The following is a 56,971-nucleotide window of genomic DNA, read 5'->3' as shown; positions in this document are numbered from 1 at the left end:
TTCCGATCCCGGTCGCGTACCCGGTGGGCATCGCCGGGTACCGCGGCCGCCTCGGTCATCGCACCTCCCTGTCGGTTCGGCGTCGTGGCAGCCCCGGCCGGGGCTGCCACCGCGTACAGCCGATCCGGGTCGAGTACGCGGGGACGTACGCCTCGCGCCGCCCGGCACGTACCGCAGCCCTGTCACGGTAGGCCGCGGGCCCCGCGAAGCACATCAGTCCACCGTCGGACGGCACCGTGCCGGGATACGACCGCAGGAGGAGTCCCGCTACCTCCCGTGGTCGCAGCGCGGCCGCTGATCCGGCGTACTCGATGCTGCTCCGGTTGCACGGGGACCTGCCACGGATTGCGACCCCGGTCGCACGCGACGGCGACCCGGGATCGATGTGGCAGCGCCCGCCCGGCGCCGACCATGGCCGGGTGACCGAGATCATCACGGGACCGCACATGTCCCCCCTGGAAATCCTCGCCCTGTCGGCTGCCGTCGCCCTGGTGGTGGCGCGTTGGCTTCCCCCCGCCGCCCGCCCACGCGTCTCGATCGCGGCGGGGGCGGTCCTCCTGCTGTCCACGGTCGCGCTGAGCGCGGCGGGGCTCCGCTGGCAGGTGCTGCCGGTCCTGGCAGGCGCCGCCTTCGCGTTGCCGTTCGCCTTCTCTCCCCTGCTGCGACGCCGTACCGGCCGGCCGGCGTGGCGGGCCCGCTGGTGGCTGGCGTTGCCGGGATCGGTGGCCTGCGTCGGCCTGATCGCCACGGGCCCGGTGGCCGCCTGGGCCTTTCCCGTACCCGTGTTCCCCGAACCGACGGGCGAGTTCGCGGTCGGCACCCGTGTGGTGCAGTGGACCGACCCGCGCCGCCCCGAGACCTTCACCGCCGATCCGGACGACCGGCGCACGGTCGTGGTCCAGCTCTGGTACCCCGCGCAGAAGAGCCCCGCGGGCGCGCAGCGGGCCCAGTACCTCGGACGCACGGAGCACGAGGCGCGCACCGTCTCCGAGGCCCTCGCCCGCGAAGTCGGCCTGCCGGGTTTCCTGGTCGACGGTGTTCCGCGGGCCCGCAGCCGTTCGGTCTTCGACGCCCCGGTGAGCAGCGGAGGAGGGCGGTTCCCCGTCGTGCTGTTCTCTCCCGGGTCGGGCGGAGTGCGCACCCAGAACACCGCCTGGGCGGAGGAACTGGCCAGCCACGGCTACGTGGTCGCCGCCCTCGACCACCCGTACGACTCCGCCGCCGTCGTCCTCGCCGACGGCCGAACGATCACCACCGAGACCACCTCCTCCGGTGACCCGGACAAGGACGACGAGCTGGCGGCCGGCTGGACGGCGGTTCGAGCCGCCGACCTCGGCTTCGTCCTCACCCAGCTGGACGGTCTGGACCGGGGTGGGAGCGCCGACCCGCTGGGCGGACGCCTGGACACCGGCCGGGTCGCGGTGACCGGCCACTCCATGGGTGGTGCGGCCGCCCTGCAGGCGGCCCGGCAGGATCGCCGGTTCGACGCCGTCATCGATCTGGACGGCTACCCCCACGGACCCGCCGCACCCGCCCTCGACCAGCCGACGCTCGCGCTCACCCAGGCCGTCACCCCGGGAACCGACCCGCGCTACCTGCCCCGCCTCACCGAGGCACTCGCGGCCGGCGCCGCGACGAGCTACCGGCTCACCATCCCCGGCGCCGCACATCTCACGTTCATGGACGGCCCCCTGTACCTGCCGCCCGTGCCGTCGATCGTCGGCTCCCTGGGCCGCACCGAGAGCCCGCGCGTCGTCGCCGCGGCCACCCTCGCCTTCCTGGACGCCGTTCTGCGGGACGCACCCGGCGACCTGACCGTCGCTCTGTCGGCATACGGCGACCTCAGCGTCCACCGCCCGGACCGCAGCCCCTGATCAGCCGTTCCGGGGCGCCACCCGCGCACTCGGCCCGACACCGGCACGTGTCCCGCCGCCGTCGCCACACGCGCCTGCCCCCGATGCGAGAACGCCCTGCCCGGGTCGCAGGACCGGGGCAGGGCGTCGTCGGGTGCGGGAGGGTCAGGCCTTCGGGGTGGGCGAGGGCAGGGCGCCCGCCAGGAGGGGCCACTCGCGGTGGAAGGGCGGGAGGGGGAGCTTGCCCTCCAGGACGGGGGTGCCGAAGATCTTCAGGTGGGCGGTGAGTGCGCCGTTCAGGTCGACGCCGCCGAGGAGGGCCCAACTGCCCTGGAGCTGGGGGGCGCCGCCCGGGACGTCGACGGCGAGGGAACCGTCGACCTGGGCGCGCAGGTAGGGGGCCACGGTGGCCTCGACGCCGACGGTGTCGTAGAGGCCGACGCTCACCTCGGCGCCCAGGGCGGCGCGGGCGCCGGCCTTGCCGGTCAGCCGCACGTGGACCGGGGAGACCTTGGTGTCGGCGGCGTCGGTGGACGAGGTCCAGCCGCGGCCGCCGGTGTAGTCGGCGTGCACCGCCCAGGTGCCGGTGGCCTCCTGTTCGGCCTCCAGGTGGACCTGGCCGTCGGCACTGATCTCCAGGTAGCAGGTGAGCCCGAGGTTCACCACGACCGGCAGGCCGGCCACCGTGATGACGGGGCTGGCCTGGAGCTTGGCGAAGGGCACCCGGATCGGCGCGGCGCCGGTGCTGCGGGCGAGGTCGCCGGTGACCTTCCACCGGGCGTGGGCGCCGAGGTCGAAGCCGATCGACGCGGTGCGCGGGCCGGTCACGCCGGCTCCGTGGTACGCGAAGTGCACGGCGGGGTGCAGCTGGAGGGAGCCGGAGGCTGCGGCGCTGAGGCCGTCGGGGAGCGGGATCGGCGCGTTGACGTCGACCTCCAGCGTGCCGGAGGCGTCGGCCGTGGTGGTGCCGTTCTCCCGGGCGACGGTCGCCTTGAGGTCCTTGACCAGCGGCGTCACCTTGATCGCCTGCGGGTCGACGGCGACCTTGCCGTCCGCCTCGGCGCCGCCGAGCAGCTCGGTCAGCGTCGCCGGCCGGGTCGCGAGGGTGACCGAACCACCGCTCGCCGAGCGGACGGCCGTGACCGCCACCAGAGCGCCCTGCGGCGCGGCGGCCGTCGGCGGGCTGGCGATGAGCTGGCCGGGCCGGACGGCCTCGGCGACGGCCGACGGCTCGACCGGGGGCACCGTCGACGGAGCCACCGGCGGGGCCGTCGACGGGCCCGCAGTCGGAGCGGCCGACGGGGCTGCCGAAGCCGCCAGGACCGCCGTGCCGGCGGCCGGGTCGTACGCGGTGAGCTGGAGGTTCTTGGCCGCCGGGGAGACGGCCGTGCCGTCCTTCCCGGGTGCGCCGACGGCCGCCTGCTGCGCGCCCGGCTGGGCGGCCGTGACCGGCAGGGTGGTGGCCGTCGACGGCCCGGCGGAGGTCGGGGCGGCCGCCGGGGTGGCCGCCCGGGCCTGCGGGGAGCCGGGCGAGGTCGCGGCCGCCGGGAGGTGGCCGGCGACGGAGGTGGAGGTGGAGGCGGCAACCGGGGCACCGCCGGTCGCGTCGGCCACCGAGGAGGCCTGCTGGGCGCCCGAGGTCGGCCCGCACGCAGCGACACCGAGCAGCACCAGCGAAACGAGGGCAGGGCGGACCGCCATGCCGAGGGAACTCTTCAACGGGACTCTTTCGGAGCGGCGGACGGGGACACGACCGCCCGTGATCAGTGGACGCAGGGAGGCGGCTCGCACGGCCGCGCCGCCATGTTACTGACGAGGAATCATCTTGTCGAAGTCATGCACATGCCCCGCAAGTCGGGGAGCGGCGGCCAACTGACTTGCCGTCATGCCTAGTTGAGGCAAACGGCTGCCGTCGACCCCCGACCTTCGACGGGGCCTCTGCCTGCGGCAACCCGTCGACCGGCGGGGCCCCACCCCCGCCGACCGGGAGGAGGGCGCCCACCGCGCGTGGACACCCGGCCATTCCCCGACGGGAATTGTCCGCATTCGGTGGTCCGCACAGGATGGGCACCGCACGACGGGGCCGCAGACGGCCGGAGCGTCGTCACCACGACCAGGACCACCACCTCCACCACCACCACGACCACGACCACGACCACCACGAAGGAGACCACCATGACCGGCACCACCACCCCGCAGGAGATCGCCGAGCGCTACATCGCCGTCTGGATCGAGCCGGACCCGGCGCTGCGCCGCCGGCTCATCGAGGAGGTGTGGGCACAGGACGGGGTGCACGTCCTCCAGCCGCCGGAGGAGATCCGGGACCGCGCGGCGGAGTTGGGCTTCGACTCCCCCACCCTGGAGGCGCGCGGCCACAACGCCGTGGAGGCTCGGGTGGCACGGAGCCACCAGGAGTTCGTCGCCGACGGGGAGCACACCTTCCGGGCCCGCGACACCGCCGTCCGGCTCGGCGACGTCCTCAGGTTCACCTGGGAGATGGTCCCCACCGGCGGCGGGGAGGCGCTCGGGAGCGGGGTCGAGTTCCTCGTCCTGGACGGCGAGGACCGGGTGACGGCCGACTACATGTTCCCCGGCCCCTGAGCCCCCGGATCCCCTGCCACCGCGCTCCGCTCCCGGTACGCCGCCCGCAGGGCCTGCGCCGTCGGCTCGTCGGCCGGGAGGAAGGCCTCCAGCTTCAGTTCGGCGAGCGTGATGTCGACGGCGGTGGCGAAGGTGGTCACCGTGGTCATCAGGTGCAGGTCGCCGCGCGAGCTGCGCAGGTGGAGCGGGACGGCGAAGCCCAGGTGGTCGGCGCCGGGGGTGTCCAGGGCGGGCACGTAGCCGAGCAGTTCGGCGTGCAGTTCGCGCAGGTGGCCGGTCCGCTCGACGATGTGGCGGGCCCAGGCGGGGAAGTTGAGGATGTGCGGGGCCATGCCGTCGGGATGCAGGGCGAGACGGTAGGCGTTCGTTCCCGGGCCGACCAGTTCGGGAGCGGCGCCCTCGGTGATCAGGCCGAGCGCGTCGTTCGCGGCGACCACGTCGCCCTGCCGGTCCACCACCACGGCGGGGTAGGGCAGATGGCCGGCCAGGATGTGGTCGATGGCGGCGCGCACCGGGGCCAGGTCGGGGCCGTCGAGCGGGCTCTCGGGGTAGGCGGGGGCGTAACCGGCGGCCAGCAGCAGCTCGTTGCGCTCCCGCAGGGGGAGGTCGAGGGACTCGGCCAGCCGCACGACCATGCCCCGTCCGGGCGTGGAGCGGCCGGACTCGATGAAGCTGAGATGGCGCTGGGTGGTCCCCGCGCGGGTGGCGAGGTCGAGTTGGCTGATCCGGCTCCGGGTGCGACGCTCACGGAGCGTCCGGGGAAAGTCCACCCGGCAGTTGTAGCCCGTGCGTCGGACAACCGGCCATTCCCTCGCGGGAATTGTCGACGATTCCCGGACCGGCGAGGATTCCGGGCATGGACATCGGTGTGCTTCTCCCGACCGGCAAGGCCCAGTGGGGCTCCGACGGCGACCCGCGCGAGCTGATCGCCTTCGCCCGTGAGGCCGAGGAGTCGGGCTTCTCCTCGCTCTTCGTCAACGACTCCCTGCTGAGCCCGCGCATCGAGGCGCTGACCATGCTGGCCGCCCTCGCCCCGGTGACCGAACGGGTGACCCTCGGAACCGGCGCGCTGCTGCCCGTCCTGCGCCGGCCGATCCAGGCCGCGCAGGCGCTGGCCTCGATCGACCTGCTCTCCGGCGGCCGGCTGGCGGTCGCCGTCGGGGCGGGCTTTCCCGGCCGGTTCGGCCAGCCGATCCACGAGCTGTCCGAGGTCCCGTGGGCGCGCCGCTTCGCCCGGCTGGACGAGACGGTGGCGCTCTGGCGGGCGCTGTGGGGCGGGGCGACCTCCTTCCACGGCGAGTTCCACGACCACGCCGAGATCCCGGCCGCGACCGCCCCGTTCCGCCCGGGCGGCCCGCCGATCTGGCTCGGGGGCGCCACCCCGGCCGCCCTCGCCCGCACCGGGCGGCTCTACGACGGCTGGCTGCCGTACCCGCCGGACCCGGCCGACTACCGGTCCGGGCTGCTGGACGTGCGGAAGGCGGCGGCCGAGGCCGGCCGGGCACCGGAGTCGATCACGCCCGCCCTCTTCGTCTCCGTCCGCGTCGACGACGGCGTGGCGGCCGGCCGCCGGGCGCTCGATGCCTACGCGCACGCCAACTACGGACTGCCGCTGGAGGAGTTGGAGCGGATCCAGGCGGTCGTGACGGGGACTCCGGAGGACGTCGTCGCCGGCCTCGCCCGGTACCGGGACGCGGGGGCGCACCATGTCGTGGTCCGCCCCGGCGCGCTCGACCTCGCCTCCCAGCGCGACCAGCTCCGGCGGCTCGCCGCCCTGCTTCCCGACCTGGCCTGACCGGTCCTGAACGGGCCAGGCCTGGCCTGGCCTCACCCGGCCGGGCAGCGTCAGGACCGGCACGACCGGCCCGGGAAGACCGGCTCAGATGCCCCGCTTCGCCGTGATCACCCGGTCGTCGATGGCGGCCAGCAGGGCGGCGTGGTCGATCTCCGTCCGGTCGGCGTAGCGGAGGGCGAAGTCCGCGATCGCCTCCGGGAAGGTGTCGTTCGAGCCCAGGTAGCCCGCGATGGCGAGGCGGTCGCCGGAGCGGGCGTGGGCGCGGGCCAGGGCCCGGCCGCAGAGGTCCGCGTAGGCGCGCAGGCCGGAGGTGGTCATGTCGGCGACCTCGACCGAGCCCTTCATGTCGCGCAGTTGGCGGCCGTAGTAGTGGCGGCCGGCCGGGCCGGTGGTCCAGCCGAGGAAGATGTCGCTGGCGGCCTGCATCAGGTGCTGGCCGGTGACGACCCGGCGGCCGCCGTGGGAGGCGGACACCTCGGCGTCGGTGCGGGCGCCGGCGGGCAGGTGGTCCTCCAGGACGGACCGGGTGGCCTCCTTGATCTGCAGGAAGAGCGGGTCGCGGGCGTCGCGACCCTCCAGCAGGAGGATGTAGCAGCGGGTCCCGACGCTGCCGACGCCGACCACCTTGCGCGCCGCGTCGACGAAGTGGAAGCGGTCGAGGAGGACGCGGCGGTCCTCGCTGAGGGTGGCCCGGTAGTCGCTGAAGATCTGTCCGACGCTGCCGAGTTCGTTCTTCGACAGCGGCTGGATCAGCGGCGGGTCGTTGATGATGCGGCGCCGGCCGTCCTCCTCCTCGGTGAGCTTGCCGAACGCCTGCATGCTGGTGCGGCGCCGGGCGTGCTCCATGCCGGCCTCGACCCGCTTGCGGCGCTTGGCCTTGCCGATCAGTGGAAGCAGGTCCTCGGTGTCGATCCGGGCGTACCAGACGTCGAGTTCGCTCATCGCCGCCAGCCGCCGCATCGCGGTGGCGTAGCCCTGCCCCGCGGCGAGCGCGGCCCGGCGGGCGTGCTCCTCGTCGTTGCCGTTGTCGCGGGCCGCGACGGCGACGCTCGCGGCGAGCCGTTTGACGTCCCACTCGAACGGGCCGGGGTAGGTCTCGTCGAAGTCGTTGAGGCCGAAGAGCAGCGCGCGCTCCGGCGAGGCGTACATGCCGAAGTTCACCAGGTGCGCGTCGCCGCAGAGTTGGACGACGATGCCGGTGTCGGGGACGGCCGCGAGGTCGGCGGTCATCACGGCGGCCGCGCCGCGCAGGAAGGCGAAGGCGGAGTCGGCCATCCGGCCGTAGCGGATCGGCAGCAGCTCGGCGACCCGGTCCGTCCCCTGCCGTTCCAGTACCGCGACCGGGTCGGGCCGGTCGGCGGCGGGGATCCAGCGGCCGTGGGCTGAGCGCGAGACCCGCTCGCGGGCGGCCCGGCCGCGCCGGCGGCGTTCGGCGGGACTGGTCATGCGCTCGCTCCTAGGTCGGACGACGGGGCTGGTGCGCCCCCTCGCGACGCTAGGTCAACCTCGGCGGCCCGGCACGTCGAGGCGCCGGCCGGGCGTGGGCACGCCCGGCCGGCGCTCGGCCGTTCGGGTGACCGCGCGGAGCACGGGGACGGAAGGGCGAGGGGGCGAAGGTACGAGGGGAAGGAAGACGGGAACGGCCGGAGCGTCGCGACGACGCCCGCGAACGCGCGCCCTACTCCACGGTGAAGTCCGCCATCATCGCCATGTCCTCGTGCTCCAGGTTGTGACAGTGCAGCATGTACGTCCCCGGGTAGTCCGTGAAGCGGACGAGGAGCTCCACCGACTCCGCCGGCCGCAGGTCGACGGTGTCCTTCCAGCCGGCGTCGTAGCGGCCGGGCTCGGCGCCGTCGCGCGAGAGCACCTGGAAGGGGTCCAGGTGCAGGTGGACGGGGTGGTGGACGTCGGTGAAGAAGCGCCAGATCTCGGTGCTGCCGAGGGCGGCGCGGGCCAGTGAACGGCCCGGTTCGTAGGGCTGGTTGTTGATCGTCCAGCCGTCGTTGCGGCTGCGGCGGAAACCGAAGGTCCGGGTGGTGACGGCGGCGGCCGGGTCGAGCCGTTCGAGGGTGCAGAGCCGCTCGGGGACGGCCGAGTCGTCGGTGACGGTACGGGACGAGACGTCGAACAGCATCACCTCGGTGGTCCGGTCGGTGCCGAACCGGTTCATCAGGCGGACGGACGTCCCCGGCGGGTAGCGGGAGAAGTCGACCACCAGGTCGAAGCGCTCGGCCGGGGCGATCTCCAGCGCGTCGTGCGCCACCGGGGCCTCCAGCAGGCCGCCGTCGCTGCCGATCTGCACCAGCGCGTCGCCGCCCGCGGGCTGCGGGTCGAGTTCGAGCCGGTAGAGGCGGGCGTTGGAGGCGTTCAGCAGGCGCAGCCGGTAGCGGGCGCGGTCCACCGTGAGCCGGGGCCAGGGGGCGCCGTTGACCAGGACGACATCGCCGAGGACGCCGTTCATGTAGTCGTCGGTGACGCCCGGGACGGCCAGCGTGGCGTCGACGGCCGGGTAGGCGAAGGAGCCGTCCTCGGCGAAGGAGCGGTCGGCGAGCATCAGCGGGATGTCGCGTTCGCCGCGCGGCAGCGGCAGCGCGTCCTCCTCGTCGTCGTGGACGAGGTGGAAGCCGGCCAGGCCGTTCCAGACGGCGGGGCCGGTGAAGCCCATCCGGTGGTCGTGGTACCAGAGGGTGGCCGCGCGCTGCCGGCCGGGATAGGTGTACGTGCGCTCGCCGTCGGCGGTCCGGCCGGCGGGCAGGTCCACGTGGTGAGCCATCCCGGGCATCCCGGGCATCCCCTGGACCCCCCGCGCGCCGCCGGCCCCGACCGGCAGGAGCAGGTCGATCGGGTAGCCGTCGCTGTCGGCGGGGGTGTGGCCGCCGTGCAGGTGGACCACCGAGGGCACCGGCAGTTCGTTGCGGTGGCGCACCACGGTCTGCCGGCCGGCGCGGACGGCCAGCGTCGGGCCCGGGTAGCTGCCGCCGTACGTCCAGGCCTCGGTCCGCAGGCCGGGCAGGATCTCCAACCGCGCGGTCTGCTGGGTGATCTCGTAGTGGTCGGTGGTGCCGTCGCTGCGGACCGGTTTCAGGACGGGCGGCAGCGGGAGCGGCACCTGGAACGGCGGGGGCGGCTCCATGGCGCTGAGCAGCATCCGGCCCGGACGGCCCTCGGCCAGCAGCCGCGCGGCCGAGGGGACGGCGAACGCCCCCATCGCGCCGGTGCCGACCACGGCCGCGCCGATCCCGAGGAACCGGCGGCGGTTCACTGGGCGACCTCCACGGGCCCGCCCGGGCGGGGAAGCAGGCCGGCGCCGTCGGGGTCGACCGCGGGGGTGTCCGCGCGGGCGGGCAGCGGCAGCCGCCAGGCACCGACCAGAGCGAACAGGATGCCGCTGACCAGCAACACGCCGAGCACCACGTGCAGACCGAGCGCGCGCTGGTAGCCGACGGCGATCTGCAGGATCACCGCCGAAGTCAGCAGCGCGGACAGCCCGAGCGGCCGGAGCGGTCCGCGCCGGTCCGGGGCGGCCAGGCGGACCAGCACCCCGGCCGCGAGCTGGCAGAGCGCCGCGGCGGCCATGGCCGTCGCCGTGGTCCCGTGCAGCGCGAGCGAGTCGTAGTGGCCGTTGAGGTAGCTGCCGGCCAGCAGGGTCTGCAGGAGGGCCAGGACGGCCAGCGCGGTGGCGCTCGCCCGCAGCAGGATCAGCGGCCGACGGGGCGCGGGGGCCACGGGAGGACTGCTCATGGGAGGGCTTCTCTCTGCTCGGCCGTGAGGCGGGGAACGGGCGCAGGGGCCTGAGGGCGGGGGAACGGGAAACGCCTCCGGAGGCGACTCGGCCCCGGACGGCGCGGCCGAGAGCGTAACTGATCGGACATCACGATCAGCGGCAACGAACCGGGTTGGAGTCGATCACCACTCCGTTGCGCCCGCCGGAGCCGCGACGATCACCCGAACGGGCGGTGCGCCACCTTCGCGCACCGCCCGTCCCATCGGGGACCTCCCCGTCCGTCCTCCCGGGAACCCCGCCCCCGCTACTGCCGTCCGCCGCCGGCGGCCACCGGGTGGGCCCGGAGCAGCAGACGGGCCGGCAGGCCGGTCGAACCGAGGCAGAGCAGCACGGCTCCGGCGGCCAGCGGCAGGGCGAGGCCGGCCGGGACGTGCGGCGCGGAGCCGGTGATGCCGCGGGTGATCGGCATCAGGGTGATCCAGGCGATCACCGCGCCGACCGCCAGCCCGGTCGCGGCGACCAGCAGCGCCTCCCAGCGCATCATGCCGCGCACCTGCCGGCGGGTCGTCCCGGCCAGGCGCAGCAGCGCCACCTCGCGACGGCGGTCCAGCACCGTCATCGCCAGGGTGTTGGCGGCGGTGACGGCGGCGAAACCGCCGAGGACGCCGGCCATCACGGTGTTCGCCCAGGCGCCGACCTCCTGGGCCTTGTCGGCCTGGGCCACGAAGCCGGCCCGGTCGGTGACGGTGGTCGCACCGGGGCCGGCGAGGCCGGTCAGCCCGGCGGCGACGGCGGCCCGGTCGGCGCCGGGGGCGTCGGCGACCAGCACCTGACTGTCGTAGCCGACGGAGACGTGCTCCGCGACGGCCGCCCGGGGCAGCAGCACCTGGCCCAGGCCGAGGCCGCGCTCGTAGGTGGCGACCACCGTCGGCTTGACCGGGGTGCCGTCGCCGAGCCAGAGCGGGGCGCGGTCGCCGACCTCGACGCCGAGGGCCTCGGCGAGGCCGGCGTCCAGGGCGACGGTGTCGGCGGAGCGGGCGAGGTCGGCCGGCGAGCCGCTCTTCACCCCGAGGTCGAGCACCTTGGACAGCTTCGCCGGATCGCCGCTGATGCCCAGCGTGTTGGCGGTGGCGAGGATGTCGCCGTCCCGGTAGACCGTGCTGGTGCGCAGCACGCCGACGGCGGCGTCCACCCCCGCCACCTTGGCGGCGCGCTCGGCGCTGCCGGCGGGCAGGCCGGGGCCGGTCGAACCGACCACGTGGTCGGCGGTGGTGCCAATCCGCACCTGCTCGCCGGTGACGTGGGTGATGGTGCTCTGCATGAAGAGCAGGGTGCCGCAGAAGGCGGTGACCATGACGATCGGCGTGATCGCGGAAGCCAGCCGGCGGGCGTTGGCCCGGGTGTTGTCGGCCGCCAGCGAGCCGGGGGCGCCGGCGCCGGCCCGCAGCGGGACACCGAGCAGCCCGGCGGCGATCCCGGCGACCCAGGGGCCGAGCAGGGCGACGGCCATCAGGAAGCACATCACCACGCCGAGCGCGGTGTTGGCGGCGTTCGAGCCGTCGAGGCCGGCGGCGACGGCGGCCAGCGAGACGCCGCCGGCGGCGAAGAGCAACCCGAAGACGGTCCGCACCACGCCGGGGCGGCCGGCCTCGACCGCGGCCTCGCCGAGGGCCTGGCTGGGCCGCAGCCGGGACGGGCGGCGGGAGGCGAAGAACCCGGCGGTCAGCGCGGCCAGCGTGCAGGTGCCGACGGCGGCGAGCATCGGGATCGGCCCGACGTCCAGCGACAGCGCCTCGGGGACGGCGCCGCGGTCCGTCAGCTCGCCGAACCACCAGCGGGCCAGGGCGAGTCCGGGGAGGATTCCGAGGGCGCCGGCGACGGGCGCCACCAGCATCGCCTCGGTGGCGATGGTGCGGCGGATCTGGCGCGGGGTGGCGCCGATGGCGCGCAGCAGGGCGAACTCCCGGGCACGCTGGCCGGTGGCCAGGGCGACGGTGCTCATCACCACGAAGACCGCGGTCATGGTGGCGATGCCGCCGAAGGAGCCGCCGAGCGCGGTGAGCATGGTCCGGCTCTCGGCGAGCACCGGCTGCTCGACGGCGCCGCGGGCGCTGCCGGTGAGCACCTCGGCGTCGCCGCCGACGGCCTGGCGGACCTGTGCGGCGAGGGTCCTGGCGTCGACGCCGTCGCGGGGGGCCACGGCGATCGCGTCGACCCGGCCCGGGTGGCCGGAGATCCGGTCGGCGACGGGGTCGGCGAACCAGGCGGTGGCGGCCGGCTGCTGCGGGCCCGCCCCCGGCGTGGCCGCGAGGCCGGAGATCCGGTAGGTACCGACGCCGCCGGGCGCGGTCAGCGCGACGGTGGCGCCCGGCGCGAGGTGGGCGGCGTGCGCGGTGTCCACGTCCAGGACGACCTCGCCGGTGCCGGGCGCGCGGCCCTCGACCAGCTTCTCGCCCGCCCCGGCGATGCCCAGCGCGGCGATGCCCCGGCCGGTCAGACCGGGCAGGCCGGCGGCGCCGCCGGCCGGGATCGGGAAGGCGGTGTCCGCACGGGCGGCCGCGACACCGGGCTGGGCGGCGATCCGCCCGGCCAGCGCCGCGTCGACCCGGGCCCGCTCGGGAACGGGCAGCGACTGGGTGTCGACCTCCTGGCCGGTCTTGACGGTGATCTCGACGGTCGCGTCGGCCGCGACCACCACCGGGCTGCCGGCGTACCGGGTCGGCGGCACGCTCGCCGTGATGCCGGTCTGCAGCAGTGTGCCGCAGGCCATGACCACGGCCGCGCCGAGCAGCAGGGCGAGGAAGGTGCCGACGAAGGAGGCCGGCCTGAAGCGCACCGAGGCGCGCGCGAGTCCGTTGCTCATGCCGCCGCTCCGACCGGGCGCGCCGCCAGCGTGACCATGCGGTCGGCGACGGCCTTCGGGTCCGGGTGGTACAGCTCGCCGGCGAGCGCGCCGTCGGCCAGGAAGACGGCGCGGTCCGCGAACGAGGCCGCCACCGGGTCGTGGGTGACCATGACCACGGTCGCGCCCATGGTGTCCACGGCGCGGCGCAGCAGGCCGAGCACCTCGTGGGCGGTGCGGGTGTCCAGCGCGCCGGTCGGCTCGTCGGCGAAGACCACGTCCGGATCGGTGATCAGTGCGCGGGCGATCGCCACACGCTGCTGCTGACCGCCGGAGAGCTGGCCGGGGCGTCGGCCGCCGTGCTCGCCGAGGCCGACCTGGGCCAGCAACTCCCGGGCCCGGGCTCGGTCCTGGCGTTCACCGGCGAGGCGCTGCGGGAGCAGCACGTTCTGCTGCACCGTCAGCGAGGGCAGCAGGTTGAAGGACTGGAAGATGAAGCCGATCCGGCTGCGGCGCAGCTTGGTGAGCCGGTTCTCGCTCAGCCGGGTGATCTCCTCGCCGCCGAGGTGGACCTCGCCGGCGTCCGGGCGGTCCAGGCCGGCCGCGCACTGCAGGAAGGTGCTCTTGCCGGAGCCGGACGGACCCATGACCGCGGTGAAGCTGCCCCGGTCGAGCGACAGGTCGATGCCCCGCAGGGCGTGCACGGTCTCGCCGCCACGGCCGTAGGTGCGCCGTACCGCCCGCAGCTCGATCGCAGCGTGGGCGGCGGGGCGCCCGTACGGCTCGGTCCGGACGTGCTGACGGCGTGCCATGGTGGGCCTTCCTTAGGGGATCGTCGCTGGTCGTCGACGTGTTCCAGCCTAGGAACGGCGGGTGCCGCGAACCATGGAGGCCGCTGGCGGACGGACCGGGGGGTTATCCCCACCCCGCTCCTGCGTCCCGCGTCCCGCGTCCTGCCCCGGGCTCGCCGTCGCTCCCGGCCTCAGCCGTCCCCCGGGTGTCCCGGCCGCCCGGCGCGGGGGCGGAGGCCGCGGGGCTCGGGCGGGAGCGGACCGGGGGACTGCGCGGCGGCGCTCGGCAGCCGGTCGGCCGGCGCGGGCACCTGCGGGGGCACGGCCGACGGCCGCGGGGCCGGCCGGGGAGGCGCCGGCTCCGGTCCGGCGCCGACCGGCCGGTAGGGCGTGACGACGGTGCGGCCGGCGTCGCGGGCGAGCTGCTCGAAGTGCTCGATCTTGTACGCGAGGCCCTCCGGCTCGCCGATGTCGGACCAGCGCCAGGCCTCCGCCCACCACTGCGGGCCGCGCACCAACGGCCGCCCGGCGAGCGCGAGGTGCAGGGCGAGCGTCGGCCGGGCGAGGTCGTGCACCCACCCGTCGCTCTGCCGGTAGGCGGCCGTCTCGTCCAGGCGCAGCCAGCGGCCCTCGCGCCCGGCGGCGAGCAACGGCACCTGGCCGCGCCGGCCGTCGGCGACCAGCAGGAGCATCCGGCCGTCCTCCTCGGACACCCGGTAGGGCGGCAGTTGCGGCATCCGGGCCAGACGCCACGTCCCAGAGCTCGAACCGCCGTCCGGTCCCGCCGTCCACCACCCGCAGCCGGGGCACCGCCGCCAGCCGCTCCTGCGCCCGCTCCACCGCGGCATCCCACGACCTCACCACGGGGCAACGATAGCGAGCTTCCGGCACCGAACGTGATGCAGAGGACACCGAACGTCAGCACGAGGGGTGCGGGCGGCGATGGTAGGGGAAACCCGACCCCAGGTGTCGACCTGGCCGTCATGACCCCGCCCGGCCCCGCCGCTGGAATGAAGGGGTGCTGAATCACCGAGGCCGTCGCGGCCACCGCGACCAGGACCAGCAGGACCGCCGAGGGCCGCGCGACCGCCAACTCCCGTGCAAAAGAAGCCGGTTCGACCGCCGGTCGCCGTGGTGCGCCGGCTGGCTGCTCGCCGCCGGGTGGGCGGCGGCGTTCCCGCTCGTCTCCGGGCTCGGGCCGCACCGCGGTTGGGGCACGGTCGCCGCAACGGGCTATCTGGCGGCGGCCGTCGCCGTGCTCACGCTGCCGTGGCGACGGGCGCGCTCCTGGTCCGTGGCGGTGGCGCTCGTCGGGGCCCTCGCCGCGCCGCTGCTCTGGCTGGTGCTGACCGGTCAGGGGCAGAGCGAGGTCGCCGTGATCGAGCGGTCCGGCGAGTTGCTGCTCCGGCACGGCACGCCCTACCTCGCGGACCCGCGCACCGTGCCCGAGTACACGCCGTACCTGCCGGGCATGGCGCTGTTCGGGCTGCCCCGCGCCGTCCTGGGGGCGCAGGAGTGGCCGGCCCGGCTGCTCGGCGACGCCCGGCTCTGGTGCGCCGCCGTGTTCCTGGGCTGTCTGCTCGCCGCCCGCCGCCCGCACCGGACGGGGCTCGCGGCCCTCACCGCCTCGCCGTTGGTCGCGCTGCCGCTCTGTGTGAGCGGGGTGGACCTGCCGATGACCGGCCTCTGCTGCCTGGCCCTCGCCCTGGCCGCCCGGGGCCGGCCCGGCGGCGCCGGGGCGGCGCTCGCCGTGGCCTGCGCGCTCAAGTGGACGGCCTGGCCCGCGGTCGCGGTCGTCGCGGCCCTGCTGGCCGTCACCGCGGGCCGGCGGGCCGCGCTGCGCGGTACGGCGGTCGCGGCGGCGGGCACGGCCGTCCTCGTCCTGCCGGGGGCGCTGCGCTCGCCCGGTCCCATGTTCCACCAGGTGTTCGCGTTCCCCACCGGGCGCGGCACCCTGCCCACTCCGGCCGGCAGCCCGCTGCCCGGCCGGCTGCTCGCGGACCTCGGCCCGGCCGGCTGGTACGCCGCCGTGGCGCTGCTGCTGCTCGGCGGGCTGGCCGTCGCCGCCTCGCTGGTGCTGCGCCCGCCCCGGGATGTCGTCGGCGCCGCCGACCGGCTCGCGCTCGGGCTCTGCCTGGCCTTCCTGCTCGCACCCGCCGGCCGGTTCGGCTACCTCGCGCTGCCGCTCGTGCTCGCCCTCTGGGCCCGGCTGCAGGCCCGCCCCGGCCCCGGCGGCGAACCGCGCACCGCCGCCCGCACCGATCCCCGCACCACCACCCGCACGACCCCACGCACCGATCCCCGAACCGAGGTTGCACCGACCCCATGGCCAGCACACTGATCGTCACCAACGACTTCCCGCCCCGGCAGGGCGGCATCGAAACCTTCGTCCACGCCATGGCCACCCGCCTGCCCGCCGACGAGGTGGTCGTCCTCACCTCGGACGAGCCCGGCGCGGCCGCTCACGACGCGACCCTCCCCTTCCCGGTGGTCCGCGACCGCTCCCGGCTGCTGCTGCCCACCGGCCGGGTCACCCGGCGGGCCGCCGAGATCGCCCGTGCGCACGGCTGCGACCGGGTCTGGTTCGGCGCCGCCGCCCCGCTCGCCGCGATGGCACCCGGGCTGCGGCGGCAGGCGCCCGGGATCGCCCGGACGGTCGCCACCACGCACGGCCACGAGATCTGGTGGGCCCGGACGCCCGGGGCCCGCCGGCTGCTGCGGCGGATCGGCGACAGCGTCGACGTGGTCACCTACCTCGGCGAGTACACCCGGGCGCGGATCGCCCCCGCGCTCGGGCCCCGAGCCCGGCTGGAGCGGCTCGTCCCGGGCGTGGACGCGGACCGGTTCCGCCCGGCCGCGGCGGACGAGGTGGCCGCGGCGGACGAGGTGGTCACGGCAGGCGAAGTGGTCACGGCGGGCGAGCCGACCGGCCCGGTGATCCTGTGCGTGGCCCGGCTCGTCCCCCGCAAGGGCCAGGACGCCCTGATCCGGGCCCTCCCGCTGATCCGGCGGACCGCTCCCGGGGCCGTCCTGGTGCTGGTCGGCCGGGGCCCGGACGAACGGCGGCTGCGCGCGCTCGCCCGGCGGCACACCGAGCCCGGCTCGGTGGTCTTCGCCGGCGGCCGGGAGCACGCGGCGACACCCGCGTACTACGCCGCGGCGGACGTCTTCGCCATGCCGTGCCGCACCCGGCGGGCCGGTCTGGAGGCGGAGGGCCTGGGCATCGTCTTCCTGGAGGCCGCGGCCGCCGGGCTGCCGGTGGTCGCGGGCCGCTCCGGCGGCGCGCCCGACGCCGTCCTCGACGGGGTCACCGGCGCGGTCGTCGACGGCCGGAGCCCGGCCGCCGTCGCGGCGGCGGTCGGTCGCATCCTCGGCGCCCCGGCGGCCGACCGCGCCCGGATGGGGGCGGCGGGGCGGCGCTGGGTCCGGGAGGAGTGGTCCTGGGAGGCCTCCGCCCGCCGCCTCGCGGACCTGCTCGACCCGGCGGGGGCGGCTGCCACGCCCCCGGAGGTCCACTCCCCCCGCGGGTGAACCGGCACCGCGACCCCCCGGCGGGGACGACTGCCGAAGGCACCGTCACCCCGGGCCCTACTCCCCCCGCAGGTGAGCCAGCACCGCGAGCACCCGCCGGTTGCCCTCGGCCGGGTCGAGGTCCAGCTTCATGAAGATGTTGCCGCAGTGCTTGACCACCGAGGCCTCGGTGATGCTCAGCCGCCCGGCGACGGCCTGGTTGTTCAGCCCCTCCGCCATCAGCGCCAGTACCTCCCGCTCGCGCGGGGTCAACCGGGCCAGCGGCCGGTCCGCCGCCTGCTGACGGAGCAGGACCCGGACCACCTCCGGATCGATCACGGTCTGACCCGCCGCCACCCGGCCCAGCGCGTCCAGGAAGTCCGCCACCTCGCCGACCCGGTCCTTCAGCAGGTAGCCGAGACCGGCCGGCTGCGCGCCCGCCGCGCCGAGCAGCCGGGTGGCGTACGGGGTGGCCACGTACTGGGAGAGCACCAGGACCGGCAGACCCGGGTGGCGTTCGCGCAGGTCCAGGGCGGCCCGCAGGCCCTCGTCGTGGAAGTCCGGCGGCATCCGGACGTCGGTGACCACGATGTCGGGCCGGTCCGCGTCCACGGCGGCGGCCAGTGCGTCACCGTCGCCGACGGCGGCGACCACCCGGTGGCCGCCCCGGGTGAGCAGCTCGACCAGCCCGGCCCGCAGCAGCACGGCGTCCTCGGCGATGACTACCCGGAGCACGGCACCTCCACCCGGAGCCTGGTCGGCCCGCCGATCGGACTGGTCACCATCAGCCTTCCCCTCAGAATCGCGATCCGGTCCGCCAGCCCCTGCAGCCCGGCCCCGGCGGCCGGGTCGGCCCCGCCGCGGCCGTCGTCCGTCACCTGGAGCACCAGGCGGTCGTCCGCGATCCGGCCGCGGACGGTGATCGCGGTGGCGCCGCTGTGCTTGGCGGCGTTGGTGAGCGCTTCGGTGACGGCGAAGTACGCCGTCGTCTCGACCGGTGCGGGCAGCCGCTGCGGCAGGTCGATGTCCACCTCGACCGGGATCGGGTGGCGCAGCGCGACCTCGGCGACGGCGGCGGCCAGCCCGTGGTCGGTCAGCACCTGTGGGTGGATGCCCCGGACGAGGTCGCGCAGCTGTTCCAGCGCCAGGCGGGCCTCGCCGCGCGCCCGGTCGACCAGCTCGACGGCCGGGTCGTCGCCGTCGCGCCCGCGCAGCTCGTACGCGGCCAGCCCGAGGGTCATGCTGAGCGCGACGAGCTGCTGCTGGGCGCCGTCGTGCAGATCGCGTTCGATCCGCCGGCGCTCGGCCTCGAAGGCGTCGACCAGGCGGGCCCGGGAGCGGGTGAGTTCGAGGACCTGCCGGCCGAGGCCCTCGGGCCGGGGCCCGAGCAGGACCCGGACGAGCCGGACCCGGGCGGTGGTCAGCAGCGCGCCCGCGTACGCGCAGAGCAGCAGACCGGCCAGCCCGACGGCGGTCGCGGGGAGGGCCGCGGCGGGGCCGGAGACCGCCCGGCCGGGGATCAGCATCACGGTCTCGGGGGCCAGCGCCCAGACCACCAGCGGGCTGACGACCAGCGCCCCGCAGAACACCGGCAGGGCGGTGAAGGCGAGATCGACGGCGCTCAGCACCAGGGCGAACAGGGCGGTGTAGCCGAGCTCGCGCCGGGTCGCGCGCTCCCGCAGCCTGGTCCGCAGCCGCGCCCGGCGGCCCACCCCGGGCAGCGGGCGGTGCGGATCGGGAACGGGCACCGGCTCGACCAGCCGCAGCCGGCGGCGCTCCAGCGCACCGACCGGGATGCCGGCGAGCGCGACGCCCAGCAGGACCGGCAGGCCGATCCCGACGACGGACAGACCGAGGCCGACCAGCAGCAGGACGGCGAGCACGGCCAGCAGCAGCAGCCCGATGAGCCCGCCGCCGAGCAGGTACCCCCAGCAGCGCCACGGGGCCGAGGTGAACGGGAAGCGCAGCGGGTGCGCCCGCAGGGCGTTCCAGACCGCAACGGCCTGCCGCCCCTCCGCCACCCCCCGCTCCTCGCCCACCCGGCCACCCTAACCGACCGGCCCCGACCCGTCCTCACCTGCTCTGACCTGCCCGTCCGTATTCACGCCCCCTCAAAGCGCCGCCCCGGCGGCCGGACTGACGAGCCCTCCGGACCCCGGACGCGGGCGGCCGGGGCGGACGGCTTCAGCTCCGCAGTGTGACGCCGTCGAGGACCACGCCCACGATGCTCGCGGCCGGGACGGCGCCCCACAGGCGGGAGTCGGTGCTGTACGCGGGGTTGTCGCCGAGCAGGACCACCCGGCCGCGGGGGACGACGGGGGCGCCGACCGCGGCGCGCACGGGATCGGGCACCGGATCGCCCGGCAGGGCGGTGAGGCGCTTCACCAGGAGCCGCTGCGGGCGCCGGCCGGCCGGGTCGGCGGGGAGGTCCAGGGCGGCCGGGGAGACCACGACGATCCGGCCCGGGCGCAGCCGCGCCCAGCCCCGGCGCAGGACCAGCACCCGCTGCCCCGGCCGCAGGGCCGGGGCCATGCTCGGCCCGGCGACCACGACCACCGACAGGGCGGCGCGGGCCAGGACGGCGGCCGCCACCAACAGGGCGGCGAGCGTGCCGCCGACGGCGAGGAGCAGCTGCATGACGAGGATCTCCTCCGCTAGCGGGCCGACGTCACGGGTGCGTGGGCCGGGCCGGCCACGGGGTCGGACGCCGGGCCGGCCACGGGGTCGGGCACCGCGTCCGGGTAGCCCGGCTGGTAGCCCTCGGCCTGGAGCGTGAACAGCTCCGCGTAGCGACCGCCGAGCGCCATCAGCGCCGCGTGGGTGCCCTCCTCGGCCACCCGCCCGTCGGCGAGGACGACGATCCGGTCGGCGTCGCGGACGGCGGCGAGCCGGTGCGACACGATGATGCTGGTCGCCCCCCGGCGCAGTTCGCGCAGGCTGTCGTGGACCTCCTTCTCAGCGGCCGCGTCCAGCCCGGCACTGGGCTCGTCGAGAATCATCAGGTCGGCGTCCCGCCGCATGAACGCCCGTGCCACGGCCAGCCGTTGCCACTCACCGCCGGAGAGCGAGTGGCCCCAGCCGGTGCCCGCGCCCTCCGGCAGGAAGATTCGGCTGAGCAGCGCGTCGTAGCCGCCCTCCAGGCGGTCGATCCGCGCGTGCACCCCGGCCGCCCGGGCGGCGCCGGCGATCCGTTCGGCGTCCTGGAGGTGGTCGAGCCGGCCGAGGCCGATGTTCTCGCCCGCGGTGAGGTCGTAGCGGCAGTAGTCCTGGAAGACCGCGCCGATCCGCTCCCGGTAGGCCTCGGGCGTGAACTCCCGGATGTCGACGCCGTCCCAGAGGATCCGGCCGCGCCCGGGGTCGTAGAGCCGGCAGAGCAGTTTGACCAGGGTGCTCTTGCCCGCGCCGTTGAGGCCGATCAGCGCGGTCACCGAGCCGGCCGGGACGGTCAGGTCGACGCCGCGCAGCGTCCACGGCGCGTCCTCGTGGTAGCGGAACCAGACGTCCCGGAACTCGATCGTCCCGCCGAGCGGGCCGGGCGCCGAGGGCGCCGCGGGCAGCGCGAGGTCCGGTTCGGCGGTGCCCAGGGCGCGGTAGTGGGCGAAGGTGATGGCCGCCTGGTAGGCGGCCGCACCGGTGCTCGCGAGCTGTCCGACGCCGGCCTGGATGCCGGCGACGGCCGCCACGCAGACCGACACCCGGCCGATCGACAACTCCCCGTCGCCGGCGGCCCGGACGGCCCAGACCAGGCCGAGCCCGTACACCGCGACACCGAGCAGCAGGGCCGGCAGCCGGCGGGCGAGGTTCTGCCGGTCGGTCCGGTTCTCCGCCTCGGCGACCGCGACGAGTTCGGTCCGCGCCCGCTGTTTGAAGAAGTCCTGCAGGCCGAAGAGCCGGATCTCCTTCACCGCGTCCACGTCGGCGATCAGGCTGCCGTAGAACATCTGCCGGCGGTTGCGCGGCATGGTCTCGCGCAGCACGGCCGCCCGGCGGCGTCCGGCGGCGAGTTGGACGCGGATCAGCGGCAGCGTCAGCAGCAGGGTGAGCAGGCCGAGGGCCGGATTCACCACGAACAGGGTGCCGAGGAAGCCGGTCACCGTCAGCAGTGCCTGCAGGCTGCTGAACGCCGATCCGACCAGCAGGTCGGGGGCGATGCCACCGGCCTGCTGGGCGAGCCGCAGTTCGTCCTGGAAGTGCGGGTCCTCGAACCTCCGCAGGCCGGGCAGCCGGTTGACGGCGTCGAACAGCTCCTCCTGCACCCGCAGCCGAACGGCCCGGCTGCTGCGGGCCCGGGTGAACTCGCCGAACGCGGGGGCGAGCGCCAGGCCGAGGCTCGCCACGATCAGCAGCACGCAGACGTGCACCGGCACACCGGACGGCGCGCCCCCGCCGGCGGGGGCGGTGAGGGCGTCGAACAGCTCGCTGACCAGCAGCGCCGTACCGGCGGGCAGCAGGCCGGCGACCAGGCTGGCGAGCAGCGAGAGCAGCAGTGCGGACGGGCTCGCGCGCCAGGCGAGCGCGCAGGCGGCGGCGCCCGAGCGGAGCGCCCGCCGCCCCTCCGCCGGAACGGCGGGCCGGTGGCCGGGCGGGGGCCCGGGGGGTGCTCCGGGCGGAGGTCCGGCCGACGCGTCCGCCGGCGGCCCGGTCCTGGGTCCGGTCACAGCGCGGCGGGGGCGACGGCGAGTTCGGCCGGAAGGAGGCGGTTGGTGATCCGCCCCGCGGCGTCGATGTCCACGTAGCTCGGCCAGCGGACCACGCCGAACGCCTCGGCCACCGAGCCCTCGCCGACCCCGGCGGGCTCGACCACCACCCGCGCCACCGGCTCCAGGATCGCGACGAGGTTGTCGCCCACCGGGCCGCTGCCCTTGACCACGGCCACCACCCGCTCCCGCCCACCGGGGTAGTCCGTGACGGCCTTGACGAAATCCGGAGCCTGTTCGAGGCACGATCCGCAGGTGGTGGAGAAGAATCCGACGACCGCCCGGTCACCGGTCAGGTCGTTCCCGGATATCGGACCGTCGGTATGTGAGACCGTCCGGAAATCGGGCATCGGTGCACCGTCCGGCAACCTGTTGTCCGGAATCGAGACGCCGCTCAGGATACTTCCGGCCGCGCCGCCGTGGGAGGCGCCGTGGGAATTCCCGTGCGCGCCGCCGTGGGACAGTTGGGTGAGTTTCTTGGCCAATGCCAGGGTCAGCAGCAGATTGAATACCGAAAGACAGCCGACCAGAATGACGGAGACCGTTGTCATGGTTATCTGTTCCTCGTTCCAGCGCGCGGTCGTACGAACGGAGATAGGGGCGGCGAAAGGGCCGGGAGAACAGCGGGTCAGCGGGTGGTCGAGAAGAGTTCGACCAGCGTGTCGGTGGCGATGATCAGGACGCTGGCAAAGATCGCCACCAGCAGGGCGACCACCACGCCGGCGCCCGCGAGGTCACCGGGATCGGCGGCGGTGCTCGCCGCCAGACCGGCTCCGGCGATGCCGAGCAGGACCAGGTTGCGGCCCACATGGGCCCGGCTCACGGGCACCCCGGAGGCGCCGAAGCACGAGCAGGAGACGTCGAGCCCGCGTCGCAGGACGGAGACCAGGACCGCCGCGAAGGCCGCGAACATGACGCCGGAGAGCACGAACCCCCAGGTCGCGAGGGGCTTCGGCGCCCACACCAGGAGGCCGGCGGCCACTTCCACCACCGGGACGGCGGCTGCGGTCGCACCGGTCAGACGCCCGGGCACGACGGCCATCGCGCGCAGCGCGGAGGCGAACTCGCGCGGCGCCCGGAACTTGGCCAGGGCGGAGACGGCGAACACGGCCGCGAGGACGCAGCGGCCGCCGAGCAGCAGGTATGCAGTCATGGCTCCCCCGTCACCGGTGCCCCCGCCCGGGCGGGCGGGGGCACCGGCGGACTTGTGTGTCAGTCGACCGATTTCGTCAGGACGAATGATTCGCCAGGACGGGGATCAGCAGCCGCCGATGATGCCGTAGGTCTCACAGGACGGGGCGACCGCGCAGTTCCAGGAGCAGCACGTGCGAACGTACAGGACCTCGTTCGAGCACCACGAGCTGGTGCCCGCGGGGCACGCGCAGTACGCGTCCGCGGCCTCTTCCTTGAGGCCCCGGGAGAAGGTGCGGTCCACCAGGTTGAGAGTCGCCTGAACCATTTGTTCCTCCACACTGCGGTAGATGGATACGAGCGGCTGTGCACTTACTGACGAGATCTCGCGTCGGGAAACGTAGCCGAAACATGAAGAGCTTGTCTAGACCAACTTCGATCACCTTGGAAACCGGATTCGGAACAGGAGAGTCCGGTTCCGGCGGCAAGGGAATCGAAAGGGGCAAAAGGGATTCCGGAGGGGGGCAATGAATGGCTCGGCATTTCGGGTCACCCCGGACGAATGACCGGACATCCGCCCGGCCCGACCCGGGCGCCGCCACGGAAGACCGGCCAAGGCTTGACCGTCCCATTGGTTGACGGCGGTTTCCGGACAGGTCTATACCAATGGAGGCCGTCCGCACGCTCCCCCTCGTGGTACGGCCGTCGAGCCCGACGCGTCTCCCCCACGTCGACGCGGGCGGGCCTTCCCCTGCCGTTTCCTGGAGAGGTTTCCGATGGAACGTGCTCTTCCCCCACAGCAGTTCGCCCAGCGGATCGCACCGCAGCACCGGAAGCCCCGGGCGCGCCGGACCGCGCTCGCGGTGACCGGGGTGCTCGGACTACTGGCCGGCGCGGCGGCCGCGCTGGCCGGTGGCGGCGCCGCCGCGGCCGACGTGACGACCTCGGCCGCCGGCCTGGGCAGCAACTGGTACGCCTCGGCGCCGTACCTGATGCCCGAGGACAACAGCCCGCCGGACGCCGCGGCGGTGATGGACGCGACCGGCCAGAAGGCCTTCCAGCTGGCGTTCATCCTGGACAAGGGCGGGTGTTCCCCGGCCTGGGGCGGCACCTCGTCGATCGACACCGACACCACCATGCCGGCGGTGATCCAGACCGTCCGGGCCAAGGGCGGCGACGTCTCGGTCTCGGTCGGCGGCTACGGCGGCAACAAGCTCGGCCAGGGCTGCGGAACGCCGGAGGCCACCGCGGCCGGCTACCAGAAGGTGATCACCAAGTACCAGCTGAAGGCCATCGACTTCGACCTGGAGGAGCCGGAGTACGAGAACACCGCGGCCATCCACAACGAGATCGGGGCGGCCCGGATCCTCCGGCAGAACAACCCCGGGCTCTACGTCTCGATCACCACCGCCGGGACCGGGGCGGGCACCGGGTGGTTCGGCCAGCAGATGCTCAACGAGGCGAAGGCGCAGGGCTTCACCCCGGACAACTACTCGATCATGCCGTTCGACGGCGGGTTCAACGGCGCGGCCGCGCAGACCGACGCCCTGGTCAAGTTCAACGGGATCCTCCGGACCACCTTCGGCTGGACGGAGGCCCAGGCCTACGCGCACGAGGGCGTCTCGCTGATGAACGGGCGCACGGACGCCGCCGAGTACTTCCGGCAGGCGGACTTCCAGACCGTGCTGGACTTCGCCCTCGCCCACAAGCTGGCCCGGTACACCTACTGGTCGGTCAACCGCGACCGCCAGTGCCCGGGCACGGTCGACCCGGGGCTGTCCGGGTCCTGCTCCAGCGTGACGCAGAACGACTGGGACTTCACCAAGTTCACGGTCCGGTTCGCGGGCGCCACACCCCCGACCACACCGCCCACCACTCCGCCGACCAGTCAGCCCCCCACCAGCCAGCCGCCGGGGGCCTGCACCGACCCGGCGTGGAGCGCCACCACCACGTACACCAACGGCAGCAAGGTGTCGTACAGCGGCCACAGGTACCACGCCAAGTGGTGGACGCTGAACGAGAACCCCTCCGCCAGTGGGCAGTGGGGCGTCTGGTCCGACGACGGCCCCTGCTGACCGCGGCCGCCCCGGGGTGGGCCCGCCGCCGCGCGTGCGGCGGCGGCGGGCCCACCCGTCACCGCTCCTGCTGCCCGATCCGCTCGCGCAGACCGGTCAGGATGGCGGCCGCCTCGTGCAGTCCGAAGCCCCGGCAGCGCTCGGCGGCGGCGGCGAGACGGGCACGCGCCGCCTCCGTCCGGCCGAGGTCGGTGCCCTCGATCAGCCCGGCCAGCCGGACGGCCTCGGCGCGCGGCGTCTCGGCCGGCTCGCCGCCCGCCTGGTAGGCGGTGATCGCCAGCTCGGCCTCGGCCAGCGCCGTCTCGTACCGCCCGGCCACCGCGTACACCCGGGCCCGCTCGTAGTGGGCGGCGCCGCGCAGGTACCACGAGGTGTGCGGCTCGTCGCCGCGCTCGGCGGCCTCGCGGACGGCGTCCGCCTCGGCCAGCCGCTCCAGCGCCGAGTCCAGCCCGTCCGGGCCCTGCTCGTGCATGGTGAGCCGGGCGAACTCCCGGAGCATGCCCGCGATCTGGTCCGGCCGGGGCGCCTCGGCGTGGGAGGCCAGAGCCCGCTCACGGGCCGCGTGGGCGGCCTCCCAGCGGCCCGCCTCGGCCAGCGCGAGGACGGCCTCGCCGGCGACCACGGTGTGGGTGTGCCGCTCCTCCCAGCCGGCCACCTCGTCCGCCAGCCGCAGGTACTCCTCCGCCGAGTCGCGGAACTCCTCCAGCGCGAACAGTCCGCGCGCGAGGTCCAGCCGGGCCTGGGCGAGCATCCGCACGTCCAGGTCGGGTGCGGCCGGGTCGAGCAGCACCGACTCCAGGACGGCGACCGCGTCGGCCGCCCGGCCGGCGTCCCGCAGCAGGTCGGCGAGCTGGAGCCGGACCTGGGCGGCCTCCTCGGCGCCCGCCGGTCCCTTCCGGTCGAAGCGCGCGGCGGCCTGGGAGAGCGCCCGGACGGCCGCGCCGTTGTCCCCGAGGTGGGCGCAGGCGTGCCCGAGCATCATGTACGTCGCCCCGAACGGGTACGAGTCGTCCGCCCAGCGGGTGGCCTCGGCGAGCGCCCGGTGGAAGACCTCGACGGCTTCGGCCTGCTCGCCGCTCTGCAACAGCACCTGGCCGAGCAGGCCGAGCACCCGCGGCGTGTGCCAGGGCAGCTCGGCGGAATCCAACTGCTCCAGCGCGCCGCGTAGTTCGGCCACCGCCTCGGCCATGCGCCCCTGCCGGGCCGCCACGTCGGCACCGTACTGGCGAGCGGTGGCCGAGCGGCGGAGCGAGCCCCGCTCGGTGCTCTCCCGCCGGTACGCGGTGACGGTGCTCTCGAAGCGCTCGGCCGTGTCGGCCAGGGGCTCGGGCAGCGCCCGGATCAGGTCGTGGTGGGCCGCGAAGGCCCGGCACTGCAGGACGATCAGGTAGTCGTCGGTCGTGAGGGCCGGGCCGGCACCGGCCGCCCCGGCGGCGAGCAGCGCGTCGGCCTCGGCCAGCGCCGCGTCCAGGGCCGGCCAGTCCGACGTCGCGCCCTCGACGTCACCGAGCTCGACCACCAGGGCGCGGGTGCGCACCACCAGGGCCTGCCCGGCCAGCCCCTCCTGCTCGAACAGCTCGCCCGCCTCCAGCAGCGCGGCCCGGCCGCCCGACCAGTCGTCCCGGTCGAGCGCCAGATGGGCGCGCTGCTCGGCGAGTTCGGCCCGCAGCCGCCCGGCGGTGCCGGCCCCCGTCCCCTCGGCGTGGACGTAGTCCGCGGCGGTGAAGCGCTCGGCGACGCGCTGCCAGAGGCGGTCCGCGTCGGGGTGGCCCGACAGGTCCAGCTCACGGGCCCGGACGACCAGGGCGGCGAAGTCCGCCGGCTCCGGCTCGGCCGCGCGCAGCGGCACCGGCGGGGTGGCCGGCGCGGCCGCCAGCTCCGGCGCGGCCACCGCCCGCACCCCGAGCGCGAGCGGCTCGGCGAGCAGCGGGCGGCGCTCCAGCCGGACCCGGCGGCGCGCGCTCACCGCGTCGGTGCCGTTGCGGGCGTCGAAGCGGGCGGCCAGCGCGTCCGCCTCGGCGCGCAGGTGGGCGAGGAGCGAGTCCACCGTCCAGGCCGTACCGGGCGGGCCGCTGACGGCGAGGCCGCCGTGGCCGCCCCGGGCCAGCGCGGCGATCAGCACCTCGACGCCGGTCAGGAAGTCGAGCCGGCCGACCGGGTCCCCGGTGACGGCGAACAGGTCGCGGTTCTCGGCGAGGATCTCCAGGCCGCGCGGCTCGTTCCCGGAGAGCGCGCAGAACTCGATGTGCAGGCCGACGGCCCGGGCCATCCCGGACTTGCCGCGGGCGAAGCGGTAGCCGACCAGGTGGCTGGAGCGCGCCTCGTCCGACCGGCCCTCGCGCAGCAGCGGCAGCAGTGCGTGGGCGTGGCTGAGGTAGGGCTCCTCGGCACAGGTGCTCTCGCCCTCGAAGACCGGCCGCCAGGCCTCCAGCGCCCGCCGGTCGTCCCCGGAGCGCACGTGGTGACCGGCCTGGGCGCGTATCTCGCAGGCCCGGCAGTCGCTCAGCTCGCTGCGCGGGCGGGCCGCCCACAGCTCGAAGGCGTTCTCGGTGTCGACCCCGGTGTGGGCGGCCAGGTGGTACCGCTGCGCGTAGTACGGCTGCAGGCCGTGGCCGGCGGCGCGGTAGCGGTCGTGCATCTCGGTGTGCCAGCGGCGCACGGCCTCCAGCGGGACGTCGGGCGTGCCGAGCAGTGCGGTGGCCACCCACTTGAACCGCCAGAGCACCTGCTGGCCGGCCCACTCGCCGAAACCGTCCCGGTCGGTGTCCCAGAGCTTCAGCACCCGGGCGAAGACCACCGGGGCCTTGCTCCGCTCACCGTCGTACTCGTAGGCCTCCATCAACTCCAGCAGGGCCATCGCACGGACCCCGGTGTCGTCGAACTGCTCGGCGGCATCGACGAGTTCCTCGGCGGTCACGGTCCGCTGCCGGCCGTACGGGCGGGCGTCGTTCTCGCGCAGCGCGGCCATCACCGCGTCGACACTGTCCAGCACGTCCACGGTCAGGACTCCTTCTGCGGGTCGGCCGCGTCACGGCCGGCGGACGGACGGCGGGCCGACTCGTGGCCGAGCATGGCGTGGTCGAGCAGGCTGATGAACGACCGGTTGAGCAGGGCGCTCTCGCTGGACTTCAGCGGGCGGCGGGTGAGCAGGACGGCCTGCCCGTACAGCGCCTCGACGGCGGTGACGGCCAGTTCGCGGTCGCCGATCGAGGCGGCGCGGCGGACCAGCGGGTTGAGGTGGTTGAGCACCAGCTGGGCGCGGGGCACCTCGGCACGCAGCGAGCCGAGGATGTCGGCCCACAGGCCGTCGGCCTCGTCCGCGAGCTGGGCGCGGGTGCGCTCGTGCCGGGCCTCCCGGTTGTCCAGCAGCAGCGCGGGCGCGCTGGTGGGGTGGAAGCTGCGCAGGGCGACGTCGCAGTCGAACCGGCCGACCACCTCGCGGGCGACGGTGAGGAACGCCGCCGCGGCCAGCTCGGCCGCCGGGTCGACGGTGTCCAGGTGGGCGGTGACGGTGCCCGGGTCGAGGTCGGCCACCGACGTGCCGGGACGGATCTCCGGCAGCCGGTGGACCAGGTCCCGGTCGTAGGTGTAGCCGCCGTTGACGACGCCGAGGCCGGCGGCGGCCGCGATCGGGGCGACCTGGCGGAACTCCTCGACCGTGCGCGTCACCAGGACGACCGGGTGGGCGCGGGCGAACTCGTCCAGGGTGACATTGCCGTCGGTGGTCTCGAACGGCAGCCAGGGCAGCAGCATCCGCAACAACTCGTCGTCGTAGCGCGCGAGTTCCTTGACGGCGAGGTGGTGCACCGAGATGAAGCGGTGCAGCAGCGCCGGGTCGCTGGCGGAGAGCCCGGTGAGCCAGTCGCGGATGCGCGCGCCGAGGGCGTCCCGGACGGCGGCGAGCGTCTCGTCCGCGTACAGGCCCTCCCGGGAGGCGGTGGGGCGCAGGCTGTCGGTGTCGACCACGCAGCGGACGAAGAACGCCCAGTCCGGCAGGAGTTCGTCGGCCTGCTCGGAGAGCAGCATGCCCTTGAGGTGGACCCGGTGGCCGGAACGGCGGGACGGCGGCACCGCGTCCGGCAGGACGTAGGCGACGCCGCGCAGGCCGACCACCGGCAGGTCCAGCTCGATGGTGTCCAGCGGCGTGAAGTCGAAGGTGGTGCGGCAGTACGTGGCCAGCGCCTCGCGGCGGGCCAGCGGGGAGCCGTGCCGCTCGGCCCACGGCGGGGTGCGGTTGACCCGGGTGGCGGTGCCGCGGCCGTCGACCACCGTCACCTCGTGGCGCAGCAGGCTGCCGAAGTCACGGGCGAGCGAGAGGACGCGGTCGGATCGGGTCCATTCGGCGGCGTCGGCACGCGGGGCCAGCCGGACGGTGGTGCCGGGCTCGGGCTTGGCCTCCGGGGGCAGGGTGCGGATGGTGTAGCGGCCGTCGGAGCCGCCGCGCCACTCGATGACGGGCGCGTCCGGGGTGGCGGCGGAGCGGGTGACGACGGTGATCTCGTCGGCCACCACGAAACAGGCCAGCAGCCCGATGCCGAACTGGCCGATGAAGTCCCCGCGGGCACGGGCCAGGCCGGCGCCGTCGATCCGGCCCTCGGCATCGCGCTTGGAGCTGCGGCCGATGGTGGCGAGGAAGGTGTGGACGTCGGCCTCGGTGAGACCGATGCCGGTGTCGGTGACGGTGAGGTCCTCGTCGGCGTGGACGGTGATCCGGGCCGGCGCGGACGGGTCGAGCGCCTGCCGGGCGGAGATCGCGTCCACCGCGTTCTGCAGCAGCTCGCGCAGGTAGACCCGGGGGCTGGAGTAGAGGTGGTGGGAGAGCAGGTCCACCAGGCCGCGCAGGTCCACCTGGAAGGTGTGCGCACTCGTCGGGTTCTCGGAAGGGGACACCGCAGGCTCTTTCGATCGCGTCGGGTGTGGCGGGAGTTCTGGGGCGCCGGCCGGAGCCGGTGCGGCTGTGCGGGCCGGTCCGGCCGTGCGCGCCGGACGGGGCCGTGGCCTAGCGGGCGCAGCGGTCGCGGTGGACGCGGAAGATCTCGACCGGGTCGCCGGCGAGGTAGTTCCACGGCGACTCGGTCACGGCGCCGTCGAGCGTCTCGAACAGCAGGTGGGCCGTCCGCGGCTGGTCGGCCAGCGAGAAGGCCATCGCGAAGGTGTTGAAGGCGCCCTGCCAGCCGCGCGGGCGCCGGTAGTCGGCGTGCAGGACGGACCGCCGCAGCGCCTCCTGCAGCTCGGCCAGCACGGCGGGGCTGGTGAGGTAGGCGTGGTCCTCGCCGTCCGGGAGGTCCAGCCAGTGCTCCAGGTGCGCGAGGGCGACCAGCTCGCCCAGCGGGCTGCCCTCGGGGGCGGCCAGCATCGCGGCGCGGGCGAAGGCGTGCATCTCCTCGTGCGAGCCGCCCCACTTGGCGCAGAGCTGCTGGAGGCGCTGCTTGTGCGAGCCGAGGTGGCCGGGGTCGCGACGCAGCGCGGCCTCGAAGCGGTGCCGGGCGACATCCGGACCGAGCGAGGCGCCGCGGCCGCTGATCTGCAGGAAGTACCAGGGGGCGAGCCACTGCGGCTCGCGCTCGGCGACCGCGAACAGCTGCTCCTCGGCCGTGTCCAGCCGCTGGTGGAAGAGCTGCCACTGCTCCTCGGTGACGTACTTGGCCCGGCGGCCGGTGCGCGCCTCCCAGGCCCAGGAGACGTGCCGGGCGCCGGCGAGCAGCAGCGGCAGTGCGTCGTCGGGCCGGTCCGCGGCGGCCTCGACCGCCCACTCCTCCACCCCGGCGACGTCGGAGAGCGCCACCAGCAGCCAGGTGAGTTCGGCCCCGTCCGCGACGGCGGCCAGCGCCGGGCGCAGCGCCGCCCAGTCCCCCGCGGCCGCTCGGGCGAGCATCAGCCGCAGCCCCTCGTCGCCGCCGGCCGGGTCGATGACCGGCGGCACGCCCGCCGGCGCCGCGGGGCGCCGGCCGAAGCCGAACCCCCGGCGGCCGCCGTCGGCGCCGCCCGCAGCACCCTCGCCGGAACGGCGTCGGAAGAACGACATGGTGTGGCCCCCTCGAACTGCATTGGCATCTTTCGTACGGCCGCGCACCGGCCGCCCCAGACGCAGTACATATCACGCGCGGCTGACATCCCGTCCGCCAGGCCGACCTCGAACCCCAGGTCACGGCCGGTTCGACATACCCCCGTGCGGTATCGAAGCGCAGCGCGCCGGGGTGGCCGCGCGGGCTCCGTCGGGCGGCCGCGACAGCCGCCGGGGCCGGCGGCGCCGTTCGACGGACCGGCGGTACGGCCACCGGAGCACCGCGCCGCGGGCCCGCGCGACCAGCGCGGGGCGGTCTCCCCGAGCCGGCCGAGTGCGGCGACTTGGCCGCCGGCCCGGAAGCGACTGCCCGGCCCGCCCGTCGGCGAACCCCTCGGCGAGCGGGCGCAGCACCTCGCGCCCCTGGGCACCGAGGCCGTGCAACGGAACCGGAGCGCAGCGGAGTCGCCCCGGCGCACCGGTGACATGTAGCTGCCAGTCAGATGCGTGCCACCGACGGGCCGCACCACCGGAACTGCCCATCCGTCACGATGTCGTGGATGTACATGATTCGCGTCCGGTTGGAGACGCCGGGCGGTCGACCGCCAGCCGGACCGGTGGACGCGGCCGCCCTGCGGGACGGCCTGGAGCGCGTGCTCCGGGAGCCGGCCCGGCTCGACCACGCCCGGATCCGGACGGCGGCGGGAGCACTGGACGGCGTGGCGTTCGTGTCGGCCCCCGGCCTGCTGGCGGCCGAGGCCGGGCTGCGCGCCGCCTGCGCGGAACTGGCCCGCCCACAGGGCCCGCTGGCGGGCTGGCTGCTGCGGCACTGCGAGGCCGACCCCTGGCTGACACTCGGTCTGCACGAGCAGCCGACGCCCCGCTGAAACGTCTCCCCCGGGCACCGAAGCCCCGGACCGGGCGGCCCGGGGCTCGGCAGCCGGCGTGCCGGCCGATCGCAACACGGACCGGTCGCACGCGGACCGGTCACCCGCCGATCAGGTCACGCGACCGTCGGCCTGCGGAGCGAGGCGAGCGTCTCCGAGTACAGCATCTCCTTGATCTGCCCCCGGACCGGCCGGGTCTTGCCGGCCAGCGCGCCGGCCCGCTCGACGGCGAGCCCGAGCAGCCCGTCGAGGTCCACGATCTCGTCGACGATCCCGGCGTCGAGCGCCTCGCCGCCGCCGTAGCGCCGGCCCGTGGTCATCGCCTCGTGGGCGACCTGCGGGGCCAGCCGGGCCCGGATCAGGTCCGACATGCCGCGCTGGAAGGGCAGGTCGAGATCCACCTCGGGCAGGCAGAAGTACCCGCGGTCGGCCCGCATCACCCGGGTGTCGTGGGCCAGCGCCCACATCGCCCCGGCCGCGAAGGTGTGCCCGTTGAGCGCCGCGACGGTGACCACCGGCGAGGCCAGCGTCCGGGCGAGCAGCGCGTGCACCCGGTCGAGGTAGCCCGCGTACTGGTCGCCGTGGCCGAGCAGCCAGGCGAGGTCGAGACCGTTCGACCAGAACTTCCCGCTGCCCACCGTGACCAGCGCGCGCGGCCCCTGCGCGCCCTCCACCTCGTCGAGCGCCGCCTCCAGCCCGGTGAGCCGGTCCGGATGGAACAGGTTCTCGTCGTCGGGGTCGAGATGCAGGACGAAGACCTCGCCGTCCCGCTCCAGCTTCGGCATGCGTCGCTCCTTCGCGTGGTGGCGGCCCCGCCCGCGGGCGCGGGTGGGGCTCCGATGACCGCTGCCGGCCGCCCGGCCGACGGACCGGCGGACCGGCCGGGTCAGCTCCCGGGCCCGGCCAGCGTCAGCCCTTCGAGCCGCCCCTGCTCGTACGCGGCCACGATCGCGCGCCGCTGCAGCTTGCCGCTGCTGGTGCGCGGCAGCTGCCCGGGCTTCAGGTAGTGCACGTCCTCCGCGCGCACGGTGACGCCGATCGCGCGCACCAGGTGCTCCACGATCCGCGCCCGGCTGCCCGGGATGTCCTCGCGGGCCTCGCGGTCCACCTCGGTCAGCACGACGATGTCCGTCCCGATCTGCGCGACCGCGGTGCGGCCCTCGCGGACGAACGGGAGCTGCTCGACGGCCTGCTCGAAGTCGGCGGCGAACAGGCTGCGGCCACCGACCTTGATCCGGTCGCTGATCCGGCCGGTGATGAACAGTTCCCCGGCGTCCAGGAAGCCGATGTCACCGGTGGCGTAGTAGCCGTCCGACCCCTCGATCGACCCCGGCCGGTCGAAGTAGGCCTCGGCGAGGCTGCCGCCGGCCAACTCGATCTCGCCCAGCTCGTTCTCGCCGCAGACCCGCCCGTCCTCGCCGCGCAGCCGGACGGTGAACTCCGCCATCGGCGGGCCCACCGAGATCGCCGGGACACCGGACGGCGAGGTCACCACCCGGATCTCGCTGCCCACCGGCCGGCCGGCCACCAGCAGGACGGCCTCGGCCATGCCGTAGCAGGGCATGAAGACGTCGCGCCGCAGCCCTGCGGGCGCCATCAGGTCGAGGAACTCCTCCAGGTTCGGCAGGTTGATCGGCTCGCTGCCGAGGTAGATCGACCGCATCCCGGAGAGGTCGATCTCGGCGATCTCCTCGGGGTCGAGGTCCTGCATCAGCTTGAGCGAGTAGTCGACCGCGAAGTTCGGGATGACCGTGCCGATGGCCCGCTCCCGGCCCATGTGCTCCCACCAGCCGCGCGCGTCGAACAGGAACGTCACCGGCTCGGCGAGCAGCAGGTCGCAGCCGATCGCGAAGCAGGACAGCATGCCGCCGACCAGCCCCATGTCGTGGTAGAGCGGCAGCCAACTGCTGACCCGCTCCTCGGGCCGGCGGCCGTCGGTCCGGGTGATCATGCTCAGGTTGGCCCGGAGCCGCCCGTGCGTCACCGGGATGCCCTTGGGGAAGGACGTCGACCCGGACGAGAACTGCACGAAGGCCAGTTCGTCGTCCCCGGGCGTCCGCAGCCGGGCACCGGACCGGCGCACGCCCGCCGGGGGCAGCGCCAGCACGTCGACCGGCAGGTCGACGGTGGCCAGCGTGGGGACGTCGAGGATCCGGGCGGCGCCGAAGTCCGCCGCGACCCGGGCCAGGAACTCCTGGTAGCCGTCCTTCGGCGTGTTCAGCACGAACGGCTTGACCGAGAGCGGCACCGCGCCGATCTCCATCAGCGCCAGGAACGCGAAGACCACCGGGACGGACGTCTCGAACGGGAAGACCACCCGGGTGCCCGGCCCGATCCCCTGGTCCCGGAAGAAGTCCGCACAGGCGGCGATCTGCTCGGGGAAGTCCCGGTAGGAGGTGAACTCCGCCGGGTCGCCGTACTTCTCGTACAGGTGGAGCCCCCGCTCGGGCGGGCACTCCTGGTTGCGCTGGATGTGTTCGAGCACCGGACCCCTCCTACTCGTTCATCGATTGATACCTGCACCGCACCTGCCACCGACCGGAACTGACGTCGCGTCAGGTAGGGGTGGAGGCGGCCAGGAAGTCCTGGAGGGAGACCAGGCAGCGCTGCTCCGCGTCCAGGAAGGCCACCGTCACCAGGGCGTCCACCGCCGGCCGGTCCGCCTCCGGCAGGTGGATCCGCTGCCGGAACCGGGCCCGGAAGGTGATGCCCTCCTCGTCCCACTCCTCCTCCGAGGGGGAGGCGAGTTCGGTCCGCACCTCGACGAGGCCGCGCGGGATCTCCGCCAGGTAGTCGATCTCGGTGCGGGCGACCACCGCGATCAGCCGGTCGCCGTGGACGAGCCCCTGCCGGCCGAGCCAGTCCCACCGCCCGGTCTCCAGGTACTCCAGCGCGACCGCGTTGTTGACGTGCCCCAGCGCGTCGAGGTCATTGGGGCGCACCGGGAGCATGAGGCGTGATTCGCCGAAGTACACGTCGGACCGTCCGTTGTGATCGTGCCGAAAGGACCGGCCGGGGGGCCGGGAGGCGTACTGGTGGGCCGAGCCCGGTGGCCGTGCCGCACGGCTGCGCCGGCGCCCGGCGGCCCCGTCCCCCGCGGGGCGCGAGCCGGGGCCGCCGGGCTCGGCGTCAGCCGTCGAGGAGGTCCATCCAGGTGTCCTCGACCTCCTCGCGCGAGTGCACCTCGATCCCGGTGATCTTCTTCAGAGCGCCGCAGACCAGCTGCTCCTTCTTCTCGATCGCCTCGGGGCGGTAGCCGGTGTCGGCCGTGTCGAGGTGGTCCCACCAGTTGACGTGGGTGCCCCGGTCCTCCTTCTGGTCCCGGGCGCTGCCCAGGAGTTCGCCGTCCTCGCGGAGGAAGAGGTGGGCCACCGCGAAGGCGTCCTTGGCGTGGTACTCACCGCTGTCCACCAGTGCCTTGGCGAACGACACGAAGTAGTTGCGGTGCTGGATCTCGTCGGCCGCGACCTGCTTGAAGATCCGGCGCAGACCCTCGTCCTGGATCACGTGCTGGCACTGACCGTAGTTGACGGCGGCCGTGATCTCGGAGATCGCGAGCAGCACCAGGGTGCGCAGCATGTCGTCGTCAGGGAAGACCTTGCGGAAGGCGAGGAAGGTCTCGTCGTCGATCGCCTCCATCCCGCTGACGTCCGCCAGCCGGTTGAAGACCGTCTCGTGGTGGGCCTCCTCCTCGTTCCAGTAGCGGCTCCAGGTGCCGCACGCCTCCATGACCGCGGCGAGCGCCGGGTTGGTCTTCTCCCAGCGGCGCACCTCGGCCTCGGCCTGCCGCTCCAGACGGTCGGCGCCCGGCTTGGTGGTCAGCTCGGCCCGGCCGGCGTTCCAGACCAGGTTGCGGTCGAGCGGGGTGAGGCTGTCCAGGTCGACGGCGGACAGCATCTCGACGACGCTCCACCGGCGGGACTCGTGCAGCCGCTGCTGCTCCCAGGTGACGTCCACGAGGGACATCCGGCGCACCGTCAGCGCGTCCCAGAGGTCGGTGATGATGGCCGGCGGCTCGGCGGGGACGACCGCCTTCCGGACGACCGGGGCACCGAGGTCAGGGCCGGCGAGGTCCGTCTCGACGATGCTCACGCGGCGTCCTCCTTCGCCTTCTGCTTCTCGAACTCCTCCAGGAACACCTTCAGCACCATCGGCGTCGGGGTGTCCAGGGGCAGCGCGGGCAGCCGCACCCGCACGCCGTAGTCCTTGCGGAGGCCGTTGGCGGTCCGGGCGAACGCCTCCATGAGGTCAATGCTGTTGGTCATCGTGGGGCTGCGGCCGATCACCTCGGCCAGCGTCACGTCGTCGGCGAAGACTTCCTCGTCCGCGAGGCCGGCGTGCTCGCCGAATTTCTGCCGGATGTAGGACTCAACTTCGGGCGTCACCATGGCTCAGAATCATACAAGTTGTCGATTGAGCAGGCCAAGTAATCACAGTTACAAGGAAGTTAACGACTCGTCAGATCTGTTTCGCACCAACACCGATAAGCCCCCGGCCGGAACGGAGGGCTGGTATCGGGAGGGAAATCGGAATTCGGCCGAAATTACCGGACACCTGGTATGTCGGCGGCCGCCGCCGCGGCCGGGTTACGGCGGATCGTCAGCGCGGCGAGCAGGGCGACCGCGAGCGCGAAGCCGATCGCCAGGTACCAGGTGTCACGCGCCGCGCCGAGCACGTCGGCCGCCGAGGCGGTCACGACGGAGACCGCGAGGGCCGTCCCGAGCACCGCGCCGAGTTGCCGGAAGGCCGCGTTCGCCGCACTCGCGGTGGCCAGCCGGGCCGGTTCGACGCCGGCCAGCGCGACCGCCCCCAGCACCGGCCAGACCAGACCGGCCCCCGTGCCCATCACTACCGCGCCGGGCAGCCAGTGCGTGACGAAGTCGGGCCCTGCACCACCGCCCCGGAGCAGCAGCAGCGTCCCGCAGGCGTAGAGCAGGCAACCGGCGATCACCACCGGGCGGTCCCCGAAGCGCTCCGCGAGCCGGCTCGCCGGGCGGGCGACCAGCGCGGTGGCGATCGGCGGCGGCGTGGTGGCCAGCCCGGCCGTGATCAGCGACCAGTGCCAATGCCCGGTCAGGAACAGGATGTTGTTGAGGATGACCATGTAGAAGGTCACCGAGAACAGCATCGATCCGAGGTTGCCGCCGATGGCGCCGCGCGAACGGAGCAGGTCCAGTGCGATGACCGGCGCCGGGTGACGGGCGCTGCGCAGCACCGCCGCCACCGCCAGCAGCGCGCCGCCGGCCAGCGCCCCGAGGGTGCCGGGGCTCGCCCACTCCCAGTCCGGGCCCTTGACCAGGCCCAGCGCGAGCAGGCCGAGCGCGCCGCCGAGCAGTGCCGCACCCAGCACGTCCGGGGTCGGACCGCCGCGCTCGCGCTGCTCGGCGAGGGACCGGGAGGCCCACACGGCCACGACCCCGATCGGGATGTTCACCAGGAAGACCGCCCGCCAGGACCAGTGCTCGGCGAGCAGCCCGCCGAGGCCGGGCCCGATGCCTGCGGCCAGCGCCGCCGCCGCCCCCCAGATGGTGATCGCGATCAGCCGCCGGGCCATCGGGAACATCGGCATCAGCAGGGCGAGCGAGGTCGGCACCAGGATCGCGGCGCCCACGGCCTGCACCAGCCGGGCCGCGATCAGCACCGCCGCCGAGCCGGCGAGGCCGCAGACCACCGAGGCCAGGGTGAAGAGCGTGAGGCCGACCGCGAACGACCGCCGACAACCGAGCCGGTCGGCAGCCCGGCCGGCCGGCATCAGGAAGGCCGCGATCACCACGTTGTAGCCGTTGAGCACCCAGGAGAGCGTCGGCAGGTCGGAGCCGGCGAAGGTCTTGGCGATGTTGGGGAACGCCACGTTCACGATGGTGCTGTCCAGGAAGGCCACGAAGGCCCCGAGACAGCAGAGCAGTACCGCGCCCACGGGCGGCCCGGCGGGCGGACTCGCCACGGCCGCCTGTCCCTTGGCGGGTGCGACGGGCAGATCGGCCATGCGGGCGTCCTTCCTGGGCGACGGGGACGGGCGGTCGGTGCGCCGCCGGGGCACCGCGCCGCAGCGGACCGGCCCCTTCCGGACCGCGCCCGCGCACCGCCGTCGAGCCGCCGGCCCCCCGCCCGCGCCTCTCCCCCTCGGACGCGCCAGCTCGACACGCCCTCCACCGCACGCCCCAGGGGCGTGTGCGGGCACGCGGAACTGGCAATCCCTCCGCATGTGAGCCGAGTACGCGACGCCACAACTCATCGCACCGCACGCCTCATTGGCAACGGCACAGGACGCACCCGACCCCCCGCACACGCCGGTGGGCCAGATCAGATTGCTCGTTGTTACCCGCCAGTGTCAATCCCCTCCCGCCCACCGGACACGCACGGCAGCAGCTTCCTTGACGCCCTGTCAGCAGTGCCCCACCCCCTCCCGCCAGCCACGGCGCCGGCCGGCGCCGGACGGGCCACCGGGAAAGGCGACCGGCCCCGCAGGTCACCCTGCGGGGCCGGTCGTCCGTGCCCGGGCCCGTCGGTCAGTTGACGAAGACCGCGGGGCTGCCGGACTGGCTGGTGTCGGTGACGGGGCCGTAGGCGGCGGAGAAGTAGCCGTCGGCCGGGCAGAGCGAGGAGCCGCCGCTCTTGGCGAAGTGCTCGTTGCGGAAGGCCATGCCGTGGGTGGTGTTGTCGGCGTTGCCGGTGAACGCGCCACTGAGCTGGTAGGTGCAGGTGAGGGTGCCGAACCAGCTGTTGAGCACGGCGGTGGCCTGGATCGGCCCGGCGGTCCCCGCGGTGAGGGTGACCGGCAGGCCCGGGCCGTCGTCGACGGCGATGACGTGGGGCAGGTTGCCGACCGTCAGGCTGCGGACGGAGGTGACCCCGGTGACGTTGCTGGTGCAGGAGCCGAAGGTCAGCCCGGTCAGGGACTCGGTCGCCGTGCCGGGCGCCGCCGGGTTGGTCAGCACCGTGGCGGCGAGCTGGGAGGTGGCGCAGGTGACGCCGGTCGTGCTGGTCGCGGTCGAGTAGAAGGTGGCGCGGGTGTTCGCGGCGAGCGGCGCGGCGAGCGCGTCGCCCGCCGCGACGGCGGCGCCGCCGGCGGTCAGCACCGGGGTGGTGGCGGCGGGGCCCGGAGCGGCGGACGCGGGGACGGCGCCCAGCGCGAGGGCGACGGTGGCGGTGGTGGCGGCGACGGTACAGAGACGGCGAAGGCGCATGGGAAAGCCTCTTCCTCGGTGAGGGGGAATCGAGAAGGCGAACTTTCGCTGCCCCCTGCGGTGGGGGATCGGGGGGCTGACTACGTTGTAGAGCCGTGTCCGTGCACCGTCAAGGCACTGCGGGCAACTTGCTGACGAAAAGTCAGCAAGAGCGGTGGGGAGTGGCACCGAGGTCACCGGTCAGGGGAGCGCTCCACCACCCGGAGGCCGGGCCGCCTCGTGCCGATGTGACTTACCGTCCACGCGGGTGACGGGGCTCGGGGGGCGGCCGGGGATCCCGTACCGGCGGCGCCATAATCCCAGCACAGCACGGCGGTGAGCCGGGTTCCTCCGCCGAACGCGCACCCACCCGAAGAAGAGGCGGACAGCCATGACCGACACCTCCTGGCCGAGCGACCCCGATGCCGACACCTCGATCCGGGAGCTGGCACGTCGCTCCGGAGACGTGCACAACGAGGTCCTGCGGGTGGTGCCCGAACTCCTGAGGCTCTCCCTGGACCAGCTCGTGGAGCGGGGGGAAACGGACCTCGCCACGCTGCACGGCCGGGGGCGGTTGACCGACGCGGAGCTGGAGAACCTGGTCGACCTGCTGCGCCTGACCCGCTCGGACGCGTCACCGAAGGAGAAGTCCGACGGGGTCGACGCCGCACTCGAACACCTCACGACCTCCGGTGGACACCCCTACGCGGTGGTGATCGCCTCGATCGCCTCGGCCAGCAGCCGCGGTTTCCTCCAGCGCATGGAGGAGGCCGGCCCGGAGGCCGTCGCCCTCAAGGCCTCCCAGGGAGCGGTGGTCGCCTCGGACGTCGTCGGCGGGGTCCTCGGCGTCCTCGTCGGCGACGAACTCTGCGGGGTGCCCTGCGGAGTCCTGGGCGGCGCCGCCGGCGCGCTGGGCGCGTCGATCGCGGCCCAGGAACTCCTGTGAGCGGCTGACCGGCACTCACCGTCACAGGCGGACGCGGGCCGTCGCGGCGCCCTCAGCGGTGCTCGGGGTTCTCGAAGTCGAAGCGGCAGCCGGCGTCCCACTCGGAGCGCTGGTTGCCGTGGGCGGGGATGCCGCCGGCGTCCTTGAGCATCCGGGCGAGGTGGAGCAGGTTCCAGCTCATGAAGGTGGCGTTGCGGTTGGTGAAGTCGTTCTCCGGACCGCCCGAGCCCGCGTCGAGGTAGGACGGCCCCGGGCCCGCCTCGCCGACCCACCCCGCGTCGGCCTGCGGCGGGATCGCGTACCCCAGGTGCTGGAGGCTGTAGAGGACGTTCATCGCGCAGTGCTTCGCGCCGTCCTCGTTCCCGGTGATCAGGCAACCGCCGACCCGCCCGTAGTAGGCGTACTGGCCCTCGGAGTTGAGCAGCGAGGAACAGGAGTAGAGCCGCTCGATCACCTGCTTCATCACCGAGGAGTTGTCCCCCAGCCAGACCGGGCCGGCCAGCACGAGGATGTCGGCCGCCATCACCTGGCTGTAGAGCACCGGCCAGTCGTCGGTCTCCCAGCCGTGCTCGGTCATGTCGGGCCAGATACCGGTGGCGATGTCGTGGTCGACCGCCCGGAGCACGTCGACCTGGACGCCCTGGCGCTGCATGATCCTGGTGCTGAGGTCGATCAGGCCCTGGGTGTGGCTGCGTTCGGGTGAGCGCTTGAGGGTGCAGTTGATGACCAGGGCGCGCAGGTCGTCGTAGGTGTGGGGCGAGGTGGACATCGGCGGGCCCTTTCCGGAGGAGGCGGTCGTCGCCCACCAGTCCAGCCGCAGTCCCGGGGCGCCGCCCGTCGGGCTGGGCCGACCGCGCGAGCCGCCCGGCCGGGGGCGGGTCAGCCCTCGTCGACCGGGGGCAGGACCGGCGGCAGGACCGGGGTGACCAGCAACCGCGCGGCCAGCACCGCACCGCCGGTGACGGCGGCCAGGGTGGCGTCGTGGAAGGGACGCAGGTTGCGCTCGTGCCAGAGCGTCTGGGTGGTGGCCCAGGCCGCGTCCAGGGCGCGGGCGACGGAGAAGCTCCCGACCAGGTGCTGCAACGACTCGGCGGCCCGGGCGTCCGGCGTGCCGAGCTGGGCCTCGAAGGCGGCCCGGGCCTCGGTCTCGGCCTGCTCCAGCAGGTCGGCGGCCCGCAGGTGGTCGGCGTGCACGGGCGGGGTGTCCGGCGTGGTGCGGCGCTCGATGCAGGTGGCCACCAGGGCCAGCGGGAGGTCGTGGCTCAGGTGGGCGCTCATCCCGGCGAACGCGAACTGGATCGGCCGGACCGCCCGGTCGCCCCTGGCCTCGAACAGCGGCTGCCAGGCCTCGTTGACCGGGCGGCCCGCGTCGGCGGCCTCGACCGCGTCGAGGTACAGGTTGGCGAGGGCCACCTCCAGGCCCTCGGTGAACGCCCGGTCCTGGAAGGAGCCCGCGGCCGCCGTCCGGCCGATCAGTTCGGCGACCCGCAGGTACATCCGGTTGAAGCAGGCCACGCCGTCCGCCGGGTCCAGCCGGGCCTCGATCGCCCGCAGCCGCCCGACGACCTCGTCGATGCTCTTCGCGGCCCTGGCGTGCGACTGGGTCATGGCCATCCCTTCCGAAAGCGGTCAGTGCGGGGTCGGACCCGACTGCCACGTATACACAGCGGTCACCGCCGCCGGGCCCGCGCGCAGCCCGGACACACCGCCGCCCGTCACCCGAACCGCCCACCGCCCGATCACGGCGGGGCCCTGGACGCGCCGAGGGCCGTCCCCGCCCCCCACGGGCGGGGACGGCCCTCGGCCGTTCCGGGCTCAGGGGCGCGTGCCTCCCCGGGTCGAGACGGCCACGTAGTCCACCCGCATCGGGTGGCCGGGCTCGGTGGCCGGGCCGGGGGTGGCGCCGAGCGCGGCGGGCAGGTTGCCGCCGACGGCGACGTTCAGGATCAGGAACAGGCCGTGGCCGACGGCCTTGTCCCACGTCGCACGGTCCATCTGCGCGGCCGTCACCCGGTGGTGCTCGCGGCCGTCGAGGTACCAGCGGACCTGCTCGGCGCCGGGGGTGAGGTCGACCTCCACCGCGTACCGGTGGAAGCCGGTGCGGCAGTCGGCGCCGCAGGGCCGGTCGCCCGAACCGAGGCCCTTCGGCTCCTGGCAGGGCCCGCCGTCCAGGGTGCCGCAGTGCATCGTGCCGAACACCGAGTCACGGCCGTTGACCTGCTCCATCACGTCGAGCTCGCCGATCGCGGGCCAGCCGGTGTAGCCGTCGCGCAGCCCGGAGCCGAGGGTCCAGAAGGCCGGCCAGTAGCCGGCGGCGGCCGGTCCGGTGACGTCGGGCAGCGCGATCGAGGCCTCGATCCGCAGCACCCCGCCGGGCGGCGGCGCGAGGTCGGACCGGCGGGACTCGATCCGGCCCGAACTCCACCGGCCGTTCTCCAGGGTGGGGACGATCTCCAGCGCGCCCCGGCCGTCGAGGCGGACGTTGGCGGTCGAGTCGGTCATCGTCTCGATCTCCCCGGTGCCCCACTGGGGTGCCGGGCAGCCGGGGTAGCAGGTGCCCAGGTCGTACTGCCAGTGGTCGGCGGAGGGGCGGCTGCCGGCCGGACCGTCGAAGTCGTCCCGCAGCACCGGGGTCCAGCCGTCGGCGCCGGCCTTCCCGGGCCCGGCGGGGGCGGCGACGGCGGGCACCAGCCCGGCCTCGGTCAGCAGCCGTTCGAGCCGGGGCGTGAGCACGACGGCCGCGACGTTGGTCAGGTGCGCGTCGTCCCGGTAGAGAAGGATGCGCTCCAGGACGGCCGGGCAGCTGCGACCCGCGCCGGGGCACAGGACGGAGTTCAGCTCGACCGACCGGACGCCGGGCACCCGACCGGCCGCGATCTCCTCGGCGAGGGGGTCGGGCCACTGCGCACGGCTGCGCGGGAACTCGCAGGCGGCCGGGTCCTCGGTGTGCCCGGAGACGCAGGCCGGGACGTCCGTCCCGGGGATCGGGGTGTCCTGGAGGTAGACGATCGGCACGCCGAGCGCACGCAGCGGCGCCAGCGTCCGCTCCCAGCCGTCGAGCAGGAGCCGGCGGTCGTCGGTGTAGCGGTTGAGCGCGGAGACGACGATCAGTTTGGGCTTCGGCCCGTTCCTCAGCCGCTCCAGGGCGGCCGCCCGCCAGTTGTCGCACTCCCAGTAGGTCCGGCCCAACTGCGGGTTGACCACGTCGAGTTCCGGCAACGGGCAGCCCTGCTTGACCAGTTCCTCAAGCGCCCAGTGGCGCTGGGCAGCGATGGCCAGCACCGGGGAGAACCACTGGCCGGCGTGCGAGTCGCCGAGCAGCACGATCCGGTCCGGGCTGGTGGTCTCGCCGAACAGGCAGGCGGGGCTGGTGACGGCGCTCGGCGCCACCTCGCACTCGCCGTCGGGCGGGAAGTCCTTGCGGGCCTGCGCGGCGGCCGGGACGACCGGACCGCTCCCGGGCGCCGTGGCGGTGCGCACCAGCAGCGAGGTGCCGTCCGGCGAGCCCGGCGGCAGACCGAGCAGGTCCACCGGGCCGGCCGGGCCGAGCAGCCGCAGCGTCCCGGTCCCGACGACCAGGGCCAGCACCACCGGGACGATCACCGCGGTGAGACCCAACGAGAGCCCGCGCCTGGGGAGTTCGGAGACGGTCCGACTACGGCGCAGCGGCTGCTCGATCCAGCGCAGCACCGCCGCGGCGGGCAGCGCGGCCGCCGCGGTCAGCGCCACCTTGACCGGCCAGCCGAGCGTCCCGAGCCGGGCCTCGGCGAGCACCAGCACCGGCCAGTGCCACAGGTAGAGGTTGTAGGAGAGCCGGCCGATCGCGCGCGGGGCGCGCAGGCCGAGCAGCCGGTCCACCCCGGAGCCGGTGGCGACGGCCGTCCGGCCGCCTCGCCGGTCGGGCGTCCCGGCCAGGATGATCGCGGCGGTGGCGAAGGTCGGGACCAGCGCGGCGTAGCCCGGGTAGGGGGTGCCGGCGTCGTAGGCGAGGACGCACCAGCCGATGGCCAGCAGCCCGGCCCAGCCGGTGAGCAGGCGCAGCGGGCGCGGTCCGCGCAGCCGGTGCCAGGGCAGCAGGGCGAGCAGTGCCCCGACCCCGAACTGCCAGACGCGGGAGGGCGTACCGAGGTAGGCGAGTGAGACGGAGTCCTGCGTCCAGTGCAGCGACAGGGCGAAGGAGCCGAGGGTCAGCGCCCCGGCGACGAAGGCCGCCACCGTCCGGACGGCCCGGCCGCGGCGGACCGCCCGGGCCGCCAGGAACACGATCAGCGCGACCAGCGGGGCCCAGAACAGGTAGAACTGCTCCTCCACCGCGAGCGACCAGAAGTGCAGCAGCGGGCTCGGGTCGCGCCCGGCCGCCAGGTAGTCGGTCTGCTGGGAGACGAAGCGCCAGTTGGCGACGGACAGCGCCGAGGCGAGCACGTCGTGCTCCAGGTCGGCGCGGCGCAGCGGGACGGTCAGCCAGGCGCCGGCCAGCGCGACCGCGCCGAGCACCACCGCGGCGGAGGGCAGCAGCCGGCGTGCCCGGCGGGAGAAGAACTCCCCCAGCCGGACCCGGCCGGTGGTGACGGCCTCGCGCACCAGCAGACCGGTGATCAGGTAGCCGGAGACGACGAGGAAGACGTCGACGCCCACGAAGCCGCCGGCCAGGCCGGGTACGGAGGCGTGGAAGGCGAGCACGGCGAGCACCGCCACCGCGCGCAGGCCCTCGATGTCGGGACGGAAGCCGGCCGGGCGGGGTGCCGGCCCCGGGCTGCCGGACGCGCGCGCGCCGGAGCCCCGGGAGCCGGAGCCGCCGCGCGGCGGGCCGGGGATGGTGTAGGTGTCCGGAAGGAGGTCCGGAACCGTGGTCGGGGACATCGGTGTGACGACCTTTCAACCCAGCCAGGGCAGCATCGGGCGGACCCAGCCGGAGGCGAGCAGGGCGGTGAGCACGAGGGTGGCGGTGGCGGCCAGCGCTTCGGGCCAGCGCCTGGGCAGCAGGCCGGTCCGCTCGGAGCGCCGGGGCAGCAGTCGCCGCAGCGCGCCGGGACGGGCCGGGGCGGCCGCGCTCCCGGTGCCCGGGCGGAGCTCGCCGACCAGGTCGCGGATCAGCGGGAGGCCGATCTGGCACTGCACGGCCAGGTAGAGGCCGAGGCCCCAGTTGGGCTCCCAGCCGTTGCGGGCCACCGCCAGGGCGAGGCCCGCCGCGGCCGCGCCGACGGAGGCGCAGAGCCAGCCGAGCGAGACCAGGACCACCCGGCGGGCCAGGCCGCCCGGCTTCGCCCGCCCGGCACCGGTGGGCACCCAGGCCGCGCTGCGACCGCGCAGGGTGTGCCAGAAGGCGGCGCCGGCGGCCACGCTCATCAGCACGTTGGAGCGGACCACCTCGATCCGCCAGCGGGTCCGGCTGATCCGGGGCAGCAGGACGTGCCAGAGCCAGAGCGGCGCGAGCAGCGGCAGGACGTGCCAGGGCCGGATCTGGTCCGGGTACCAGAACATCATCACCAGCGGCGGCAGCGGAGCCACGAAGAGGTTCACCGCGGCGGCCAGGTAGCCGACGACGCCCTCGTAGAAGCAGAGCCGCATCCGCCAGGGCGCCCGGATCTGCCGGAGGACGGGCGAGCCGAGCAGGTGCAGGTTGCCCATCGCCCAGCGGTACTGCTGGTTGACGAAGGAGGCGAGGTTGTCGGGCGAGGTGCCCTTGGCGACCAGGACCGGGACGTAGAGCGTCCGGTACCCCTGTGCGTACAGGCCGAGGCCGGTGAAGAGGTCCTCGCTGTGGTCGAGCCGGGCGAAGCCGCCGGCCGCGTCGATCGCCGCGCGCCGGTAGACCGCGTTGCTGCCGCAGCAGATCGCCGCGTCGCTGGCGTCCCGGGACGGCTGGATCCAGCGGAAGAACCACTCCTGCGCCGAGCCGGCGGCGCGCTGGATCCAGCCCATCGTCCCGTCGGTGTCGAAGCACTGCGGGCTCTGCACGATGCCGATCCGGGGGTCGGCGAAGTACGGCACCAGGTGCCGCAGGAAGTCCGGCCTGGGCGCGAAGTCGGCGTCCAGGATGGCGATGTACTCCGCGCGGCTCAGGGTGAGCGCGTGGTTGAGGTTGCCCGCCTTCTTGAGGTGCCCGCGGTCGGGGCGCACGACGTACTCGTAGCCGTGCGCGGCCGCCAGGTCGGCGACCTCGGTGCGGTCGGCGTCGTCGAGCACCCAGACGGTCAGCGCGCCCGGCCAGTCGAGTTCCCGGACCGCCCGGTAGGCGTTCTCCAGGACGTCGAGCGGCTCGCCGCAGGTCGGCAGGTAGAGGTCGACGGTCGGCAGGTCACCGGGGTTCCAGGCGTGCACCAGGACCTCGTGCGACTGCCTGGTCAGCCGCCGCTGGCGCAGGCTGTTGACCGAGGAGAGCCCGAGCGCGACGACGTTGAGCGCGAGGACGGCGAGGAAGCCCCAGAGGGCCGGGGTCCGCAGCGAGAAGGTGAACATCGTCGCCGCGGTGAAGACGAAGGCCAGCGAGGTGAGAACCAGCACCCAGCGGCGCTGTGGTCCGAAGTACCAGTACAGCTCCTGATCGGAAGGAGGTTGAGGAAGATGTTGGACAGTCATGAGGCCCCCACAGCCGCGTTTCTGACAGCTCCGCGGCCACAGTACCTCATTGGTATAGACCATTCGGCCGACCGTCCGAGAGCCGGGACACCGCCCGCCCGCCCCCGCCTCCCGGCATGATCACTCGACCGCCTCGGTCAGGACCCGACGGAAAAGCGCAGGTCGGGCGGGGATCAACAGCCGTCCGACCTCCCCCGTGGCCCGCCGGGCGCACCCTCGACACCCCGCCGCGACGCCTCCGGCACCTCGCCGCGGCACCGCCCCGACGCCTCCGCGCCGGCGCCCCGACCGCGCCGCGGCCCCCGATCGCCCACCACCGGTCACCCGGCCGTCACCACCCGGCCCACACGTCGCCCCCCGCTCCCCCGGACGTCGCCCCACCCCCGCACGTCGCCCCGTTCCCCCGAACGGCTGCCCGGCCGACCCGTTCGGCGCAGTCCGGATCGTGCCCGCGGCCCGGTGTTCACAGACTCGGAGGCGGGGGTGGACTCAACCGGAGAGGCATCCTCATGAGCATCGGGCTTCGCCGCGTCGTCGCGGTGGCCGCAGTGGTGACCGTCGGAATGGGCCTGGCGTCGTGCAGCAGCGCCAAGGAGTCGTCCGGCGGCACGTCCTCGGGCAGCGCGACCGCGAGCGGTGGAGGGGCGATCAAGATCGGCCTGCTCCTGCCGGAGACCAAGACGACCCGCTACGAGCAGTTCGACCGCCCGCTGATCGAGCAGAAGATCAAGGAACTGGCGCCGAACGCGCAGATCGACTACTACAACGCCAACGAGAACGCGACCACCCAGCAGACCCAGGTGGACACCGCGCTGACCAAGGGCGACAAGGTCCTGATCCTGGACGCGGTGGACTCCAAGTCGATCCAGTCCTCCGTCCAGAAGGCGCACGACGCGGGCGTGAAGGTGATCGCGTACGACCGCCTGGCGCAGGGGCCGGTCGACTCCTACGTGTCGTTCGACAACAAGAAGGTCGGCGAGCTGCAGGGGCAGGCCCTGGTGGCGGCCGTCGGCGACAAGGCGAACGCCGGGTCGATCATCATGATCAACGGTTCGCCGACCGACCCCAACGCGGCCGACTTCAAGGCGGGCGCGCACAGCGCGATCGACGGGAAGCTCAAGATCGGCAAGGAGTACGACACGCCGAACTGGGACCCGAACAACGCCAACCAGGAGGCCTCCGCGGCGATCACCGCGATCGGCGCGCCGAACGTCGTAGGCGTGTACTCGGCCAACGACGGCATGGCCGCCGGTATCGCGACCGCACTGAAGGCGGCCGGCCTCAGCGTGCCGCTGACCGGCCAGGACGCCCAGCTGGACGCGGTGCAGCGGATCCTCCTGGGCACCCAGACGATGTCGATCTACAAGCCGTTCAAGCCGGAGACGGACGCGGCCGCGCGGATGGCGGTGGCGTTCGCCGAGGGCAAGACCCCCGAGCCCGAGCTGGTACCGGTGACGGTGACCAACGGCAGCGGCAACAAGGTGCCCGCCGACCTGATCACCCCGGTCGTGCTGACCAAGGACAACATCAAGACCACGGTGGTCGCCGACGGCCTCTACACCGTCCCGCAGATCTGCACGCCCGACTACGCCGCCGCCTGCGCCCAGGCCGGCCTCACGTAACCACCGCGGGCCGCCTCGCGGTCCGGGCCGCCCCGACGCCCGGGGCGGCCCGGACCCGAAGCCGACGCCGATGCGAAACCCGACGCCGATTCGAAGCCCGACGCCGATTCGAAGCCGAAGAAGCCCCGCCGAAGCAAAGACGCCCCGCCTCCCCCGGAGGCGGGGCAAGGGAGTTGGTCACTGTGGCAGGTGAGACCGTGCTGGCCCTGCGCGGGGTCTCCAAACGGTTCGGCGCCGTCCAGGCGCTCACCGACATCGAGCTGGAGGTGCACACCGGCGAGGTGCTGGCGCTGGTCGGAGACAACGGCGCCGGCAAGTCCACCCTGGTCAAGGCGATCGCCGGCGTGCACCAGCCGGACGAGGGCGTCATCGAGTGGCAGGGCCACCCGGTGTCCATCCACCGCCCCCAGGACGCGCAGCACCTGGGCGTGGCCACCGTCTACCAGGACCTCGCGCTCTGCGACAACCTCGACGTCGTCGGGAACCTCTTCCTGGGCCGCGAGATCAAGCGCTTCGCCGTCCTCGACGAGGTCGAGATGGAGAAGCGCTCGCGCGAGCTGCTGGACACCCTCTCCATCCGCATCCCCAGCGTGCGGATCCCGATCGCCTCGCTCTCCGGCGGCCAGCGCCAGGTGGTGGCGATCGCCCGCGCGCTGATCGGCTCGCCCAAGGTCGTGATGCTGGACGAACCGACCGCCGCCCTCGGCGTCGAGCAGACCGCGCAGGTCCTGGACCTGGTCGAACGGCTGCGCGACCGGGGCCTCGGCGTGATCCTGATCAGCCACAACATGGCGGACGTGATGGCGGTCGCGGACACCGTCGCGGTCCTGCGCCTCGGCCGCAACAACGGCGTCTTCGACCGGCGCGCCACCAACCAGGAACAGATCATCTCGGCCATCACCGGCGCCACGGACAACGCGGTGACCCGCCGACAGGCCCGCGGTACGGAGGGCTCCCAGTGACCGACAACATTCCGGGCGGCGACGAAGGCCGCCGCCACCACCATCCCCTGCCCGAGGACAGCATGCCCAAGGGCGGCATCAACGCCCCCGTACCGGTGGCGGCGGAGGCGACCCCGGTCGTGGACCCGCGACTGATCGTGCGGCAGGAGGGCCTCAAGGGCTATCTGAGCGAGTTCCGCCGGCGGGTGAGCAGCGGCGAACTCGGCTCGCTGCCGGTCGTGCTGGCGCTGATCGTCATCTGGGCCGTCTTCGGCAGCCTGGACAGCACCTTCCTCTCCGCCCAGAACCTCTCCAACCTGTCGCAGCAGATCGTCGGCACCGGCATGATCGCCATCGGTGTGGTCTTCGTGCTGCTGCTCGGCGAGATCGACCTCTCGGTGGGCTCGGTCAGCGGTCTGTGCGCGGCGATCTTCGCCGTCCTCAGCGTCACCCACGGTGTCAACCAGTGGGTGGCCCTGCTCTCCGCCATCCTCGGCGGCGCGGTCGTCGGCCTGATCCAGGGCGTGTTCTTCGCGAAGGTCGGCGTGCCGGCCTTCGTCGTCACCCTCGCGGGCAACCTCGGCTGGAACGGCGCGATGCTGCAGATCCTCGGCGCCAGCGGCACGGTCAACCTCCCCGGCACGGACATCGTCTCCCGCCTCTACAGCACCATCTACAGCCAGCAGATCGCCGCCTACGGCGCCGCCGCCGTGGGCGTGCTGCTGTTCCTCGGCGCCTCGCTGGCCGACGCGAGACGGCGCCGGGCGGCCGGCGTGCCCTACCGGCCGGCGGCCGACCTCGCGGTGCGCACGACGGCCCTGGCCGTCATCGCGTTCCTCGCCGCGTACACCCTCAACCAGTACAAGGGGCTGCCGCTGGCCCTGCTGATCTTCCTGATCTTCATCGTGGTGCTGGACTTCGTCCTGCGCCGCACCACCTACGGCCGCGAGATCTTCGCGCTCGGCGGCAACATCGAGGGTGCGCGCCGCGCCGGTATCAACATCTCGTGGATCCGGATCAGCGTCTTCATCATCTGCTCCACCATGGCGGGGATCGGCGGCCTCTTCCTGGCCGCCCAGATCCAGTCCGCGAGCCAGACCTCCGGCGGCGGCAACCTCCTGATGAACTGCATCGCGGCCGCCGTCATCGGCGGCACCAGCCTCTTCGGCGGCCGGGGCACGACCTGGTCGGCCCTGCTCGGTGCGCTGGTGATCGGCTCGATCCAGTCCGGGATGAACATCGAGGGTCTGAGCAACGCCATCCAGTTCATGATCACCGGCGCCGTGCTGCTGGCCGCCGTGGTCGTCGACTCCCTCGCCCGCCGCACCCAGAAGGCCGCCGGCCGCGCCTGAGCGGCACGCCGCCCGTGCGCCCGCCCGCTCCGTCCATCCGTCCGGAACGACGCAGGCCCGCTCCACCGAGGTGGAGCGGGCCTGCGTGCTGTGGGCGGCCCCGGTCAGAGCACCGGGATCAGCGCACCTGGATCAGAGCGCCGGAGCCGGGAAGGTCGGGTACTCCACGCCGGAGACGTACTGGACGACCCGGATCACCTGGCACGAGTAGCCGAACTCGTTGTCGTACCACAGGTAGAGGATCGCGTTGTCGCCGTCGACCATGGTCGGGCCGGCGTCCACGATCGAGGCGTGGCGCGAGCCGATGAAGTCGCTCGACACCGCGTCGGGGGCGGTGACGAAGTCGATCTGGCGCCGCAGCGGCGAGGTCAGCGACACGTCCCGGAGGTATTCCAGGACCTCCTCGCGGGTGGTCTCGCGACCGAGGCGCAGGCTGAGGATCGCGATCGACACGTCCGGCACCGGCACCCGGATCGAGCTGCCGGTGATCTTCGCGTCGAGGTCGGGCAGCGCCTTCGCGACGGCGGAGGCGGCACCGGTCTCGGTGATGACCATGTTGAGCGGCGCCGAACGGCCCCGGCGGTCCGAGCTGTGGTAGTTGTCCAGCAGGTTCTGGTCGTTGGTGAACGAGTGGACGGTCTCCACGTGGCCGCGCAGGACGCCGTACTCGTCCGCCATCGCCTTCAGCGGCGGGACGATCGCGTTGGTGGTGCAGGACGCGCAGGAGAGGATCTGCTCGTCCGGCTTGATCATGTCGTGGTTCACACCGTGGACGATGTTCGGGACGTCGCCCTTGCCCGGCGCGGTCAGGACCACCTTCTCGATGCCGGGGCGCAGGTGCTTCGACAGCCCCTCGCGGTCCCGCCACCGGCCGGTGTTGTCGATCAGGATCGCGTCCTTGATCCCGTACTCGGTGTAGTCCACCTTCGTCGGGTCGTCGGAGTAGATCACCGTGATCGCGTGACCATTGGCGATGATCGTGTTGTTCGCCTCGTCGACGGTGATCGTGCCGTTGAACTGGCCGTGGATCGAGTCGCGCCGCAGCAGCGAGGCGCGCTTCACGAGGTCGTCGCCCGCACCCTTGCGGACGACGATGGCACGCAGCCGCAGGCCGTTGCCCGAGCCGGCCTTCTCGATGAGCAGGCGGGCCAGCAGCCGGCCGATCCGGCCGAACCCGTACAGCACGACGTCGCGCGACCCGCGACGCTCCAGCTTGTTGGCACCCGTGGCGCCGGCCACCGCCTCCGCGGTGAACTCCGCCACCGACAGACCGCGGTCATCGGCCTTGTACGTCGCGGCGAGCATGCCGATGTCGATCTGGGAGGGACCGAGGTCCAGCGCGGTGAGCGCGTGCAGGAACGGCAGCGTCTCGGTGACCGAGAGCTCCTCACCGGCTATCTGGCGGGCGAACCGGTGGGTCTTGAGGATGCTGACCACCGACTTGTTCACCAGGGAACGGCTGTGCAGCAGAACGGTGACGTCCCGCTCCCGCTGCAGCCTCCCGATGATCGGGATCATCGACTCCGCGATCTCCTCGCGGTTCATCCAGTTAGTGAACACGTCTTCGTTGACAGTCACGGGTCCATCTTTCGAGCTAGGCGAATGCCTACATGCTAGCTTTGAGCCATTTTGGCCTCTCAGCCGGACCCACCCGAGCAGGGATTTCCCCACCGCGGCGGCCCCGGGGGTCCGCGCCACCGCCGCGCCGACGGGCCCCCGCGCGCAGCCCCGGAGCCTCCCGGTGCCGGGCACCGCCCGCCGGATCCCGGTGACGGTCACGGCGGCGTCGAAGCCGAGCACGGGGTCGGGCCGGTCGGACGGCGGGCTCTCGTGGAGGGGCCGATGGTGGGCGACCTTCCGGGGGTCCGACGTTCGTCACCCCGGTGGCGATCATGTCGCCGGCCCAGCAGCCACCCGGTCGCCCCCGGTCGGCGTCAGCTCCGGCGGGGCTCGGTGGTCAGGGTGGTGGAGAAGACGGGTCGGCCCGCCTGGGTGGCGTCGACGCGGGTGCGGGGGCGGCCCTCGGCGTCGGGGGGTTCGGGCGCGACCGTCAGCCGGCAGGGCTGGTCGAACTCGACGTAGCGCAGGAAGGTGCTGTCGAAGACGACCGGGACCATCGGGTGCGGCCGGGCGGCCTGGGTCGCCTGGACGACGGCCTCCAGCAGCACCATGCCCGGCACGTGGTCGTGCGGGTGGTCGAAGAGGACCCGGTGGCCGGTGTCGGTGCGCAGTTGCCAGCGGCCCGCCGTGCCCGTCGGCGAGATGACGACGTCGCGCCGGTGCAGGCGGCCAACCAGGGTGGCGGGGGCCGGCAGGGTGAGCGGGATCGCCCGGGCGAACGCCTCGCCGGCGTCCGCGTAGCGGCCGCGCAGTCGGTCGTACAGGGCGGGCGGGTGGCTGGTGTAGTGCAGTTCGGCCGTCCCGAGGTGGCGTCCGGCGCGCCGGGCCTCGACCTGGGAGACGAGGTGGGCGGAACCGAGCCGGCGCCGTGTGATCGAACTGTGCGAGATGCGCAGATCGATCCGGGCCGGGCCGGAAGTCGTGCGCAGCTCGTCCGAGTTGACGGAAGTTCGGATACGCTCCAGACCGAAGCGGTACCCGAGCGGGATGCCGTGGACGGCATGGCTCAGCACGGACAGCGCCTGGCGGGCGCTCTCGGTGAACAGCAGGGGGCTGTAGCGGCCGCCCTCGGCGTAGAAGGGGTGGTCGTGCGGCCATTGGACGGTCACCCACTGGGTGGCGCCGCAGACGTCGCCCCAGTCGGTGACGAGTGCTTCAGCCGCCATGGACTTGCCGACGAGCCTCGGTATCTCCGGCGCGGCCGCCGGCCGGGTGGTGGCTGTGTGCTGAACGATCGTTGGACGCGACTCCATGATGAGCCGTCTCCCCCCGGAGTCAGTGTGGCGGAGGACGGGAGCGTCGCAATCGTCCCCCCAGCCTATAAAATGAAGAATACTCTTCTTTATCAAGCAACATGAGGTGTTGTCGCATGGTGGGACGCCCAGTGAAGCAGGAGCGGGCCGAGCGGACGCGGGCCGCCCTCATCCAGGCCGCCGCGAAGCTCTTCGGAGAACAGGGCTTCTCCGGGACCAGCGTCGTGAAGATCGCCGACGAGGCGGGCCTGACCCTGGGCGCGGTGTACTTCCACTTCAGGAACAAGAGCGAGCTGGCCCGGGAGATCGTCTTCCGGCAGCCCGAGTGGGTGGTGACCCCGCGCCCCTCGGAGGGGCTGCAGCGCGTCGTCGACGTGTCGCTCACCTGGGCCTGCCAGCTCCTGGACAACCCCATCCTGCAGGCGGGCGCCCGACTGGTCTGGGAACAGGAGCAGTTCAACTCCCCGGACGAGAACTCCCACCGCCAGTGGGCCGAGATACTGCTGGAGGACCTGGTCGTCGCCCAGCGCCGGCGGGAGCTGCGGGCCGGCACCGACATCCAGGCCCTCGCGCGCCTGGTGGTCTATGCGTGTACGGGTGCTCAGATGCATTCGTTCATCGAGACCAGGCGGGCCGATCTCCCGGAGCGCGTCGTGGAGTTCTGGCAGCTCCTGCTGCCCGCCGTCGCAACGCCGAGCACGGCCAGGCGGATCGAGCTCTCGGAGTGCCGCGGGCGGCCGGAGTAGCGCCCGACGCCCGGGCCCGTGGCCCACGGCCTGTTTCCCGGATGGTCGACCGTCCCGACTGGTGCGCCGCGCAACGGGCCCGGGACAATGATCCACATCCGAGTTCGAGGACACCGAGGACCGGCTCGCGGGCCTGTCGGCGCCGCGGGCAGGGGGGCGAAGCACATGGAGCACGGCCAGGGGCTGTTGCAGGACAAGACCGTCATGATCACCGGAGCGTCCAGCGGGATAGGCGCGGCCGCCGCCCGGCTGTTCGCCGCCGAGGGTGCGGCCGTGGTGCTGATGGCCCGCCGCAAGGAACTGCTCGACCGGCTCGCCGAGGAGATCCGCTCCGGGGGCGGCCGGGTCGAGGTGGCACCGGGGGACGTGACGGCGCCGGCGGACGTCGAACGCGCCGTCAACACGGCGGTGGAGGCGTTCGGCGGCCTGAACGGCGCCTTCAACAACGCCGGTTGGGGATCGATCGGCTCAGAGCTGCACGAAACGGACGACGCGGTCTACGACCGGATCATGGACGTCAACGTGCGCGGCGTGTGGAACTGCCTGAAGCGTCAGGTGCCGGTGATGCTGCGACAGGAGTCGGGCGGGTCGATCGTCAACACCGCCAGCATCGCCGGCCTGTTCGCCACCGGCGCGGTCTCCCCGTACGTCGCGGCCAAGCATGCGGTGCTCGGCCTGACCCGGGCCGCGGCGGCCGAGTACGGGGCGCGCGGCATCAGGGTCAACGCGCTGGTGGTCGGGACCACCCGCACCGAGCTGATCGAGGACGCCATGCGCCAGGTACCGCAGTTGGAGCAGGTGGCGGTGGCCAGGTCCATCCAGCCCCGGCTCGCCGAACCGGTCGAGGTGGCGCGCGCGGCGGCCTGGCTGCTGAGCGACCAGGCCTCGTTCGTCACCGGTGGTGCCGTCCCCGTCGACGGCGGCTGCAGCGCCGTCTGACGGGGCCGGCGGGGGGACTCTCGCCCGGGGGCTCAAGTCAGGCACTGCTCTCCGCAGCCGATGAGCTCCCAGATGCGGCTGATGTGTTCCACGGACTGCCCGTCCAGGGGCTCCTTGCGGCAGGCCCGCTGGCGGATGCAGGACTCCGCACCGGTGACCAGGTACCCGGCCAGGGTGGCGAGGGTGGTCCGGTCGCCGTACGGGCCCAACTCGGCCTCGTGCGTCTCCTGCAGACGCTCCTGGATCACCGGGGCCCAGGTCGACGACCAGTCCGGCTCGCCGGGTTGCTCCCTGGCGAGCCGGGCCGCGGCGCGCACCACGGCCTCCCGTTCCAGCAGGTCGGCCAGCGCCAGTGTCAGCGAGATGACCGACTGGACCGGGGGTTCGCTGCGCGCCGTGACCTGGCCCACCACGGCCTGGGTCACGGCGTGGCCCTGGGTCCGGACCACCGCGGCCATCTCCTCCTTGCTCTGGAAGTGGAAGGTCAGGGCTCCGGTGGTGATTCCGGCCGACCTGGCGATCCGCGCCAGGGACGCCCCCGCGTATCCGTCGCGGTCGAACTCGCCAGCGGCCGCGCTGACCAGGTTCTGTCGCGTCCGGGCCGCCCTCTCTTGCATCATCATGCTCCTGTCAGATGTGGCGTTCATACACCCGCACCATAGGCGTAAAAAAAGAATGCCACTATTTTTGTAGCGGGGGCGCCTCCCCGTGGTGCATCCTGTGTAGAACTGGTGTACAGGGGGGACTTTATGACTCTGACGGCAACCTCTCGAACCGAACTACCAGGTCAGCCCCGGGCCGTGGTGTCGGTTCAGTACCGACGGACCGAGAAGACCGCCGAGCCGCAAGCGATCCGGGTGCTCGTAGTCGCCGGCGACCACGACACAGCCGAAGGAAGGGCACACGACCTCCGACGACAGGGGTACTGCACGAGGCTCGCCAGCACTGGCGCAGAGGTGCTGAGAACCCATGAGCACTCGGACATGATCCTGCTCGACCTCGATCTTCCCGACATCGACGGCCTCGAAGTGTGCCGTTCGATACGAGCGAGCGGAGACAAGCCCATTATCACTCTCACCGGTCGCGACACCGAACTTGACCGGGTGCTCGCCCTCCAGGCGGGCGCGGACGACTGCGTCGTCCGTTCCTGCGGCCCGCGCGAGATGACGGCGCGTATCGAGGCCGTCCTGCGCCGGGCTCATCCTAGACCGGCCCCCATCCGCATATTATCCATCGGCCCTCTGCACGTTGACGAAAGGACCCGCGAAGTCCGCCTGCACGGCGAGCGGGTGAGCCTCACCGCCAAGGAGTTCGAGCTGCTGCACATCCTGGCCTCGAACCCCGGCAACGTCATGTCACGCAAGGATCTGATGGCCCGGGTCTGGGACACCGACTGGGTGGACTCCAGCCGCACCATCGACACGCACGTGCGCAACCTTCGCGCGAAGCTGGGAGCCAGCACCTGGGTCATCACCGTCCGCGGCGTCGGCTACCGCATCGGCCACGGCTGACGCCCGGCGCCCGCAGGCGCGCGGCCCCCGCCGCGCACGCAACTCCGCAGGCACGTACGCCCGTAGACGCATCCCCGTAGACGCACCACAAAGACAGCCCCCCATCGCGATTCCCCGCAGGCGAACCTCCGCGAGCGCACCCCGCAGGACCGCAACCCGTCGTCCGAACAATCGTCAACTGCTGTTTCCCCTGCGGTCGACGAACGGACGGACGGCGCGGCCCGGGGCAGGCGACCCCGGCGCGACGACCGAACGGTTCGACAGACGGCAGTGGGGGCCGCCCCGGGGGGGGGGGGCCCAGCCCAGAACAGGGCGCGCGCGGCCCGCCGCAGCCGGGGGGGGGGGGGCGGGCGGGGGGCCAAGGACCCCGCGGGCGGGGGGGAAAC

At 74.0% G+C, this 56,971-nt stretch carries 46 protein-coding genes; 14 read left to right on the top strand and 32 right to left on the bottom strand.

All coding sequences use genetic code 11. The features are described from left to right. Positions 1-383 precede the first annotated feature (383 nt). Positions 384-1,874, top strand: coding sequence for an alpha/beta hydrolase family protein (locus tag ACFVYI_RS08705; RefSeq protein ID WP_387882437.1), 1,491 nt, complete (start codon positions 384-386; stop codon positions 1,872-1,874). A 144-nt stretch (positions 1,875-2,018) separates the two neighbouring features. Here the strand turns inward: ACFVYI_RS08705 and ACFVYI_RS08700 are convergent, their stop codons facing one another. Beyond that, complete coding sequence (locus ACFVYI_RS08700) at positions 2,019-3,572, bottom strand: hypothetical protein (RefSeq protein ID WP_387882436.1); 1,554 nt, start codon at positions 3,570-3,572, stop codon at positions 2,019-2,021. Positions 3,573-3,902: 330 nt separating this feature from the next. Here ACFVYI_RS08700 and ACFVYI_RS08695 point away from each other — a divergent pair, with 330 nt between their 5' ends. Beyond that, entirely contained in the window at positions 3,903-4,454 is a 552-nt protein-coding gene (locus tag ACFVYI_RS08695; RefSeq protein ID WP_387882435.1) for a hypothetical protein, read from the top strand. On the opposite strand, the gene ACFVYI_RS08690 is transcribed toward ACFVYI_RS08695, so the two are convergent. Beyond that, a complete protein-coding gene (locus tag ACFVYI_RS08690; RefSeq protein ID WP_387882433.1) occupies positions 4,433-5,224 on the bottom strand; it encodes a helix-turn-helix domain-containing protein in 792 nt (263 codons plus the stop codon). The genes ACFVYI_RS08695 and ACFVYI_RS08690 overlap by 22 nt on opposite strands. Positions 5,225-5,310: 86 nt before the next feature. Here ACFVYI_RS08690 and ACFVYI_RS08685 point away from each other — a divergent pair, with 86 nt between their 5' ends. Further along, a complete protein-coding gene (locus ACFVYI_RS08685; protein ID WP_387882430.1) occupies positions 5,311-6,249 on the top strand; it encodes an LLM class flavin-dependent oxidoreductase in 939 nt (312 codons plus the stop codon). Between the two features lie 84 nt (positions 6,250-6,333). On the opposite strand, the gene ACFVYI_RS08680 is transcribed toward ACFVYI_RS08685, so the two are convergent. The 6 genes from ACFVYI_RS08680 to ACFVYI_RS08655 all read right to left on the bottom strand — a co-directional run bounded on the left by ACFVYI_RS08680 (position 6,334) and on the right by ACFVYI_RS08655 (position 14,343). After that, on the bottom strand, positions 6,334-7,695 hold the full coding sequence (locus ACFVYI_RS08680) for a DUF2252 domain-containing protein (protein ID WP_387882428.1): 1,362 nt from the start codon (positions 7,693-7,695) through the stop codon (positions 6,334-6,336). Between the two features lie 232 nt (positions 7,696-7,927). Beyond that, positions 7,928-9,511, bottom strand: a complete 1,584-nt coding sequence (locus tag ACFVYI_RS08675; protein ID WP_387882426.1) for a multicopper oxidase family protein — start codon at positions 9,509-9,511, stop codon at positions 7,928-7,930. Continuing rightward, positions 9,508-9,990: a hypothetical protein gene (locus ACFVYI_RS08670; RefSeq protein WP_387882424.1), complete on the bottom strand. Its 483-nt coding sequence runs from the start codon at positions 9,988-9,990 to the stop codon at positions 9,508-9,510. The genes ACFVYI_RS08675 and ACFVYI_RS08670 overlap by 4 nt, the downstream gene beginning before the upstream one ends. Before the next feature lie 287 nt (positions 9,991-10,277). Then, positions 10,278-12,836, bottom strand: a complete 2,559-nt coding sequence (locus ACFVYI_RS08665) for an FtsX-like permease family protein (protein WP_387882422.1) — start codon at positions 12,834-12,836, stop codon at positions 10,278-10,280. Next, on the bottom strand, positions 12,833-13,627 hold the full coding sequence (locus ACFVYI_RS08660) for an ABC transporter ATP-binding protein (protein ID WP_387882420.1): 795 nt from the start codon (positions 13,625-13,627) through the stop codon (positions 12,833-12,835). The genes ACFVYI_RS08665 and ACFVYI_RS08660 overlap by 4 nt, the downstream gene beginning before the upstream one ends. Positions 13,628-13,797: 170 nt before the next feature. Next, entirely contained in the window at positions 13,798-14,343 is a 546-nt protein-coding gene (locus ACFVYI_RS08655) for a hypothetical protein (protein ID WP_387882418.1), read from the bottom strand. Positions 14,344-14,753: 410 nt separating this feature from the next. On the opposite strand from ACFVYI_RS08655, the gene ACFVYI_RS08650 reads away from it, so the two are divergent. Further along, on the top strand, positions 14,754-15,947 hold the full coding sequence (locus ACFVYI_RS08650; protein ID WP_387882570.1) for a glycosyltransferase 87 family protein: 1,194 nt from the start codon (positions 14,754-14,756) through the stop codon (positions 15,945-15,947). Continuing rightward, complete coding sequence (locus ACFVYI_RS08645) at positions 15,932-17,137, top strand: glycosyltransferase family 4 protein (RefSeq protein ID WP_387882416.1); 1,206 nt, start codon at positions 15,932-15,934, stop codon at positions 17,135-17,137. Before ACFVYI_RS08650 ends, ACFVYI_RS08645 begins: the two co-directional genes overlap by 16 nt. 57 nt (positions 17,138-17,194) lie before the next feature. Here the strand turns inward: ACFVYI_RS08645 and ACFVYI_RS08640 are convergent, their stop codons facing one another. From ACFVYI_RS08640 to ACFVYI_RS08610, 7 genes are all read right to left on the bottom strand, one after another. Then, on the bottom strand, positions 17,195-17,851 hold the full coding sequence (locus ACFVYI_RS08640) for a response regulator (protein ID WP_387882414.1): 657 nt from the start codon (positions 17,849-17,851) through the stop codon (positions 17,195-17,197). Further along, positions 17,839-19,155 carry a sensor histidine kinase gene (locus tag ACFVYI_RS08635; protein WP_387882412.1) on the bottom strand — a complete coding sequence of 439 codons (1,317 nt, stop codon included), beginning with the start codon at positions 19,153-19,155 and terminating at the stop codon, positions 17,839-17,841. The genes ACFVYI_RS08640 and ACFVYI_RS08635 overlap by 13 nt, the downstream gene beginning before the upstream one ends. 145 nt (positions 19,156-19,300) lie before the next feature. Then, the gene (locus tag ACFVYI_RS08630) at positions 19,301-19,753 is read right to left on the bottom strand and encodes a S26 family signal peptidase (protein ID WP_387882410.1); all 453 of its coding nucleotides are present in this window, start codon (positions 19,751-19,753) and stop codon (positions 19,301-19,303) included. A gap of 17 nt (positions 19,754-19,770) precedes the next feature. Further along, positions 19,771-21,774 (bottom strand): ABC transporter ATP-binding protein, encoded by a 2,004-nt coding sequence (locus ACFVYI_RS08625; RefSeq protein WP_387882408.1) that lies wholly within the window; start codon positions 21,772-21,774, stop codon positions 19,771-19,773. Beyond that, positions 21,771-22,163: a TlpA family protein disulfide reductase gene (locus tag ACFVYI_RS08620; RefSeq protein WP_387882406.1), complete on the bottom strand. Its 393-nt coding sequence runs from the start codon at positions 22,161-22,163 to the stop codon at positions 21,771-21,773. The genes ACFVYI_RS08625 and ACFVYI_RS08620 overlap by 4 nt, the downstream gene beginning before the upstream one ends. Before the next feature lie 278 nt (positions 22,164-22,441). Beyond that, positions 22,442-22,966 carry a MauE/DoxX family redox-associated membrane protein gene (locus ACFVYI_RS08615; RefSeq protein ID WP_387882404.1) on the bottom strand — a complete coding sequence of 175 codons (525 nt, stop codon included), beginning with the start codon at positions 22,964-22,966 and terminating at the stop codon, positions 22,442-22,444. Between the two features lie 105 nt (positions 22,967-23,071). Next, entirely contained in the window at positions 23,072-23,272 is a 201-nt protein-coding gene (locus tag ACFVYI_RS08610; RefSeq protein ID WP_387882403.1) for a hypothetical protein, read from the bottom strand. Positions 23,273-23,828: 556 nt separating this feature from the next. Between ACFVYI_RS08610 and ACFVYI_RS08605 the strand changes: the two genes are divergently transcribed. Beyond that, on the top strand, positions 23,829-25,019 hold the full coding sequence (locus tag ACFVYI_RS08605; protein WP_387882569.1) for a carbohydrate-binding protein: 1,191 nt from the start codon (positions 23,829-23,831) through the stop codon (positions 25,017-25,019). A 58-nt stretch (positions 25,020-25,077) separates the two neighbouring features. Here the strand turns inward: ACFVYI_RS08605 and ACFVYI_RS08600 are convergent, their stop codons facing one another. The 3 genes from ACFVYI_RS08600 to ACFVYI_RS08590 all read right to left on the bottom strand — a co-directional run bounded on the left by ACFVYI_RS08600 (position 25,078) and on the right by ACFVYI_RS08590 (position 31,044). Continuing rightward, positions 25,078-28,017 carry a hypothetical protein gene (locus ACFVYI_RS08600; protein WP_387882402.1) on the bottom strand — a complete coding sequence of 980 codons (2,940 nt, stop codon included), beginning with the start codon at positions 28,015-28,017 and terminating at the stop codon, positions 25,078-25,080. Positions 28,018-28,019: 2 nt separating this feature from the next. Next, positions 28,020-29,909 (bottom strand): HSP90 family protein, encoded by a 1,890-nt coding sequence (locus ACFVYI_RS08595; RefSeq protein ID WP_387882400.1) that lies wholly within the window; start codon positions 29,907-29,909, stop codon positions 28,020-28,022. Between the two features lie 109 nt (positions 29,910-30,018). Then, positions 30,019-31,044, bottom strand: a complete 1,026-nt coding sequence (locus ACFVYI_RS08590) for a hypothetical protein (protein ID WP_387882399.1) — start codon at positions 31,042-31,044, stop codon at positions 30,019-30,021. A 539-nt stretch (positions 31,045-31,583) separates the two neighbouring features. Between ACFVYI_RS08590 and ACFVYI_RS08585 the strand changes: the two genes are divergently transcribed. Beyond that, a complete protein-coding gene (locus ACFVYI_RS08585) occupies positions 31,584-31,910 on the top strand; it encodes a hypothetical protein (RefSeq protein WP_387882397.1) in 327 nt (108 codons plus the stop codon). 116 nt (positions 31,911-32,026) lie between these two features. On the opposite strand, the gene ACFVYI_RS08580 is transcribed toward ACFVYI_RS08585, so the two are convergent. The 7 genes from ACFVYI_RS08580 to ACFVYI_RS08550 all read right to left on the bottom strand — a co-directional run bounded on the left by ACFVYI_RS08580 (position 32,027) and on the right by ACFVYI_RS08550 (position 39,097). After that, positions 32,027-32,695 (bottom strand): enoyl-CoA hydratase/isomerase family protein, encoded by a 669-nt coding sequence (locus ACFVYI_RS08580; protein WP_387882395.1) that lies wholly within the window; start codon positions 32,693-32,695, stop codon positions 32,027-32,029. Positions 32,696-32,796: 101 nt separating this feature from the next. Further along, a complete protein-coding gene (locus tag ACFVYI_RS08575) occupies positions 32,797-34,395 on the bottom strand; it encodes an AMP-binding protein (protein WP_387882394.1) in 1,599 nt (532 codons plus the stop codon). Between the two features lie 70 nt (positions 34,396-34,465). After that, positions 34,466-34,861 carry an acyl-CoA thioesterase gene (locus ACFVYI_RS08570; protein ID WP_387882393.1) on the bottom strand — a complete coding sequence of 132 codons (396 nt, stop codon included), beginning with the start codon at positions 34,859-34,861 and terminating at the stop codon, positions 34,466-34,468. Positions 34,862-35,039: 178 nt separating this feature from the next. Further along, positions 35,040-36,002, bottom strand: a complete 963-nt coding sequence (locus ACFVYI_RS08565) for an acyl-ACP desaturase (protein ID WP_387882392.1) — start codon at positions 36,000-36,002, stop codon at positions 35,040-35,042. After that, entirely contained in the window at positions 35,999-36,298 is a 300-nt protein-coding gene (locus ACFVYI_RS08560) for a hypothetical protein (protein WP_387882391.1), read from the bottom strand. Before ACFVYI_RS08560 ends, ACFVYI_RS08565 begins: the two co-directional genes overlap by 4 nt. Before the next feature lie 155 nt (positions 36,299-36,453). Continuing rightward, the gene (locus ACFVYI_RS08555) at positions 36,454-37,896 is read right to left on the bottom strand and encodes an MFS transporter (RefSeq protein ID WP_387882390.1); all 1,443 of its coding nucleotides are present in this window, start codon (positions 37,894-37,896) and stop codon (positions 36,454-36,456) included. Positions 37,897-38,419: 523 nt separating this feature from the next. Next, the gene (locus ACFVYI_RS08550) at positions 38,420-39,097 is read right to left on the bottom strand and encodes a Tat pathway signal sequence domain protein (protein WP_387882389.1); all 678 of its coding nucleotides are present in this window, start codon (positions 39,095-39,097) and stop codon (positions 38,420-38,422) included. A gap of 370 nt (positions 39,098-39,467) precedes the next feature. Between ACFVYI_RS08550 and ACFVYI_RS08545 the strand changes: the two genes are divergently transcribed. Next, positions 39,468-40,022, top strand: coding sequence for a hypothetical protein (locus tag ACFVYI_RS08545; protein ID WP_387882388.1), 555 nt, complete (start codon positions 39,468-39,470; stop codon positions 40,020-40,022). Positions 40,023-40,074: 52 nt separating this feature from the next. Here the strand turns inward: ACFVYI_RS08545 and ACFVYI_RS08540 are convergent, their stop codons facing one another. The 4 genes from ACFVYI_RS08540 to ACFVYI_RS08525 form a co-directional block, all read right to left on the bottom strand. Then, positions 40,075-40,791: a flavodoxin family protein gene (locus ACFVYI_RS08540; protein WP_387882387.1), complete on the bottom strand. Its 717-nt coding sequence runs from the start codon at positions 40,789-40,791 to the stop codon at positions 40,075-40,077. A gap of 110 nt (positions 40,792-40,901) precedes the next feature. Then, a complete protein-coding gene (locus ACFVYI_RS08535) occupies positions 40,902-41,630 on the bottom strand; it encodes a DUF5995 family protein (RefSeq protein ID WP_387882386.1) in 729 nt (242 codons plus the stop codon). A 207-nt stretch (positions 41,631-41,837) separates the two neighbouring features. Then, positions 41,838-44,882: an acyltransferase family protein gene (locus ACFVYI_RS08530; protein ID WP_387882385.1), complete on the bottom strand. Its 3,045-nt coding sequence runs from the start codon at positions 44,880-44,882 to the stop codon at positions 41,838-41,840. 15 nt (positions 44,883-44,897) lie between these two features. Beyond that, entirely contained in the window at positions 44,898-46,601 is a 1,704-nt protein-coding gene (locus tag ACFVYI_RS08525; protein ID WP_387882384.1) for a glycosyltransferase family 2 protein, read from the bottom strand. A gap of 509 nt (positions 46,602-47,110) precedes the next feature. Between ACFVYI_RS08525 and ACFVYI_RS08520 the strand changes: the two genes are divergently transcribed. The 3 genes from ACFVYI_RS08520 (at position 47,111) to ACFVYI_RS08510 (ending at position 50,516) form a co-directional block, all read left to right on the top strand. Further along, positions 47,111-48,223, top strand: a complete 1,113-nt coding sequence (locus ACFVYI_RS08520; protein WP_387882383.1) for a substrate-binding domain-containing protein — start codon at positions 47,111-47,113, stop codon at positions 48,221-48,223. 182 nt (positions 48,224-48,405) lie between these two features. Next, the gene (locus ACFVYI_RS08515) at positions 48,406-49,185 is read left to right on the top strand and encodes an ATP-binding cassette domain-containing protein (RefSeq protein ID WP_387882382.1); all 780 of its coding nucleotides are present in this window, start codon (positions 48,406-48,408) and stop codon (positions 49,183-49,185) included. A gap of 62 nt (positions 49,186-49,247) precedes the next feature. Next, complete coding sequence (locus ACFVYI_RS08510; RefSeq protein WP_387882567.1) at positions 49,248-50,516, top strand: sugar ABC transporter permease; 1,269 nt, start codon at positions 49,248-49,250, stop codon at positions 50,514-50,516. A 132-nt stretch (positions 50,517-50,648) separates the two neighbouring features. Here the strand turns inward: ACFVYI_RS08510 and ACFVYI_RS08505 are convergent, their stop codons facing one another. After that, positions 50,649-52,094: a glyceraldehyde-3-phosphate dehydrogenase gene (locus tag ACFVYI_RS08505; RefSeq protein ID WP_387882381.1), complete on the bottom strand. Its 1,446-nt coding sequence runs from the start codon at positions 52,092-52,094 to the stop codon at positions 50,649-50,651. Positions 52,095-52,450: 356 nt separating this feature from the next. Further along, the gene (locus ACFVYI_RS08500; protein WP_387882380.1) at positions 52,451-53,389 is read right to left on the bottom strand and encodes a ScbA/BarX family gamma-butyrolactone biosynthesis protein; all 939 of its coding nucleotides are present in this window, start codon (positions 53,387-53,389) and stop codon (positions 52,451-52,453) included. A gap of 116 nt (positions 53,390-53,505) precedes the next feature. Between ACFVYI_RS08500 and ACFVYI_RS08495 the strand changes: the two genes are divergently transcribed. Together ACFVYI_RS08495 and ACFVYI_RS08490 are read left to right on the top strand one after the other, a co-directional pair. Then, positions 53,506-54,135, top strand: a complete 630-nt coding sequence (locus ACFVYI_RS08495) for a ScbR family autoregulator-binding transcription factor (RefSeq protein WP_387882379.1) — start codon at positions 53,506-53,508, stop codon at positions 54,133-54,135. Positions 54,136-54,300: 165 nt separating this feature from the next. Next, complete coding sequence (locus ACFVYI_RS08490) at positions 54,301-55,074, top strand: SDR family NAD(P)-dependent oxidoreductase (RefSeq protein ID WP_387882378.1); 774 nt, start codon at positions 54,301-54,303, stop codon at positions 55,072-55,074. Positions 55,075-55,106: 32 nt separating this feature from the next. Here the strand turns inward: ACFVYI_RS08490 and ACFVYI_RS08485 are convergent, their stop codons facing one another. Next, positions 55,107-55,691 carry a TetR family transcriptional regulator gene (locus tag ACFVYI_RS08485; RefSeq protein WP_387882377.1) on the bottom strand — a complete coding sequence of 195 codons (585 nt, stop codon included), beginning with the start codon at positions 55,689-55,691 and terminating at the stop codon, positions 55,107-55,109. A gap of 183 nt (positions 55,692-55,874) precedes the next feature. Here ACFVYI_RS08485 and ACFVYI_RS08480 point away from each other — a divergent pair, with 183 nt between their 5' ends. Then, positions 55,875-56,585, top strand: a complete 711-nt coding sequence (locus ACFVYI_RS08480; protein WP_387882376.1) for a response regulator transcription factor — start codon at positions 55,875-55,877, stop codon at positions 56,583-56,585. The last annotated feature ends 386 nt before the right edge of the window (positions 56,586-56,971 follow it).

Source organism: Kitasatospora sp. NPDC058218, assembly GCF_042882445.1.
Classification (GTDB): domain Bacteria; phylum Actinomycetota; class Actinomycetes; order Streptomycetales; family Streptomycetaceae; genus Kitasatospora.
The sequence above is the reverse complement of the archived record's forward strand: the minus strand, read 5'-3'. Positions and strand labels throughout refer to the sequence as shown.

What these genes read in the sequence shown, in the direction of transcription:
- ACFVYI_RS08705 (WP_387882437.1), top strand. Translation starts at nt 384, where the DNA reads ATGTGGCAGCGCCCGCCCGGCGCCGACCATGGCCGGGTGACCGAGATC.
- ACFVYI_RS08685 (WP_387882430.1), top strand. Translation starts at nt 5,311, where the DNA reads ATGGACATCGGTGTGCTTCTCCCGACCGGCAAGGCCCAGTGGGGCTCC.
- ACFVYI_RS08680 (WP_387882428.1), bottom strand. Translation starts at nt 7,695, where the DNA reads ATGACCAGTCCCGCCGAACGCCGCCGGCGCGGCCGGGCCGCCCGCGAG.
- ACFVYI_RS08670 (WP_387882424.1), bottom strand. Translation starts at nt 9,990, where the DNA reads ATGAGCAGTCCTCCCGTGGCCCCCGCGCCCCGTCGGCCGCTGATCCTG.
- ACFVYI_RS08665 (WP_387882422.1), bottom strand. Translation starts at nt 12,836, where the DNA reads ATGAGCAACGGACTCGCGCGCGCCTCGGTGCGCTTCAGGCCGGCCTCC.
- ACFVYI_RS08660 (WP_387882420.1), bottom strand. Translation starts at nt 13,627, where the DNA reads ATGGCACGCCGTCAGCACGTCCGGACCGAGCCGTACGGGCGCCCCGCC.
- ACFVYI_RS08655 (WP_387882418.1), bottom strand. Translation starts at nt 14,343, where the DNA reads ATGCCGCAACTGCCGCCCTACCGGGTGTCCGAGGAGGACGGCCGGATG.
- ACFVYI_RS08645 (WP_387882416.1), top strand. Translation starts at nt 15,932, where the DNA reads ATGGCCAGCACACTGATCGTCACCAACGACTTCCCGCCCCGGCAGGGC.
- ACFVYI_RS08630 (WP_387882410.1), bottom strand. Translation starts at nt 19,753, where the DNA reads ATGCAGCTGCTCCTCGCCGTCGGCGGCACGCTCGCCGCCCTGTTGGTG.
- ACFVYI_RS08620 (WP_387882406.1), bottom strand. Translation starts at nt 22,163, where the DNA reads ATGCCCGATTTCCGGACGGTCTCACATACCGACGGTCCGATATCCGGG.
- ACFVYI_RS08615 (WP_387882404.1), bottom strand. Translation starts at nt 22,966, where the DNA reads ATGACTGCATACCTGCTGCTCGGCGGCCGCTGCGTCCTCGCGGCCGTG.
- ACFVYI_RS08610 (WP_387882403.1), bottom strand. Translation starts at nt 23,272, where the DNA reads ATGGTTCAGGCGACTCTCAACCTGGTGGACCGCACCTTCTCCCGGGGC.
- ACFVYI_RS08590 (WP_387882399.1), bottom strand. Translation starts at nt 31,044, where the DNA reads ATGTCGTTCTTCCGACGCCGTTCCGGCGAGGGTGCTGCGGGCGGCGCC.
- ACFVYI_RS08585 (WP_387882397.1), top strand. Translation starts at nt 31,584, where the DNA reads ATGTACATGATTCGCGTCCGGTTGGAGACGCCGGGCGGTCGACCGCCA.
- ACFVYI_RS08580 (WP_387882395.1), bottom strand. Translation starts at nt 32,695, where the DNA reads ATGCCGAAGCTGGAGCGGGACGGCGAGGTCTTCGTCCTGCATCTCGAC.
- ACFVYI_RS08570 (WP_387882393.1), bottom strand. Translation starts at nt 34,861, where the DNA reads ATGCTCCCGGTGCGCCCCAATGACCTCGACGCGCTGGGGCACGTCAAC.
- ACFVYI_RS08560 (WP_387882391.1), bottom strand. Translation starts at nt 36,298, where the DNA reads ATGGTGACGCCCGAAGTTGAGTCCTACATCCGGCAGAAATTCGGCGAG.
- ACFVYI_RS08555 (WP_387882390.1), bottom strand. Translation starts at nt 37,896, where the DNA reads ATGGCCGATCTGCCCGTCGCACCCGCCAAGGGACAGGCGGCCGTGGCG.
- ACFVYI_RS08550 (WP_387882389.1), bottom strand. Translation starts at nt 39,097, where the DNA reads ATGCGCCTTCGCCGTCTCTGTACCGTCGCCGCCACCACCGCCACCGTC.
- ACFVYI_RS08545 (WP_387882388.1), top strand. Translation starts at nt 39,468, where the DNA reads ATGACCGACACCTCCTGGCCGAGCGACCCCGATGCCGACACCTCGATC.
- ACFVYI_RS08540 (WP_387882387.1), bottom strand. Translation starts at nt 40,791, where the DNA reads ATGTCCACCTCGCCCCACACCTACGACGACCTGCGCGCCCTGGTCATC.
- ACFVYI_RS08535 (WP_387882386.1), bottom strand. Translation starts at nt 41,630, where the DNA reads ATGACCCAGTCGCACGCCAGGGCCGCGAAGAGCATCGACGAGGTCGTC.
- ACFVYI_RS08530 (WP_387882385.1), bottom strand. Translation starts at nt 44,882, where the DNA reads ATGTCCCCGACCACGGTTCCGGACCTCCTTCCGGACACCTACACCATC.
- ACFVYI_RS08525 (WP_387882384.1), bottom strand. Translation starts at nt 46,601, where the DNA reads ATGACTGTCCAACATCTTCCTCAACCTCCTTCCGATCAGGAGCTGTAC.
- ACFVYI_RS08520 (WP_387882383.1), top strand. Translation starts at nt 47,111, where the DNA reads ATGAGCATCGGGCTTCGCCGCGTCGTCGCGGTGGCCGCAGTGGTGACC.
- ACFVYI_RS08510 (WP_387882567.1), top strand. Translation starts at nt 49,248, where the DNA reads ATGCCCAAGGGCGGCATCAACGCCCCCGTACCGGTGGCGGCGGAGGCG.
- ACFVYI_RS08500 (WP_387882380.1), bottom strand. Translation starts at nt 53,389, where the DNA reads ATGGAGTCGCGTCCAACGATCGTTCAGCACACAGCCACCACCCGGCCG.
- ACFVYI_RS08495 (WP_387882379.1), top strand. Translation starts at nt 53,506, where the DNA reads ATGGTGGGACGCCCAGTGAAGCAGGAGCGGGCCGAGCGGACGCGGGCC.
- ACFVYI_RS08490 (WP_387882378.1), top strand. Translation starts at nt 54,301, where the DNA reads ATGGAGCACGGCCAGGGGCTGTTGCAGGACAAGACCGTCATGATCACC.
- ACFVYI_RS08485 (WP_387882377.1), bottom strand. Translation starts at nt 55,691, where the DNA reads ATGCAAGAGAGGGCGGCCCGGACGCGACAGAACCTGGTCAGCGCGGCC.